Below are 56,717 nucleotides of genomic sequence, written 5' to 3' on the forward strand. Positions count from 1 at the left end.
TGGGTGCACGCTCGCGAGGCACTGCTCGCGGGGATTGGACGTCCCGTTGGACGGGTCAGTGGCCGAGGCGGCCGCGGCCCATGCGCAACAGCAGCATGGCGAGGTCCTTGCCCTCGGGTCCGAGCGCGCTGTACCGCTCGATCACCTTCATCTCCCGGCTGTGCACCAGCCGGGTGCCCCCGGAGGCCATCCGGATCTTGCCGATGGTCTGCGACACCTCGCGGCGGCGCTGCACCGCGGCCAGGATCTCGGCGTCGAGCCGGTCGATCTCCTGGCGCAGGTCATCGATATCTACGGTGTTGACGGTCATCTCATTTTCCTCGCTGTTGGTGGAGTCTGGTCTCATCGAAGATTCGGGCCTCACACAACAGACGAGCCCCGGATCCGATGCGGACCGCGGGGCTCTTGGAAGCAGCTACACCACGGGCACCGCTGGCCGGTACCCGTGGAAAAATCGCCACTGCGCATTGAGCACGAATCGAGTGTGCCACTAACCGTCGTGCCAGCGCAAAGTCCCCCGGGTGAGCGCCGGGCCCGGCGTCGCACGATCTGTCCCCGGACGGCGGTAGGTTGACAGACGATATGAGCATCTCGACCGAAACAGATCAACTGCTGGACGGGCTCAACCCCCAACAACGTCAGGCCGTCCTGCACGAGGGCGCGCCGCTGCTGATCGTGGCCGGCGCCGGATCGGGCAAGACCGCCGTGCTCACCCGCCGGATCGCCTACCTGCTGGGCGCCCGCGACGTCGGCGTCGGGCAGGTGCTGGCTATTACGTTCACCAACAAGGCCGCCGCGGAGATGCGCGAGCGGGTGGTGCAGCTGATCGGGCCGCGGGCCCGCAACATGTGGGTCTCCACCTTCCACTCCACCTGCGTGCGGATCCTGCGCAATCAGGCGTCGCTGCTGCCCGGCCTGAACTCGAACTTCTCGATCTACGACGCCGACGACTCGCGCCGGTTGTTGATGATGATCGCCAAGGACATGGGTCTCGACGTCAAGCGGCATTCGCCGCGGTTGCTGGCCAATGCGATCTCGAACCTCAAGAACGAGCTGATCGATCCGGCGCAGGCCGCCGCGGAAGCATCCGAGGCCGGCGAGGATCTGCCGGGCATCGTGGCCCAGGTCTACGGCGAGTACCAGCGCCGGCTGCGCGCCGCCAACGCGCTGGATTTCGACGACCTGATCGGTGAGACGGTCGGCGTGTTGCAGGCCTTCCCGCAGATCGCCCAGTACTACCGCCGCCGGTTCCGCCACATCCTGGTCGACGAGTACCAGGACACCAACCACGCGCAGTACGTTCTCGTGCGCGAGCTGGTGGGGGTCGAGCCCACGCCAGACGGCATCGCGCCCGGTGAGTTGTGCGTGGTCGGTGACGCCGATCAGTCGATCTACGCCTTCCGCGGTGCCACCATCCGCAACATCGAGGACTTCGAGCGCGACTTTCCCGATGCCACCACCATTCTGCTCGAGCAGAACTACCGCTCCACGCAGACCATCCTGTCGGCCGCCAACTCCGTCATCGCGCGCAACGTGGGCCGCCGGGAGAAGCGGCTCTGGACCGATGCCGGCGACGGGGAACTGATCGTCGGGTACGTGGCCGATAATGAACATGACGAGGCACGGTTCGTGGCCGGGGAGATCGACGCCCTGGCCGCCGGCGACGGCGAGTTCACCTACAACGACGTCGCGGTGTTCTACCGCACCAACAATTCCTCCCGTGCGCTCGAAGAGGTGTTCATTCGCTCCGGGATTCCGTACAAGGTCGTCGGCGGAGTCCGGTTCTACGAGCGCAGGGAGATCCGCGACATCGTCGCGTACCTGCGGGTGCTGGACAATCCGGGCGACGCGGTGAGCATGCGGCGCATCCTCAACACCCCCCGCCGCGGTATCGGCGATCGCGCCGAGGCCTGCGTCGCGGTGTACGCCGAGAACACCGGTGGCGGCTTCAACGACGCCCTGCAGGCCGCCGCCGAGGGCCGGGTGCCGATGCTCAACTCCCGCTCGGAGAAAGCCATCTCGGCGTTCGTCGAGTTGCTCGACGAATTGCGGGGCAAGCTCGACCAGGAGCTCGGTGATCTGGTCGAGGCGGTGCTGGAGCGTACCGGCTACCGTCGCGAACTCGAATCGTCCAATGATCCGCAGGACCTCGCTCGCTTGGACAATCTCAACGAATTGGTCAGCGTCGCACACGAATTCAGCATCGACCGGGCCAACGCGCGAGCGCTGGCGGCCGAGGAGGACGAACCGGCGGACGAGGACGTCCCCGAGACCGGGATCCTCGCCGAGTTCCTGGAACGGGTGTCGCTGGTGGCCGACACCGACGAGATTCCCGAGCACGGTTCCGGCGTCGTCACGCTGATGACCCTGCACACCGCCAAAGGCCTGGAATTCCCAGTGGTTTTCGTGACCGGCTGGGAGGACGGGATGTTCCCGCACATGCGCGCACTGGGCGATCCGACCGAGTTGTCGGAGGAGCGCCGGCTGGCCTACGTCGGCATCACCCGCGCCCGCCAGCGTCTCTATCTGAGCCGGGCCAAGGTGCGTTCGTCGTGGGGCCAGCCGATGCTCAATCCGGAATCGCGGTTCCTGCGGGAGATTCCGCAGGAACTGATGGACTGGCGCCGCACCGAGCAGGCCGGCCCGTCGCTGAGCGCGCCGGTGAGCGGGGCCGGCCGGTTCGGCGGCTCGGCGCGTCCCGCGCCGGCGTCGCGGCCGCGGAACAAGCCGCTGCTGGTGCTCGAACCGGGCGACCGGGTCACCCACGACAAGTACGGTCTGGGCCGCGTCGAAGAAGTGTCCGGCGTGGGTGAATCGGCAATGTCGCTCATCGACTTCGGTAGCTCCGGTCGCGTCAAACTGATGCACAACCACGCGCCGGTGGCCAAGCTGTAGTTTCTCGCCAGGTTCAGGCGACGCACCACCGCCGGGTCGACGGCAACAGCGCCAGCACCGCGCTGGCCACCGGCAGGGCCGGAATGACGTAGATGAACCACGGCAGTTCCGCGCCGGCGATGAACACCCCGCCCAGCGCCAGCAGGGCAACCACGGCGCCGACGGTGATCAGGTAGCGGCCCAGCTGCCGTCGCTGCAACAGCAGCACCACCCCGCAGATCGTGCTTGCCGCGAACACGAAGGCCAGGAAACCGACTGCGGCACAGAACAATCGGTCGGTGTCCCACCACCCGTTGATCAGATCGGTCGCCACCACCGAGGTGGCCCACCCGCTGAGCATCGCCATCACGCAGGCCGCAACGGCCGTCGCGCTGCCGGGGTTCGGTGAGGCGGCGCTGCGTGGCGGTCGCGGGATGGCGGTGGTCGCGGGATCATTCGCGGGATCGGCCGGCAGGGAAGCCGGCCCCGTGGGTGCCCGGCGGATGATGTGGGTGCGGGTGTCGTCGGTGCCGGGTGGGACCGGGATGGGTCCGGTGGGTGCTCGGCGGATGATCCGGGTGGAATCGTCCGGAGACGCGTCAGGAGGTTGTTCGTGGGGCGGCCGGGTCACCGGTCAGGGGGTGTAGGCGCCGAGGGTGATTCCGCGCTGGGCCAGCCAGGGCTGGGGATCGATGAAGTCGGTGCCGTTGAGCAGAACCGAGAAGTGGCAGTGCGGGCCGGTGGACTGGCCGCGGTTGCCGACGGTGGCGATCTGATCGCCCGCCATCACCCGCTGGCCGGGGCTCACGAGCCAGGAGTTCACGTGCCCGTAGAGCGAGACCGTGCCGTCGGCGTGCCGGATCTTGACCCAGGCGCCGTAGCCCGCGGTCGGGCCCGCGTCGGTCACCACGCCATCGGCGACCGCGTAGATGGGCGTGCCGATGGGGGCGGCCAGGTCGACGCCGGCGTGCAGCGCGCCCCAGCGGTAGCCGAACCCGGAGGTGAAGATCCCGTTGGTCGGCTTGACGAACAGCGGCCGCTGCAGCCGGGCCTCACGTTCGGCGCGCTCCTGTGCGAAGGCCGCACCCTTGGCGAACTCTTCGGAGTGGATCGTGCTGTTGGCCGCCGGGGTGACGGTGACCAGCTGGACGCCCCGAGCATTGTTGGTGGAGGCGGCCGACGCCGCCGGGAATGCTCCGGTGGCGTTCGAGGCGAGCACGGTCTTGGTCGAGGTGTGCCCGAAGTCGTCGGAAGCGGCCACCACCGAGTACGTGGCGGCGGCGGCACCACCGACGGCCATCGCGGCGACCAGCACGCGGCTCTTGACCGCGGTGGTTCGGGGCTTGCGGTGCTGGCCGATTCGGGGCAGCACGTCGGTGACCGCGTTGGCGTTCTCCTCGAGGGCACGCCATTCGTCGTCCAGGTCCAGGCCGAGGTCCTCGCGCGGCTCCAGACTCAGCGCCACCAGGTTGTCGGTGTCGGTCAGGTCATCGAGCTCGGGAGCGGCCAGCAGACGCTCGTCCAGGGGGATGGATTCGTCCAGCAGGTCGTTGAGGCGATCACAGTCAGAGGCGGCCTCGTAGCCGGCGGATGTCCCGGAATCGAGTGTCGTGCGCTGCGCTGCCAACCTGAAATGTCCCTCTAGTCGTGACCAAAGCGTTATCTGGACTCGAGAGACGGTAACGAACGTCGCGCAACCTCGGCAACCCAGGCGGGCATTCCGGCGCGGATTGTGATTTGTATCACTGGTCCCGGGCGGTGACGTGTACCACATCGGTGGTGGGCGGTGCGAGTGTCTCGCAGGCGTGTCGATACAGTTCGCACCGGGCCAATTCCCCCAAGCCGTCACCGCCGTGAGCACACCGCAGAGGTGCTGCACGCCAGTAAGGAAGCTGATGGATCTTTTCGAGTACCAGGCGAAGGAACTCTTCGCCAAGCACAACGTTCCGACCACGCCCGGCCGGGTGACCGACACCGCGGAGGACGCCAAGGCGATCGCCGAGGAAATCGGCAAGCCGGTCATGATCAAGGCGCAGGTCAAGGTCGGTGGACGCGGTAAGGCCGGCGGTGTGAAGTACGCCGCGACGCCCGACGACGCGTACACCCATGCGAAGAACATCCTGGGCCTCGACATCAAGGGCCACATCGTCAAGAAGCTGCTGGTCGCCGAGGCCAGCGACATCGCCGAGGAGTACTACATCTCCTTCCTGCTCGACCGCGCCAACCGGACCTACCTGGCGATGTGCTCGGTCGAGGGCGGCATGGAGATCGAAGAGGTCGCCGCCACCAAGCCCGATCGGCTCGCCCGGGTGTCCGTCGACGCCGTCAAGGGTGTCGACCTCGCCTTCGCGCGGGAGATCGCCGAGAAGGGACACCTGCCCGCCGAGGTTCTCGACGCCGCGGCCGTCACCATCCAAAAGCTGTGGGAGGTGTTCGTAAAGGAGGACGCCACCCTGGTGGAGGTCAACCCGCTGGTGCGCACCCCCGACGATCAGATCCTGGCGCTCGACGGCAAGGTCACCCTCGACGAGAACGCCGACTTCCGCCAGCCCGGCCATGCCGAGTTCGAGGACAAGGACGCCACCGATCCGCTCGAGCTCAAGGCCAAGCAGAACGACCTGAACTACGTGAAGCTCGACGGTGCCGTCGGCATCATCGGCAACGGCGCGGGCCTGGTCATGTCCACCCTCGACGTCGTCGCCTACGCCGGCGAGAAGCATGGTGGGGTCAAGCCCGCCAACTTCCTCGACATCGGTGGCGGCGCCTCGGCCGAGGTGATGGCCGCGGGGCTGGACGTGATCCTGCATGACAGCCAGGTCAAGAGCGTGTTCGTCAACGTCTTCGGCGGCATCACCGCCTGTGACGCGGTGGCCAACGGCATCGTCAAGGCGCTGCAGATCCTCGGCGACGAGGCCAACAAGCCGCTGGTGGTTCGCCTGGACGGCAACAACGTGGACGAGGGCCGGCGCATCCTGGCCGAGGCCAACCATCCCCTGGTGATCCAGGCCGAGACCATGGACGCCGGCGCCGACAAGGCCGCCGAGCTGGCGAACAAGTAAGGGGCTCAAGTCATGTCGATCTTCTTGAACAAAGACAGCAAGGTCATCGTCCAGGGCATCACCGGCGGTGAGGGCACCAAGCACACCGCCCTGATGCTCAAGGCCGGCACCCAGGTGGTCGGCGGCGTCAATGCCCGCAAGGCCGGTACCACCGTGAGTCACGTGGCCAAAGATGGCTCCGCCGTTGAGCTTCCGGTGTTCGGCAGCGTGGCGGAGGCCATGAAGGAAACCGGCGCCGACGTGTCGATCGCCTTCGTGCCGCCGCCGTTCGCCAAGGACGCCATCATCGAGGCCATCGACGCCGAGATCCCGCTGCTGGTGGTCATCACCGAGGGAATTCCGGTGCAGGACAGCGCATATGCGTGGGCCTATAACCTGGAAAAGGGTGGGGCGAAGGGTCCTAAAACTCGCATCATCGGCCCCAACTGCCCGGGCATCATCACCCCCGGCGAGGCGTTGGTCGGCATCACGCCGAACAACATCACCGGCAAGGGTCCGATCGGGCTGGTGTCGAAGTCGGGCACCCTGACCTACCAGATGATGTACGAGCTGCGGGACTTCGGTTTCTCCACCGCCATCGGAATCGGCGGCGACCCCGTGATCGGAACCACCCACATCGACGCCATCGAGGCCTTCGAGAAGGATCCCGAGACCAAGGTCATCGTCATGATCGGCGAGATCGGCGGCGACGCCGAGGAGCGTGCGGCCGACTACATCAAGGCCAACGTCTCCAAGCCGGTCGTCGGCTACGTCGCGGGCTTCACCGCTCCGGAGGGCAAGACGATGGGCCACGCCGGCGCCATCGTGTCGGGTTCGTCGGGCACCGCCGCGGCCAAGAAGGAGGCCCTCGAGGCCGCCGGGGTCAAGGTCGGCAAGACGCCGTCGGCGACGGCCGCGCTGGCCCGGGAGATCCTCGAGAGCCTGTAAGGCGTTCCGTTTCTCCGTTTCCCCGCGAGCGTGCGTGTCGGCCCGCCGACACGCCGCCGCGGGCGGACCTTTGTGCACGCTCGTCATCGGCGCCAGGGCAGCAACGCTCTGGCGCCGATTTCGCGGCCGGGCCAGCGGAGGTTAGCCTGACGAACTAACTGGCAGCTGTAAATGCCGAGGTGTGCAGAACCTGCGCAGGGACGAGGAGGCTTCGACATGGCGGTGGATCCGCGTACGCCCGTCGTGGTCGGTGTCGGGCAGTTCACCGAGAACCTGGAGCACGACGGCTACCGCGGAATGTCCTCTGTCGAGCTCGCCACCGAGGCCGCTCGGGCCGCACTGGCCGACACCGGAGCCGACGTTGCGGCGGTGGCGCAGGCCATCGACGTCTTCGCCGGACTGCGGCAGTTCGAGATCTGCACCCCGTTCGGCCCGCCGCCGCTGGGGGCCTCGGACAACTACCTCCGGTCGGTGGCGCGACGCGTGGGCGCCGATCCGGCGCGCGCGGTGCTCGAACCGCTCGGCGGACACGGCCCGCAGAAGCTGCTCACCGAGTTCGCCGGCCGGATCGCTGCGGGCGAGGCCGACGTGGTGCTGCTGCTCGGGTCGGAGAACGGCTCCACCCTGCGTTACTTCAGCGGGCGTGACGACAAGCCCGATCACAGCGAACGGGTGGGCGGCCAGCTCGAGGACCGCGGCTACGGCTTCGAGCAGTACATCGACGAGATCACGGTGACGCACGGGATGACCGGCGCGCCAGTCCAGTACGGCCTGCTGGACAACGCGCGGCGTCGCCGGTTGGGCATCGGTGTTGCCGAATACCGCCGGCAGATGGCCGAACTGTTCGCACCGTTCTCTAAAGTGGCTGCCAAGAACCAGTTCTCGGCGTCCCCGGTGGAACGTTCGGCGGACGAGATCGGTACCGTCACGCCCGAGAATCGGATGATCTGCGACCCGTATCCGCGCCTGCTGGTGGCCCGCGATCAGGTGAACCAGGGGGCGGCGGTGTTGGTCACCTCTGTGGCGGCGGCGCGCAAACTCGGTGTGCCCGAGGGTAATTGGGTCTATCTGCACGGGCACGCCGACATGGTGGAACAGGCCTTCCTGGACCGGGCTGACGTCGGGCAGAGTGCGGCCACCGAACTGGCCGCGCGCGAGGCCCTGCGGGTGGCCGAGGTCGGTATCGACGACATCGCCACCTTCGACCTCTACAGCTGTTTCCCGTTCCCGGTGTTCACCTTCTGCGACGTGACCGGTCTGTCGACGGACGATCCGCGCGGATTGACCCTCACGGGCGGCCTGCCGTACTTCGGCGGACCCGGAAACAGCTACTCGCTGCACGCCATCGCCGAAACCGTCAGCGAAATGCGTTGCAGACCAGATCAATTCGGATTGGTCGGGGCCAATGGTGGCGTGATGAGCAAGTACTCCGTTGGCATCTACTCGACCGCCCCCGCACCCTGGCGGGCCGACCGCAGTGCCGAACTGCAGCGCGAGATCACGGCACTGCCGAAGACGCCGACCGTCCGCCACCACGACGGCGACGGGGTCATCGAGACCTACTCGGTGCGCTATGACTGGCCGGTGATCACCGGCATCATCGTCGGCCGCATCGATGACGGCACCAGGTTCATGGCCACCAGTACCGACCCGGAGTTGATGGCGCTCATGACCGGTGGTGATCCCCTGGGGCAACGCATTTCGGTGAAGTCCGTCGACGGCGTCAACGAGGCCGTACCGGCCTGAGGTGCCGCGTCGAGATCGACGAAATGACGTGGGCTACTTGGAGAAATTCGCCGATAGGTGCGTTTCGGCGAGTTTGGTGGCGAGGCGTTCGACGTGGCTGGCGATGTCGTCGGGGGATTTGTCGGGTAGGCCGAAGAGGACTTCGGTGACGCCGAGGTCTTTCCAGTGGGCCAGTTTGTCGGGGTCGGGTTTGAAGTCCAGGGCGACGATGGTGGGGGTGCCGTCGCGGTCGGCGCCCGCCCAGGTGTCGTGCAGGAGTTTGACGGAGTCGTCGATGACGAAGTCGCGGGGGGTGGTGATCCAGCCGTCCGCCGAGCGGGCGATCCATGTGAAGTTCTTCTCGGTGCCGGCGGCGCCGACGAGGACGGGGATGTGGGATTGGATGGGTTTGGGCCAGGCCCACGATGGGCCGAAGTCGACGAATTCGCCGTGGTACTCGGCGACTTCGTCGGTCCATAGGGTGTTCATGGCTTCGAGGTATTCGCGCAGCATGGTGCGGCGCCGGGCTGGGGGGACGTTGTGGTCGGCCAGTTCGTCGGTGTTCCAGCCGTAGCCGACACCGAGGGTGACGCGTCCGCCGGAGAGGTGATCGAGGGTGGCGATGGATTTGGCCAGGGTGATGGGGTCGTGTTCGACGGGGATGGCCACGGCGGTGGAGAGCCGCACGCGGGTGGTGACCGCGCAGGCGGTGCCCAGGGCGACCCAGGGGTCCAGGGTGCGCATGTAGCGGTCGTCGGGCAGGGTTTCATCCCCGGTGGTGGGGTGTGCGGCGTCGCGGCGGGTGGGGATGTGGGTGTGCTCGGGGACGTAGAAGGTGGTGAAGCCGTGGTCGTCGGCCAGTTTGGCCGCCGCGGCGGGGGTGATCCCGCGATCACTGGTGAACAGCACGAGCCCGAAATCCATGACCCGAATTAGAACGTGTTCTAGTCCGCATGGCAAGCGTCGGGACGGCGGTGGTTCGAGTCTGGGCGAATGAAATTGGTGACTGCCGCGCCGCGGCTTGGTCGGATCGAGCACATGACGACAGAACGCATCGCCGAGAACACCACCTTCGCCTACTGGGTTCCCAACGTCAGCGGCGGCCTGGTCACCAGCGACATCGAACAACGCACCGACTGGAACTACGAGTACAACGCCGAGCTGGCCCGGACGGCCGAGAACAACGGCTTCGAATACGCCCTGAGTCAGGTCCGCTACGAGGCCAGCTACGGTGCCGAATTCCAGCACGAGTCAACGAGTTTCAGCCTGGCGCTGCTGTTGGCCACCGAACGGCTCAAGGTCATCGCAGCCGTGCAACCCGGCCTGTGGCAGCCGGCGGTGTTGGCCAAGCTGGGTGCCACCGCCGACCACCTCTCCGGCGGCCGCTTCGCGGTCAACGTCGTCTCCGGCTGGTTCAAGGACGAGTTCACCCATCTGGGGGAGCCGTGGCTCGAACACGACGAGCGCTACCGGCGCAGTGCCGAGTTCCTCCAGGTGCTGCGCAAGATCTGGACCGAGGACGACGTGGATTTCCGCGGCGACTTCTACCGCATCCACGACTTCACCCTCAAGCCCAAGCCGCTCCACCAGCCCGAGCTCTTCCAGGGCGGCAATTCCACCGCCGCCCGCCGCAACGGCGGCCGCTACGCGGACTGGTACTTCTCCAACGGCAAGGACTTCGACGGCATCACGGAGCAGATCGTCGAGGTGCGCGGACACGCGCGCGAGGCGCAGCGTGAGGTGAAGGTCGGCCTCAACGGGTTCATCATCGCCCGGGACACCGAGAAGGAGGCCAGGGAGACGTTGCGGGAGATCGTGGCCAAGGCCAACCGGCCGGCCGTGGAGGGCTTCCGGTCGGCGGTGCAGCAGGCCGGGAACTCCACCGTTGACAAGAAGGGGATGTGGGCTGATTCGACGTTCGAGGATCTGGTGCAGTACAACGACGGATTCCGCACCGGATTGATCGGCACGCCCGAACAGATCGCCGAGCGGATCGCGGCCTACCGGCATCGCGGCGTCGATCTGATCCTCGGCGGCTTCCTGCACTTCCAGGAGGAGATCGAGTACTTCGGCGCCCGGGTGCTGCCCCTGGTGCGGGAGATCGAGGCCGCCGAATCCGGTAGCGCCGACCGGCCGTTGCGAATCTCCGCCTGACCCCGCCGCATCGAGTCAGCGGCCACTGCGTCAACGTGCGGGAAGGCCCCGCTCTGGCCGCTGACTCGATGCGAAGTGTGAAGTGATTGGACGGGTGACACGCAGGCTGGCCGTCCGGTGGTGTCAGGAAGGTGCGCTAGCGTTGGATGTCGAATCACGTCCACGGTGGCCGGCCCCGCAGGGTGTGCCCGCCGGTTGGGATTCGAGGTAAGCGTCGCCCAGAGCGGACGCCCAACGACACAGGAGAGGTCATGACCTACTCACCCGGTTCGCCCGGCGGCTCCGGCTACCCGCCCGGTTCCTACGGAGCGCCGACACCCTCATACGCACCGACGCCGCCGGCCGATCCCGGCCCGAGCAAGCTGCCGGTCTACCTCAACATCGCGGTCGTGCTGCTCGGCATCGCCGCCTATGTGGCCGCGTTCGGCCCGGTGTACGCATCGAGCACGAACTTCGGGCCGTTCACCGTCGAGGCCACCAGTACCGGCGGCATCCTGCTGACCCTGGCAACCGTGCTGGCGGCGCTGCTGGCGGCGGTCGCGCTGCTGCCCAAGACCAAGAATCACCCGACCGTGGTCGCGATGCTCGCCGTCGTCGGTGTGCTCGCGGTTCTCGAGCAGGTGGTCAACAAGCCGCAGGTCATGTCGCCGTCCGGGCCGGTGTCCGCCACGGTCGGCTGGGCGCTGTGGCTCGTGCTGGCCTTCTCCATCCTGCAGGCCATCGCTGCGGTGCTGGTACTGCTGTACCACACCGAAGTGCTGACCCCGCCGGCCCCGAAGCCGCGCTACGAACCGCACTACGGCGGCGGCGGCCAGTACGGCCAGTACCGCGGCCCCGGCGGGTACTACAACCAGCAGCCGGCCGGCCAGCCCGGCCCGCGGCCGTCGTACCCGAGCCAGTACGGCGGCTCCTACGGTCCTGGGGCTCAGGGCCCGCTGCCGGATACTGCCCCGCCGACCCCGCCCACCGGATACCCCAGCTTCAACCCGCCGCCGGCCGTCGGGTCCGCCGGGCTGCACCACGCCACGAACCCCAACCTGGGCCCCCTGTCCTCGCCGTCGGGTTCGCCGTCGTCCGCCTCGCCGCTGGATCCGGGATCGTCGTCCGATCCGACGGGCTCGACCGGTGCTACGGGTTCGACGGGGTCGACGGGCTCGACGGGCTCGTCGGGTCCGTCCTGACGCCGGACCACAACCGCTCGACGTGAATGCGCGAAAACCGAACGGCCGGGCCACGCCAGGCCAGTGATCTGGTCCGGGTCGCCTTCGGCCCGTCGCTGGTGGCGATGGTCATCATCGCCGCGGTGGTGCTGCTGCAGCTGCTGATCGCCAACAGCGATATGACCGGCGCCTTTGGTGCGATCGCCAGCATCTGGCTGGCAGTGCACCAGGTACCGATCTCCATCGGCGGTCGCGAACTCGGCGTGCTCCCGCTGCTGCCGGTGCTGCTGATGGTGTGGGGCGTGGCCCGCGCCACCGCGGCCGCGGTCCCGTCGGAGCGGGCGTCGTGGTTCGTGCTCCGGTGGATCGTCGCCTCCGCGCTGGGCGGCCCGCTGCTGCTCACCGCGATCGCACTGGCGGTCATCCACGACGCCTCATCGGTTCTGGCGCAGCTGCAGACGCCGGATGCGTTGCGGGCGTTCGTCAGCGTGTTGCTGGTGCATGCGGTCGGGGCGGCTATCGGGATGGGATCGCGGGTCGGCCGGCGAGTCCTGGCCGATGTATCAGCACCGCCCTGGCTGCCCGATGCCATCCGTGCCGCCGTCGCCGGTGTGCTCGCCCTGTTCGGGTTGTCGGGCGCGGTGACCGCGCTGTCGCTGGTGGTGCACTGGTCGACGATGCACGACCTGTTCGGCATCACCGACTCGCTGTTCGGTCAACTCAGCCTCACGATCCTGTCGATCCTCTACGCGCCCAACGTGATTGTGGGCACCACCGCAATGGCGGTGGGTTCCAGCGCCCACGTCGGGTTCGCGACCTTCAGTTCGTTCACGGTGTTCGGCGGGGACATCCCGGCGCTGCCGATCCTGGCGGCCGCACCCACCCCGCCGCTGGGCCCGGTCTGGGTGGCGCTGATGATCATCGGCGCGGCGTCGGGTGTGGCCCTCGGCCAGCAGTGCGCACGACGACCGATGTGGGTGCTGCCGGCGCTGGCGAAACTGGCCACCGCCTCGGCGCTGGCCGCGGCCGCGATGGCACTGCTCGCACTCGCCGGTAGCGGGGCGCTGGGCAACTTCGGTCAGGTCGGTATCGAGCAGCTCACTTTCGGGCCCGCGGTGTTCCTGTGGTTCCTGGTCGTGGGTGGTGCCACCGTGGTCATGGCCGGTGGTCTGACCAGGCGCCCGCCCCAACCGGTGTCCGCCGAGCAGCCCGTTCCCGCCGCTGACGACGAAGCGCCGGAGGTCGTCACCGAGGCCGTCACCGCGCCGGTGGCGGTCGCCACCGCCGACTCGGACGAACCGTCCGAGGACGTTGCGGCAGCCGAGGTCATCGAGGACGGCGACCCGACCCCGGACGCCGACGTCCCCGCCGCTGCCGACCCCATGCCGGAACCCGAGCCGGACGAGATTCCCGCCGAGTTCCCGGTCGGTCCACGGGAGCCGGTCGATCTGGACTACCTGGCCGGTCTGCCGGACGCCGAGGACATGTTCGATGCCGACGGTGATCTCGGGCCGGGGGATACGCCGCCGAGTGGCCGGCCCGACACCCACTAGGCTCTAGCGCGTGCCGCCACCGCTCGACGTTCCGCCCAGCGCGCCGGCCCGGCTGGTGGTTCTGGCCTCGGGCACCGGTTCGCTGCTCGCGGCGCTGCTGGACGCCGCCCAGGGTGACTGGCCCGGCCGGGTGGTCGCCGTCGGCGTCGACCGGGACTGCCGGGCCGTGCAGATCGCGCAGGACGCCGGCGTGCCCGCGTTCACCGTGCGGGTCCCCGACCATGTCGACCGCGGTGCCTGGGATGTCGCGCTGACCGAGGCGACCGCCGCCCATGAACCCGACCTGGTCGTCTCGGCCGGATTCATGAAGATCCTCGGCCCGCAGTTCCTCGCACGGTTCCCCGGCCGAATCGTCAACACCCACCCCGCACTGCTGCCGTCGTTCCCGGGCGCGCACGCGGTGCCCGACGCCCTGGCCTATGGCGTCAAGGTCACCGGCACCACCGTGCACCTGGTAGACGATGGTGTGGACACCGGGCCGATCCTGGCGCAGGAGGCCGTGACCGTGCACGACGACGACGACGTCGACTCGCTGCACGAGCGCATCAAGACCGTCGAACGGCGCCTGCTGGTGGACGTACTGGCCGGCATCTGCACCCGCGGACTGCGCGGTGCGGGACGAAAAGTGACCTTCGGATGATGAGGACCGCAGTATGAGCGACGAGAAGAAACCCATCCGCCGGGCATTGATCAGTGTCTATGACAAGACGGGTCTGGCCGAGCTCGCGCGCGGCCTGCACGAGGCGGGCGTGGCCATCGTCTCCACCGGCTCCACCGCGAAGAAGATCAGCGAGCAAGGGGTTCCGGTGACCCCTGTGGAGGAGCTGACCGGCTTCCCCGAGGTGCTCGACGGTCGGGTCAAGACCCTGCACCCCCGCGTGCACGCCGGCCTCCTGGCCGACACCCGCAAGCCCGAGCACCTGGCCGCACTCGGCGAGCTCGACATCGAGCCGTTCGACCTGGTGGTGGTCAACCTGTATCCGTTCAGCGAGACCGTCGCCTCCGGCGCCGGCGAGGACGACTGCGTCGAGCAGATCGACATCGGTGGACCGTCGATGGTGCGCGCCGCTGCCAAGAACCACCCGAGCGTCGCGGTGGTCGTCGACCCGCTCGGTTACGACGGGGTCCTGGCCGCCGTGCGCTCCGGCGGATTCAGCCTCTCCGAACGAAAGCGGCTGGCATCCTTGGCCTTTCGGCACACCGCCGAATACGACGTAGCCGTGGCGAGTTGGATGGACGCCACCCTGGCGCCGGGTGACGAACCGGCGCTGCCGCAGTGGTACGGCGGCACCTGGCAGCGCAAGGCCGTGCTGCGCTATGGCGAGAACCCACACCAGCAGGCGGCGGTCTACACCGACGACACCGCGTGGCCCGGTCTCGCGCAGGCCGAGCAGCTGCACGGAAAAGAGATGTCCTACAACAACTTCACCGACGCCGACGCCGCGTGGCGGGCTGCCTTCGATCACGAGCAGACCTGCGTGGCGATCATCAAACACGCCAACCCGTGCGGCATCGCGATCTCGGCGGAGTCGGTGGCCGATGCGCACCGCAAGGCCCACGAGTGCGACCCGCTCAGCGCATTCGGCGGCGTCATCGCCACCAACACCACGGTCAGCGTCGCGATGGCCGAGACCGTCGCCGACATCTTCACCGAGGTGATCATCGCCCCGGCCTTCGAGGCCGGGGCCGTCGATATCCTGGCGCGCAAGAAGAACATTCGCGTGCTGGTAGCCCCAGAACCACAGCCCGGCGGAGCCGAGTTCCGCCAGATCAGCGGCGGCCTGCTGGTGCAGACCCGCGACGCACTCGATGCCGCCGGCGACGACCCGATCAACTGGACGCTGGCCACCGGCGAGCCCGCGGATCCGGCCACCCTGTCCGATCTGGTGTTCGCCTGGCGGACGTGCCGCGCGGTGAAATCCAACGCCATCGTGGTGGCCCGCGACGGCGCGACGGTGGGCGTCGGAATGGGTCAGGTCAACCGCGTCGACGCCGCCCGGCTGGCGGTCGAGCGGGCCGGTGCGGAGCGGGCCCGGGGTGCGGTGGCGGCATCGGACGCGTTCTTCCCCTTCCCCGACGGGTTGGAGACGCTGACCGCTGCGGGCGTGAAAGCCATTGTCCACCCGGGTGGTTCGGTTCGCGACGACGAAGTCACCAACGCGGCGGCCCAGGCCGGAATCACCTTGTACCTGACGGGCGCGCGGCACTTCGCGCACTGACGACGGTGAAACTCAACGATCGGATGTACCAGCTGCTGCAGCGGCCGATGAGGTTCCTGTCGTTGCGCACCATCGTCGTGGTGTCCGAACTGGCGGTGATGCTCGTCGCGGTGTTGATCGGAACCTGGGTGTGGGTGGGCATCACCAACGAGCAGTACACCCAGCTGGACCGTCGGCTGGATTCGGTCAGCAGCCTGGGTGACCTGTCCACATTGCTCAGCACCGCGCAGCCCAATGCCACCACCGATGCGCCCTCCCCGGACGGCAGCCTGGTGCGCACCGCCCGGATCGCGGGCCTGACCCTGTCGGTGCCCTCGGACGTGGTGCTGCCGCAACTGGGCAACGGCTACGCGAACGTCACCCTCAACGGCGTGGAATACCGCGTCCGGACGTTCTCCGCGGGCCGGGCGTCGATCGCCCTGGGAGCGCCCGTGGCCGAGGCCGAGAACCGCATCCGCGCGCAACACCGGCGCGTGCTGCTGATCTGTGGCAGCTTCATCGCCGGCACGCTGCTGGTCGGCTGGTTGATCTCACTGGTGATGGTCAATCCGTTCCGGCTGCTCGCGCAGCAGGCCCGCGCCATCAACGCGCAGTCCAAACCGGACGAGGTCCAGGTCCGCGGTGTGCGTGAGGCCGTCGAGATCGGTGACGCGGTGGAGGGCATGCTCGGCCGTATCGGGGATGAGCAGCAGCGCACCCGGGCCGCGCTGGAGTCGGCCCGAGATTTCGCCGCGGTGGCCTCCCATGAACTGCGCACCCCGTTGACGGCGATGCGCACCAACCTCGAGGTGCTGTCCACCCTGGACATGACGGCCGAGCAGCGCCGTGAGGTCATCGACGACGTGATGCGCACCCAGACCCGGATCGAGGCGACCCTGACGGCGCTGGAACGGCTGGCCCAGGGCGAGCTGACCACCGTCGAGGACTTCGTTCCCGTCGACATCACCGAACTGCTGGACCGGGCGGCGCACGATGCCGTGCGCAGCTACCCCGATCTGGACGTGTCGCTGGCGTCGTCCACCACCGTGCTGATGCTCGGCATGCCGGCCGGGTTGCGCCTGGTGATCGACAACGCGATCGCCAACGCGGTCAAGCACGGCGGGGCCACCCGCATCCTGCTCTCGGCCGACAGTTCGGCGGCCGGCGTGGAGATCGTCGTGGACGACAACGGCTCCGGAGTGCCCGAGGAGGAGCGTCAGGCCGTGTTCGAGCGCTTCGCCCGCGGATCGACGGCCACCCGGTCGGGATCCGGGCTCGGTCTGGCGCTGGTGGCCCAGCAGGCCGAATTGCACGGCGGCACAGCAGCTCTGGAGGCCAGCCCGCTCGGTGGCACCCGTCTGGTCCTGCGGCTGCCCGGCACCCGCTGATCCGCCGCGAGCGTGCAGCCATATGTATTTCTAGGCACGCCAAATGCACAAGGCTGCACATTCGGCGGTATTCCCTGGTTCGCCGACCGCGCAATATCCGACCGGGCCGCGCCCGCAGGTGGGGGTCCGACGTAGCGTGGAGTGGTGACATCACCTAACGACCTGCCTCGGACCGTCGGCGAACTGCGTGCATCGGGGCATATCGAACGCGGCGTCAAGGACGAGATCCGGGCGAACCTGCTGGTTGCCCTTGCCGACGGCCGCGACGTGTGGCCCGGCATCTTCGGCTTCGAGGACACCGTGCTTCCGCAGGTCGAGCGCGCGCTGATCGCCGGACACGACTTCGTCCTGCTGGGCGAACGCGGGCAGGGCAAGACGCGGTTGCTGCGGTCGCTGGTGGGCCTGCTCGACGAGTGGACGCCCGTGATCGCCGGGGCCGAACTCAACGAACATCCATACAGCCCGATCACGCCGGAGTCCATCCGCCGCGTCGCCGAGTCCGGCGACGATCTGCCCATCGCGTGGCGGCACCGCAGCGAGCGCTACACCGAGAAGCTGGCCACTCCCGATACCAGCGTGGCCGACCTCGTCGGCGACATCGACCCGATCAAGGTGGCCGAGGGCCGCAGCCTGGGTGACCCCGAAACCATCGCCTACGGCCTGATCCCACGGGCACATCGCGGCATCGTCGCCGTCAACGAGCTTCCCGATCTGGCCGAGCGGATCCAGGTGTCGATGCTCAACGTGATGGAGGAGCGGGACATCCAGGTTCGCGGCTACACCCTGCGGCTGCCGCTGGACGTGCTCGTCGTCGCCAGCGCCAACCCGGAGGACTACACCAACCGCGGGCGCATCATCACCCCGCTCAAGGACCGGTTCGGCGCCGAGATCCGCACGCACTATCCGCTCGAACTCGATGCCGAGGTCGGCGTCATTCGCCAGGAAGCCCACCTGTCGGCCGAGGTACCCGAGTATCTGCTTCACATCATCGGCCGGTTCGCCCGGTTGCTGCGCGAGTCCAACTCGGTCGACCAGCGCTCGGGCGTGTCTGCGCGCTTCGCCATCGCCGCCGCGGAAACGGTGGCTGCGTCGGCCCGGCACCGCGGCGCCGTTCTCGGCGAACCGGACCCGGTGGCCCGCGTGGTCGACCTCGGCACCATCGTCGACGTGCTGCGCGGCAAGCTGGAATTCGAATCCGGTGAGGAGGGCCGCGAGCAGGCGGTGCTCGAGCACCTGCTGCGCCGGGCGACGGCCGATACCGCCTCGCGTGCCCTCGGCGGCGTGGATGTCGGCCCGCTGGTCGCCGCGATCGAAGACGGCTCACCGGTGACGACCGGTGAGCGGGTGTCGGCCAAGAACGTGCTCGCGGCGCTGCCGGGACTGCCGGTCCTCGATGCGATCGCCGAACGTCTCGACGCCCACAGCGACGGTCAGCGGGCTGCCGCCGTCGAATTGGCGCTCGAGGGGCTGTACCTGGCCAAGCGCATCGACAAGACCTCTGACGAGGGCGAAAGCGTCTATGGCTGAACACCATTCGCGAAGTTCGCGGTATTCGCGATATACCGGCGGGCCCGATCCGCTGGCCCCGCCGGTCGATCTGCGGGATGCGCTCGAGCAGATCGGCCAGGACGTGATGGAGGGTACGTCGCCGCGGCGGGCCCTGCGGGAGCTGATGCGGCGCGGGATGGAGAACATGCCCGGCGCCGACAAGCTGGCGGCCGAGGCCAATCGGCGCCGCCGGGAGCTGTTGCAGCGCAACAATCTCGACGGCACCTTGCAGGAGATCAAGAAGCTGCTCGACGAGGCCGTGCTGGCCGAGCGCAAAGAACTTGCCCGCGCCCTCGACGACGATGCTCGATTCGGCGAGATGCAATTGGAGTCGTTGTCGTCGTCGCCGGCCAAGGCCGTCCAGGAGCTCTCCGAATACGACTGGCGATCCGACGAGGCGCGCCAGAAGTACGAGCAGATCAAGGATCTGCTCGGTCGCGAGATGCTCGACCAGCGCTTCGCCGGGATGAAAGAGGCGCTGGAGAACGCGACCGACGAGGACCGTCAGCGGGTCAACGACATGCTCGACGACCTCAACGACCTACTGGACAAGCACGCGCAGGGCAATGATTCCCCGCAGGACTTTCACGACTTCATGGCCAAGCACGGCGAATTCTTCCCGGAGAATCCGCAGAACATCGACGAACTGCTGGACTCGCTGGCCAAACGCGCGGCGGCCGCGCAGCGCTTCCGCAACAGCCTCACCGAGCAGCAGCGCTCGGAGCTGGATGCGTTGGCGCAGCAGGCTTTCGGTTCGCCCTCCTTGATGAACGCACTCAACCGGCTGGATGCGCACCTGCAGGAGGCTCGGCCGGGGGAGGACTGGACCGGCTCGGAACGGTTCCGCGGTGACGATCCGCTGGGAATGGGTGAGGGCGCGCAGGCCATGGCCGACATCGCCGAACTCGAGGAGCTCGCCGATCAACTCTCGCAGAGTTACTCGGGCGCCACCATGGACGACGTGGACCTCGACATGTTGGCCCGGCAGCTCGGTGAGGACGCCGCGGTGGATGCCCGGACGCTGGCCGAACTCGAACGTGAACTGATGAAGCAGGGGTTCCTCGACCGCTCATCCGACGGCCAGTGGCGACTGTCCCCGAAGGCGATGCGGCAGCTCGGGCAGGCCGCACTTCGCGATGTGGCACAACAACTTTCCGGACGCCACGGGGAACGTGAGACTCGCCGGGCCGGTGCCGCCGGAGAGCTCACCGGCGCCACCCGGCCCTGGGCGTTCGGTGACACCGAACCCTGGAACGTCACCCGCACCCTGACCAATGCGGTATTGCGCGATGCGGGGAATCCCGAGGAGCGCGCGAGCTCGGGCATCCACATCACGGTCGACGACGTCGAGATCTCCGAGACCGAAACCCGTTCCCAGGCCGCCGTCGCGCTGCTGGTCGACACGTCGTTCTCGATGGTGATGGAGAATCGCTGGCTGCCGATGAAGCGGACTGCACTGGCGCTGAGCCATCTCGTCAGTACCCGTTTCCGTTCGGATGCGTTGCAGATCATCGCTTTTGGCCGGCATGCCCGGACCTTGACGGCCGCGGAGCTGACCGGCCTGGAGGGCGTGTACGAGCAGGGCACGAATCTGCATCACGCGCTGGCGCTGGCCGCTCGGCACCTGCGCCGTCACCCGAACGCGCAGCCGGTGGTGCTGATCGTCACCGACGGTGAGCCGACCGCGCATCTGGAGGACTTCGGCGACGGCGCCGAGGTGTTCTTCGGATACCCGCCGCATCCGCGCACGATCGCCTTGACGGTCAAGGGTTTCGACGAGATCGCCCGACTCGGTGCACAGGTCACGATCTTCCGGCTGGGCAGCGATCCGGGGCTGGCCCGGTTCATCGACCAGGTGGCACGCCGGGTCGAGGGCCGCGTGGTCGAGCCCGATCTCGACGGATTGGGCGCGGCGGTGGTCGGCGACTATCTGCGGTCCCGCCGACGGCGCCGCTGAAGCTTTCCCGTCACCACCCGGATCTGTTCAGCGCCCACGCACATGAACACCGAGTGGAACTCGCAGTAGCCGCAGAACAGATCGGGTGTGGGGTTCGCTGCGCCGGGGATCAGGCGGACAACGGGTTCAGATTGCGCGCCTTGCGGCGAATACCGACATTGCCCCAGAGGGAGAATCCCTTGACCACCACGTGGGGTGCGCCGGCAACACCGTCGGGCGCCACATCGCGGTCGAACCCGCCCATGACGCCGACACCCCTGACCGTCAGGTTCACCTCGGGCGGCAGCAGAATGGTCTGCCCACCCATGATCGAATAGGCGCAGATCTCGACATCTGGCGAGGTGAAGTCCGCATACCGCAGATCGACCACCCCGCCGCCGAACACCGTCAGCGTGGTCAGCTTGCGGGGCACGTTCCAGCGTCCGCGGCGCTGGAATCCGCTCAGGATGGCCAGCACCACCGTGGACGGCAGCGGTTTGCACGCACCGCGGCGCGTGTTGGCGATACCGGGCAGATCAGCCGACAACTCGGCCAGCTGCTCGTAGGTCTGTGCGCCATAGGCGCGCGCCAACCGTTGCTCGTATTCGGCCGGATCGAGGCGCCCCTGGGCGACTGCGTCCGTGAGGAGATGCGCCGCCTGGATCCGATCGGTATTTGCGGCGTGCATCGATGAGTGCGGCTGACCTGGTTCGACCATCGACGACGAGCCTACGACGATCACCGGCAGCCGCAAAGAGAGGTTTGCCAATCGTTACGGCTCGGCCCACGGTGGCGGCCGTTTCTGCAGGAAGGCGAGCATTCCTTCGTGCGCCTCGGCGGAGACGAACAGCCGGGCCGACTCCTGCGTCAGACGCTCGGCGTCGCGGTCGAAGCCAGAAAGAATTGTCGCGGTCGTCAACGCCTTCGAGGCCGCCAGGCCCTGCGGTGATCCCTTGCCGAGTGACTCGACCAGGCCGGCGAGCACGCCCGCAACCCCGTCGGACTCCGGTACCGCGATGGTGACCAGGCCGGCATCGACGGCCTCGGCGGCTCCGAACGTCTCGCCCGTCAGGTAGTAGCGGCCGGCGGACCGCGCGGTGAGTTTGGGCAGCAGGGTCAGGGAGATGATCGACGGAGCAACCCCGATGCGGGCCTCGGTCAGCCCGAATGTGCTGCGCGGCCCCGCCACGACGATGTCGCACGCCCCCACCAGACCCATACCGCCCGCGCGGACGTGCCCGTCGATGACACCGATGACGGGCAGTGGACATTCCACGATGGCCCGCAGCAGCGTGGTCATCTCGCCGGCCCGCGCGGCGGCCATACTCTCCGGGTCGGTCGAACCTCCGCCCGCCTCGCTGAGGTCGGCGCCCGCACAGAACGTCCCGCCGGTGTGGCCGAGCACGACCAGCCGCACCCGCGGGTCCGCGGCGGCGTCACGCAAACCCTGGTGCAATTGGGTCACCAGCGCCGTGGACAACGCATTGCGGTTGTGCGGCGAGTCCAGCGTCAGGTGCGCGGCACGGCCGTCGACGCGGTAGTCGATGAGGCGTGTCATGTCAGTACGAGCGGGGCAGGCCCAGCGATGTCTGGGCGACGAAGTTGAGCACCATCTCGCGGCTGACAGGAGCGATGCGCGCCAGCCGGGATGCGGTCAGCACCGAGGCGATCCCGTACTCCTTGGTCAGCCCGTTGCCGCCGAGCGACTGCACGGCCTGGTCCACCGCGCGCACCGAGGCCTCACCCGCGGCGTACTTGGCCATGTTGGCGGCCTCGGCGGCACCGAAGTCGTCGCCGCTGTCATAGAGGGTCGCGGCCTTCTGCATCATCAGCTTGGCCAGTTCGACCTCGATGTGGATGGCCGCCAGGGGATGGGAAAGCCCTTGGTGCGCGCCGATCGGCGTCTTCCACACCTGCCGCGTCCTGACGTAGTCGGCGGCCTTGCCCAGCGCGAAGCGGCCCATGCCGACCGCACTGGCGGAACCCATGATGCGTTCGGGATTGAGCCCGGCGAACAACTGCGCGATGGCCGCGTCCTCCGAGCCGACGAGTGCGTCGGCGGGCAGCCGGACATCGTCGAGATAGACCTGGAACTGCGACTCCGGGCTGATGATCTCCATCGGGATCTTGGTCCAGGACAACCCGGGCGTGTCGGTCGGCACGACGAACAGCGCGGGCTTGAGGTTGCCGGTCTTGTGATCCTCAGTGCGGCCGACGACGAGAACCGCCTGCGCCTGGTCGATTCCCGAGATGAACACCTTCTGGCCCTTGAGGATCCAGTCGGAGCCGTCGCGGCGGGCGGTGGTGGTGATGCGGTGCGAGTTGGATCCGGCGTCGGGTTCGGTGATCGCGAACGCCATGGTGATCGATCCGTCGGCGATACCGGGGATCCAGCGCTTCTTCTGTTCGTCGGTCCCGAACTTCGAGATGATCGTGCCGTTGATCGCGGGGGAGACCACCATCATCAGCAGCGCCGATCCGGCCGCCGACATCTCTTCCATCACCATCGACAGCTCGTACATGCCGGCGCCGCCACCGCCGTACTCCTCGGGGAGGTTGACGCCGATGAACCCGAGTTTTCCTGCCTCGTTCCACAATTCGGTGGTGTGCTCGCCGGCCCGGGCCTTCTCCAGGTAGTACTCGGCGCCGAAGCTGGCGGCCATCGCGGCGACCGCGCTGCGCAGCGTCCGGCGTTCCTCGGTCTCGATGAATCCGTTGTCGGTCATTGGTCTCCTTCTGGGCTCTCGATTCGTGCCAGTACGGCGCCGACGTCGACCTGCTGGCCGACGACGACGTTGAGTTCTTCCAGCACACCGTCATTCGGTGCGGTCAGGGTGTGCTCCATCTTCATCGCCTCGAGCCAGACCAGTGGCTGTCCGGCGTGTACGACGGCTCCGGACTCGGCGCCGATCCGGATCACCAGCCCGGGCATCGGCGCGACCAGTGAGCCGCTCGCCACGGCCGAACCCGGCTCGGCGAGCCTGCGTACAACCCTGAATTGCACACTGCCACTCGGGGAATCCACGCACACGGTGTCGTCGTAGCGGTGCACCGCGTGCGCGATCTCGGCTCCCGCGGCGTCGGCGAGGACCACTTCGTGCGGGGTCGAGGTGACGACCCGGACCCCGTCGTCGCCCGGCAACACCACACCGCCGCGGGTGAAGCGGTACTCCACGTGATGCTCGGTTCCGTCGACGGCCAGATAGGACTTCGCCTGACCGGTCGAGGGCACGTTGCGCCAGCCGGCCGGAAATCGACCGAGAACCTTTGCCGTGCAACGGTTCAGTGCGACATCGGCCAGAGCGGCGGCCACCGCCGCGAGCCGAACTGCGGACGGCGCGGCCAGCGGGGTGGACAGGGCCCCGAGGCCGTGCGTGTCGAAGAACGCGGTGTCGGTGTCACCGCGCAGGAACGCCGGGTGCCGTAGGACGTTGACCAGTAGGTCGCGGTTCGTCGGGATGCCGTGCAGGCGGGTGCGGGTCAGTGCGTCGGCCAACAGTGCGGCCGCCTGCCCGCGCGACGGCGCGTGGGAGATCACCTTGGCGAGCATGGGGTCGTAGTGGATGGACACCTCCGAGCCGCTGACGATTCCGCTGTCGAGGCGGATTCCGGCGCGGCCCGAGGACTCGAATGCCGTGTGTGCCAACGGGATGTGGAAGTGCTCGACCATACCGGCCTGCGGCTGCCAACCCTTGGCCGGATCCTCGGCGTAGATGCGGGCCTCGATCGAATGTCCTTGGGCTGCCGGAGGTTCCGCGTCGAGGGGGAGGCCGGCGGCGACGTGCAACTGCAGCTCGACAAGGTCCAGCCCGGTGGTGGCCTCGGTCACCGGGTGCTCGACCTGGAGGCGGGTGTTCATTTCCAGGAAATAGAACTCGCCGTCATCGGCGGCCAGGAACTCGACCGTGCCCGCACCGGTGTACCCGATCGCCGTCGCCGCCAGCCGGGCCGCCTCGAAGAGCTTGTCGCGCATGCCCTCGACACGGTCCACCAGCGGTGACGGTGCTTCCTCGATGATCTTCTGATGCCGTCGCTGGATCGAGCACTCTCGTTCGCCGACGGCCCACACGGTGCCCTGGCTGTCGGCCATCACCTGGACCTCGACGTGGTGCCCGGTGGGCAGGTAACGCTCACAGAACACCGTCGGATCGCCGAACGCCGAGGCGGCCTCGCGTTGCGCGGCCTGTACCTCGGCAGACAGGTCGGCCAGGTCGGTGACGACCCGCATCCCGCGGCCACCCCCGCCGGCGGACGCCTTGATCAGGACCGGCAGTTGCGCGACGGTCACCGATTCGGCCGGGAGCTCGTCGAGGACGGGGACTCCCGCGGCGGCCATCAACTTCTTCGATTCGATCTTGGAGCCCATTGCCCGCACGGCCTCGGGCGGCGGACCGATCCAGGTCAGCCCGGCGGCGATCACCGCTGCGGCGAATTCGGCGTTCTCCGAGAGGAATCCGTACCCCGGGTGCACCGCGTCGGCGCCCGATGCGCGGGCCGCGGCCAGGACGGCTCCGGCATCCAGGTAGCCCCTGGTCCCGGGCAGCCGCACCCGCACGTCGGCCTCGGTGACATGCGGTGCCCCGGCATCAGGGTCGGTGTAGACGGCGACGGTACCCACGCCGAGGCGGCGGCAGGTGGCGAACACCCGGCGGGCGATCTCGCCGCGGTTGGCGACCAGAACTCGGTTGATCGCGGTCACATCTGGTTCGATCATGTTCACATCCTGAAGACGCCGAAGTTCGACGTCCCCTCGATCGGTGCACTTGCAATGGCAGACAGGCACATTCCCAGCACGGTTCGGGTGTCGCGGGGGTCGATCACGCCGTCGTCGTAGAGCCGGCCGGACAGGAACATGGGCAGTGACTCGGCTTCGATCTGGGCCTCGACGGCGGCGCGCAGTGCCGCGTCGGCATCCTCGTCCACCGCCTGCCCGCGGGCCTCGGCCGCCGCACGGCTGACGATCGACAGCACGCCGGCCAGCTGGGTGCCACCCATGACCGCCGATTTGGCCGACGGCCATGCGAACAGGAACCGGGGATCGTAGGCCCGGCCGCACATGCCGTAGTGACCCGCGCCGTACGAGGCGCCGATCAACAGCGACAGGTGTGGGACGGTCGAATTGGAGACGGCGTTGATCATCATCGAGCCGTGCTTGATCATGCCGCCTTCCTCGTAGGCCTTACCCACCATGTATCCGGTCGTGTTGTGCAGGAACAACAATGGTGTGTTGGAGCGGTTCGCCAACTGGATGAACTGGGTGGCCTTCTGTGATTCCTCGCTGAACAGCACGCCGCGGGCGTTGGCCAGGATTCCCAGCGGGTAGCCGTGCAACGTTGCCCAGCCGGTGACCAGGGATCCGCCGTAGAGCGGCTTGAACTCGTCGAAGTCCGAGCCGTCGACGATGCGCGCGATCACCTCACGGGGGTCGAACGGGATGCGCAGATCGGCGGGCACGATGCCGAGCAACTCGTCGGCGTCGAACAGTGGATCGGCGTACGGCAGCGGCGCCGGCCCCTGTTTGTGCCAGTTCAGTCGGGCGATGATGCGCCGGCAGATGCGGATGCCGTCGAGTTCGTCCACGGCCAGGTAGTCGCCAAGGCCGGAGGTTCGGGAGTGCATCTCGGCGCCGCCCAGTGATTCGTCGTCGGACTCCTCACCGGTGGCCATCTTCACCAGCGGCGGTCCGGCGAGGAACACCTTCGAGCGGTCCTTGATCATCACCACGTGATCGGACATGCCGGGGATATAGGCGCCGCCGGCCGTGGAGTTGCCGAACACCACCGCGATGGTCGGAATCCCGGCCGCCGAGAGCCGGGTCAGGTCCCGGAACATCCGGCCGCCGGGGATGAAGATCTCCTTCTGCGTCGGCAGATCCGCGCCGCCGGACTCCACCAGCGAGATCACCGGCAGGCGATTCTCCAGTGCAATCTGGTTGGTGCGCAGAATCTTTCGTAGTGTCCACGGGTTGCTGGTGCCGCCCTTGACCGTGGGGTCGTTGGCCACGAGTACGCATTCGACACCCTCGACGACGCCGATGCCGGTGACCAGGCTGGCGCCCACCTGGAACTCGCTGCCGTACCCGGCGAGCGGGCAGAGCTCGAGGAACGGCGAGTCCGGATCGACCAGGGCCTCGATGCGTTCGCGGGCGGTCAGCTTGCCACGCGCCCGGTGGCGTTCGACGTACTTGGGTCCACCGCCGGCGACGGCGGTCGCGAGCTCGACGTCCATCTCGGCGAGCTTCGCCGCCGTCGCCTCGGCTGCCGCGGCGTACCCGGCCGAGGTGGGGTCCAGCGTGGAGCGCAGAGCCGTCATGCGGACTTCTCCGTCGAGTGTGAATCGTGTGCGAAAGATCGCGCAGAAAATCGCAGATCTTTCACACTCGGTGTACGCGGAGGCAAGTTCATGCCTGGTATCCAAGCGTCTTTGCGGCCAGGCCGGTCAGGATTTCGGTGGTTCCGCCGCCGATTCCGAGGATCCGCATGTCGCGGTACTGCCGCTCGACCTCGGACTCGGCCATGTAGCCCATCCCGCCGAACAACTGCACGGCCTGGTTGGCCACCCACTCGCCCGCCTCGACCGCGGTGTTCTTGGCGAAACACACCTCGGCGATCAGATTGGTCTCACCCTCGAGCTGCCGCTCGACCACCCGGCGCGAGTAGACGCGCGCGACGTCGACCCGGCGCGCCATCTCGGCCAGGGTGTTCTGCACGGATTGGCGCGAGATCAACGGCCGGCCGAACGTCTCGCGGTCCCGGCACCACTGCAGGGTCAGCTCCAGGCATCGTTGTGCACTCGAATACGCCTGCGCGGCAAGGCCGATTCGTTCCGAGACGAACGCTGCGGCGATCTGCAGGAAGCCGCTGTCCCGGGCGCCGACGAGGTTGGCGGCCGGCACCCGGACGTCGGTGTAGGACAGCTCGGCCGTGTCCGAGGAGCGCCAGCCCATCTTGTCCAGTCGGCGGGTGACCTCGAAGCCGGGCGTGCCCTTCTCGACGACCAGCAGGGACAACCCGGCCGCGCCCGGACCGCCCGTGCGCACTGCGGTCACCACGTAGTCGGCGCGCACGCCGGACGTGATGTACGTCTTGGCGCCGTTGACCACATAGCAGTCGCCGTCGCGGTCGGCCCGGGTCCGCAGGTGTCCCACGTCGGAGCCGCCGCCGGGCTCGGTGATGGCCAGTGCGCCGATCTTCTCGCCCGCCAGGGTGGGACGGACGAATCGTTCGATCTGATCGTCGGCGCCGGCGGCCACCATGTGTGGGACGGCGATCCCGCAGGTGAACAGGGATGCGAAAACGCCTCCCGGACAGCCTGATTCGTGCAACGCCTCGCAGATCACCACCGCGTCGGCGCCGTCACCGCCGCTACCGCCCACGCTCTCGGGGAAGGCCGCGCCGAGCAGGCCGGCGTCGGCCGCCGCGCGGTGCAGGTCGCGGGGGAGCTCGCCGGTGCGTTCCCAGTCGTCGACGTGGGGCAGGATCTCGCGTTCGGCGAAGGCGTGCACGGTCTTTCGCAGGGCGTCACGCTCGGGTGTGGTCCAGATGTTCATTGGCGCCGCTCCTCCTCATCCCTCATGCCAGCAGTGTCTCCGGGATGTCGATGGTGCGGCTTCGTAGCCATTCGCCGAGGCCCTTGGCCTGGGGATCGAATCGGGCGTGGTAGGCCACGCCCTGCCCGAGGATATCCTCGATGACGAAGTTGACCGCGCGCAGGTGGGGCAGCAGATGGCGGCTCACGGGCAGTTCGGCCGCTTCGGGTAGCAGTTCCCGGAGCTTGTCGACGGTGAGGGTGTGCGCCAGCCAGCGCCACTGGTCCTCGGTGCGTACCCACAGTCCGACGTTGGCCGACCCGCCCTTGTCGCCGCTGCGGGCGCCGGCGATCAGGCCCAGCGGTGCTCGTCGGGTTGCGCTGTGGGGCAGCGGATCTGGAAGCTCCGGCGGCTGGACGGCCGCGAGCTCGCGCGTGTCGTCCGGTGCGGCGATGCGCACCCTGGTGCCGTCGGCATGTACGGCGGTGTGTGCCACCTCGGCGGCCGGTACGTGGGCAGCGGTGAACACGCCGTAGACCTGCCCGTTGCCCGGGGGCGATGTGGCGTGAAAGCCCGGGTAGCTGGCCAGGGCGAGTTCGACGCCCGCAGCGGAGAAGACCCTGCCGACCTTGGCCGGGTCGGGGTCGCGCACGGTGCAGTGCAACAGGGCGCTGGCGGCTTCCTCGGTGTCCGCGTCGGGATGATCGGTGCGTGCGAGCGTCCAGTTCATCTCGGCGGGTGTGACGGTGAGGGCCTCGGTGAGCTGCCGCCGCACCAGCTCGGCCTTGGCCTCGATGTCCAACCCGGTCAGGACGAAACTGAATTCGTTCCGGAATCCGCCGATGCTGTTGAGCGAGACCTTCAGGGTCGGGGGTGGCGGCTCGCCGCGGACGCCGGAGATCCGGACCCGGTCGGGTCCGTCCTGCGTCAATTGGACGGTGTCCATCCGGGCGGTCACGTCCGGGTTCGCGTACCGGGCCCCGCCGATCTCGTAGAGGAGCTGGGCCGTGACGGTGCCGATGCTGACCTGGCCGCCGGTTCCGCGGTGCTTGGTGATCACCGATGTGCCGTCATCGTAGATCTCGGCCAGGGGGAAGCCCGGATGGCCGAGGTCGGGGATCTCGGTGAAGAACGCGTAGTTGCCGCCGGTGGCCTGCACGCCGCATTCGATGACATGCCCGGCGACCACCGCTCCCGCCAGCTTGTCGTAATCGGTTGGGCTCCAACCGAAGTGGGCCGCGGCGGGTCCCACGATCACTGACGCGTCGGTCACCCGGCCGGTGACAACCACGTCGGCGCCGCTGTCGAGGCAGTCCACGATGCCCCAGGCGCCCAGATAGGCGTTGGCAGTCAGTGGCGCGCCGAGTCCCAGCTCGCCGGCGCGGGCGAGCAGGTCGTCGCCCTCGACGTGGGCGACGGTGACGTCCAGGCCGAGTCGGCTCGCCAACTGGCGCACGGCGTCGGCCAGGCCGGCCGGGTTGAGGCCGCCCGCGTTGGCGACGATCCGCACACCCCGGTCGACGGCCGGACCCAGGCAGTCCTCGAGCTGGCGCAGGAAGGTCTTGGCGTAGCCGCCGTCGGGATTCTTCATCCGGTCGCGGCCCAGGATGAGCATCGTCAGCTCGGCCAGGTAATCCCCGGTCAGATAGTCCAGTTCACCGCCGGTGAGCATCTCGCGCATCGCGGCGATCCGGTCGCCGTAGAAGCCCGAGCAGTTCCCGATGCGAACTGCATCCGCCACAATCGCTCCTCAGCCTCGACCAGACCAACCAACCGGTAGGTTATCCAGAACCGGCGGTACCGCGTCAAGGGGTGGGGTCGGCATTCTCGTCCAGCGTGGAACGCGCACCTTGGACCATCGGCACAGAACGCTGTGGAACCACCGTCGCCCCGCTGCCGATCTGCCGGGCGGTCAGCTGTGCGGCAGCTGACACCGCCGACGATCGGTGCCGCGAGCTACAGGCCCAGCTCGGCCTTCATGTCGTCGATGGCCTTGCAGTAGGCCGCCCAATCGTCCTTGGCCTGGGCGGCCTGGGTCTGGTTGAAGAGTTTGTCCCGGGCCGCGGTCAGTTGGTCGACGGTGAGCTTGCCGGCCTTCTGGGCGTCGTCCATCTGCAACTGGAAGTCGGCCAGTGCGCTCATCGCGTCCAGACCTCCGGCGCTGCAACCGCTGGCCGCCGCACTGGTCTCGGCGGGCGAGGCCGCCGATGGCGAGGTCGTGGTGTCCGAGGTGGTTCCGCCCCCGCACCCCGCGATGACCAGAGCCAGAATGGCGGCCGAGAGTGCCGACTTCATGTGCTGCTCCTTGCTCGTCTGTGAACGAACTGCGAGAGTGCTGTGGATCACACGGTAGCCCTGAGCAAGGGCACGCGGGGGCGGATCCGTGCTGTTCGGCCCACCTCGGGCGCCCATCTGTCCGGCCGCGCCTGCCGGGGGTGCCGGAGAGATGAGCCGGGGGGATCGACGTTTTGGATCCCACCCAGGTCACCGGCTATCCTGAGGGGCAACTGTCGCGGTCGGCGCGCAAAGTATGGCGCCCGAACTTGGCCGATCGAGCCCCTGAACGAGGAGATGTACGTCATGGCTGTGCCCAAGCGCAGGATGTCACGCGCCAACACCCGTAGCCGCCGGGCGCAGTGGAAGGCCGAGGCCACCGGCCTGGTCAACGTGACCGTCGGCGGTCAGCAGCACAAGGTGCCGCGGCGCCTGCAGAAGGCCGCCCGGCTCGGCCTGATCGACCTCGACAAGCGCTGATTCCGCTGGTCCTGGCGGCGCGCCTCTCAGCCTGATCTCAGGCGTTGAGATAACACTGATAGCCGTGCGAATACTGGTCGTCGACGACGATCGCGCGGTGCGTGAGTCCCTGCGACGTTCACTGTCCTTCAACGGCTACTCGGTTTCGCTCGCCGAGGACGGCGTCGAGGCGCTCAACGCCATCGCCTCCGACCGGCCCGACGCCGTGGTCCTGGACGTCATGATGCCCAAGCTCGACGGGCTCGAGGTCTGCCGGCAGCTGCGTTCCACAGGCGACGACCTCCCGATCCTGGTGCTCACCGCGCGGGACTCGGTGTCCGAACGGGTGGCCGGACTGGACGCCGGCGCCGACGACTACCTGCCCAAACCGTTCGCGCTCGAGGAGCTTCTGGCCCGGATGCGCGCCCTGCTGCGCCGGACCGGCCCCGACGACAGCGCCGACTCCGCCGCGTTGAGCTTCGCCGACCTGACGCTGGATCCGGTCACCCGGGAGGTCACCCGCGGCACCCGGTCGATCAGCCTGACCCGCACCGAATTCGCCCTGTTGGAGATGTTGATCGCCAACCCGCGCCGGGTGCTCACCCGCAGCCGCATCCTCGAAGAGGTGTGGGGGTTCGACTTTCCGACCTCGGGCAACGCTCTCGAGGTGTACATCGGCTATCTGCGTCGCAAGACCGAGGCCGAAGGAGAACCGCGGCTCATCCACACCGTGCGCGGAGTGGGTTACGTGCTGCGCGAGACACCGCCCTGATGCCCCCGATGTCCCTGACATCCGCACCACCCCCGCCCCCACACACCGGACGGCATCGGCCGCCGATGCAGGCCACCTCGTCCGTGTCATTGCGCTGGCGGGTGATGCTCCTGGCCATGTCGATGGTGGCGATGGTCGTCGTGCTGGTGGCGACGGTGGTCTACGCGGTGGTCTATGCAGCGTTGCACGAGGACATCGATACCCAGTTGCAGAGCCGCGCGCAGCTGCTGATCGCCAGCGGCTCGCTGTCCGCGGATCCGGGCAAGGCCATCGAGGGCACCGCCTACTCGGACGTCAACGCGATGCTCATCGTCCCCGGCCGGTCGATCTACACCGCCAACCAGCAGGGCCAGACACTGCCGATCGGCGAGCAGGAGAAGTCCGTCATCCGCGGTGATCTGTTCATGTCCCGCCGCACGGCCATGAATCAGCGTGTCCTGGCCGTGCACCTGCCCAACGACAGCACGCTGCTGATCTCCAAGAGCCTGGCGCCCACGCAGGCCGTCATCACGAAACTGCGCTGGGTCCTCATGGTGGTCGGCGGAATCGGGCTGGCGGTGGCGGCGGTGGCCGGTGGCATGGTGACGCGCACCGGGCTGCGCCCGGTCGCCCGGCTGACGGAGGCGGCCGAGCGAGTGGCGCGCACCGACGACCTGCGACCCATCCCCGTGGTCGGCAGCGACGAACTCGCCCGCCTGACCGAGGCTTTCAACATGATGTTGCGTGCGCTCGCCGAATCGCGCGAACGCCAGGCCCGGCTGGTCACCGACGCGGGCCATGAGTTGCGGACACCGCTCACGTCGCTGCGGACCAATGTCGAACTGTTGATGGCGTCGCAGGTGCCCGGCGCGCCACCGATCCCGGAGGCCGAAATGGCCGACCTGCGCGGCGACGTGATCGGGCAGATCGAGGAGTTGTCAACCCTCGTAGGCGATCTCGTCGATCTGTCGCGCGACGATGCCGGCGGCGTCGTGCACGAACAAGTCGACATCTCCGAGACCGTCGACCGCTGCCTCGAGCGGGTGCGCCGGCGCCGCAACGACATCGAGTTCGATGTCCACATCACACCCTGGCTGGTGTACGGCGACCCGGCGGCCCTGTCGCGCGCGGTGCTCAACCTGCTCGACAACGCCGCCAAGTGGAGCCCACCGGGCGGCCGGGTGTCGTTGCGCCTGGCCCAGGTGGACGCCACCCACGCCGAGATGGTGGTATCCGACCTGGGTCCCGGAATCCCCCCGGAGGAGCGTCAACTGGTGTTCGAGCGGTTCTATCGGTCCGATGCCGCGCGGGCGATGCCGGGGTCCGGCCTCGGCCTGGCGATCGTCAAGCAGGTGGTGCTCAAGCACGGCGGTGCGTTGCGAGTGGAGGACACCGTGCGGGGCGGGCGGCCACCGGGCACGTCGATCTACGTCTGGCTGCCCGGTCAACCGGTTTACCCACTGGTGCGGGGCGCCGTCGACAGGATGGAAACAATGCCCATCCCGGGTGTCGTCTCAGTCGATTCTCAGTCGACCAGGGCAAGGTAGATGAACGGCCTTCGGTGCTGATCGGCCAGGGGACGCCTCTCGATGTAAGAAGGACGGACGCAGCTCGATGACCAACGATCCGCGGTATTCGCCGTCGCCCCAGCACCCGGGCTACCCCGCTCACCCGGGCGACCCGAATCAGTACCGGCCCGGTCCGCAACATGCGTACGACTGGCGCTACCCGGCGGTGCAGCCGCGGCCCACCGCGCCGATGCCGCCGTACGACCCCTACCGCGCATCCGTCCCGCCCCAGAAGCGTTCGCGCGCAGGCGCTCTGACGGCCGGAGCGCTGGCCATCGCCGTGGTTTCCGCCGGCATCGGTGGTGGTGTGGCGAGGCTGGCGGCTCCCGACGGTTATCCCGTGCACCAGAGCGGCGGCATCCCGGCATCCGGCATCCCGGCCGCCAACATCCCCCCGGGATCCGTCGAGCAGGTGGCGGCCAAGGTGGTCCCCAGTGTGGTGAAGCTGGAGACCGACCTCGGCAAGGCCAACGAGGAGGGCTCGGGCATCGTCTTGTCGGCCGACGGGCTCATCCTGACCAACAATCACGTGATCGCGGCCGCCAACGGCGGCACCCCCGGGCCCGCGCCGGATGCACCCGCGAGCCCGGCCGCCCCGAAAGCGGACGGCAAGCCCACGACGACGGTGACCTTCGCCGACGGCAAGACCACGACGTTCACCGTGGTCGGCGCCGACCCGGCCAGCGACATCGCGGTGGTCAAAGCGCAGAACGTCTCCGGTCTGACGCCCATCACGTTGGGTTCGTCGGCCAGCCTGCGGGTGGGCCAGGACGTGGTGGCCGTCGGATCCCCGCTGGGCCTCGAGGGCACCGTCACCACCGGCATTGTCAGCGCCTTGAATCGTCCGGTCTCCACCGCCGGTGATGCCGGTAACCAGAACACGGTGCTGGACGCGATCCAGACGGACGCGGCGATCAACCCGGGGAACTCCGGTGGCGCCCTGGTGAACATGAATGGTGAGTTGATCGGGGTGAACTCGGCCATCGCCACCCTCGGCGGCGAGTCCCAGGACGCCCAGAGCGGCTCGATCGGCCTCGGCTTCGCCATTCCGGTCGACCAGGCCAAGCGCATCGCCGACGAACTGATCAGCTCGGGTACCGCATCGCATGCTTCGCTGGGTGTGCAGGTCAGCAACGACTCGTCCACCAACGGCGCGAAGATCGTCGACGTCACGGCCGGCGGCCCGGCCGCCGGGGCCGGGCTACCTTCCGGGGTGGTCATCATCAAGCTCGACGACCGTGTGATCAGCAGCTCCGATGCACTGGTGGCCGCGGTGCGCTCACGCGCGCCCGGGGACAAGGTGACGCTGACCTACCTGGATGCGGCCGGCAAGCCCCAGACGGTCGAGGTCACGCTCGGCAAGGCCGCGCAGTGACGAGGCGGTCGGCGTCGCCGGTGTCGGTCCCGGGATATACCGTTGACCGCATGGAACAGCCTGTCGAGCTGGTGGGTAGGGCGCTCGTGGTGGTCGTGGACGATCGCACGGCGCACGGCGAAGAGGATCACAACGGACCGCTGGTCACCGAGCTCCTCATCGAGGCCGGCTTCGTGGTGGACGGCGTGGTGGTGGTGTCCGCCGACGAGGTCGAGATCCGCAACGCGTTGAACACCGCGGTCATCGGCGGTGTCGATCTGGTGGTGTCCGTGGGCGGTACGGGTGTGACACCGCGTGACGTCACGCCGGAGGCCACCCGCGAGATCCTCGACCGTGAGTTGCTGGGCATCGCCGAGGCCCTGCGGGCCTCCGGCCTCTCTGCGGGGATCATCGACGCCGGCCTGTCGCGCGGGCTCGCTGGCGTGTCAGGAAGCACCCTGGTGGTCAACGTCGCTGGGTCGCGCTACGCGGTGCGTGACGGCATGGCGACGCTGAATCCGCTGGCCGTGCAGATCATCGGCCAGCTGTCCAGCCTCGAAATCTGACGTACCTGCCTGTTTGCCGAGAGATGCCTGACGGCATCTTGTGTTAACGCGGTGTGAACTGGGAAAATGGCGAAATGTGATCTTCGTCACACTAGAAGGTGGAAGTGAAGCGTCGCACGCGAGCAGTGGCAAGTTCAGTTAACCAAATATTCGGCGAGGATATTCCTCAGGCCTCCTCCGATGAACGGGATCCCGACGGGTCGCACGATGAGCCCGGCCGCGATGACTGGCTGCGGGATAACGTCCCGCCGCACCACGGTTGATGCCGATCAGCTGGCAATTACCTCGAGATTGGCTGGAGCCGGGCCGCTCCGGGGCTAGCTGGGGCGACCGCCCGGTCGCGGGCCGAATGCTCGTCCGGGATTCCGGACCCGCCGGGGCGACGGGTTGTCCGAGCGCCGCCGGTTGACCGTCCAGCAAACTTCAGTTCACCCGCGGTTGGCCTTTTCGGGCGGCCCGTACGCGTTGCTGCCCCGTTGTGCCCCCGTTATGTTCCTGATGTCACGAACGATGAGCCGTAAATAAGAGCAACATGTGAGGCTTCTCATTTGGTGGTTCTTATGTGACGCATGGTGTCAACATTTGGGCCACGCCACGCGAGACGCCGTGACTACGTAGTTCATGGTGAACGTCTGTTCGCCGCCGACACAGCTAGGAGAGCAGCATGAAGATCTTCACTCGAATGGTGGTGGCGCTCATTGCTGCGTTTGCCGCGCTGTTCGTCGGTTCGGGCACGTCGCAGGCCGGGTTGGACAATGAGTTGAGCCTGGTGGACGGGCAGGGTCGGACCCTGACGATCCAGCAGTGGGACACGTTCCTCAACGGGGTGTTCCCGTTGGACCGCAACCGGTTGACCCGGGAGTGGTTCCATTCGGGCAAGGCGGTGTACTCGGTGTCCGGTGATGGTGCCGATGACTTCGAGGGCACTCTGGAGCTGGGGTATCAGATCGGGTTCCCGTGGTCGCTGGGTGTGGGGATCAACTTCTCCTACACCACCCCGAACGTCGCCCTGGACGCTCAGGACGTCGTCATCACCGGCGGCGGCGGTGTAGGCATCGACCTGTTCCCGCCGATCTCGACGCCGCCGCTGCTGCCGGGTGCGTCGATCTCGGCCAACCTCGGCAATGGTCCGGGTATCCAGGAGGTCGCGACGTTCTCGGTGGATGTCTCGGGTGCCAACGGGGCGGTCGCGGTGTCCAACGCGCACGGCACCGTCACGGGTGCGGCCGGCGGTGTGCTGCTGCGTCCCTACGCCCGGTTGATCGCCTCCACGGGTGACAGCGTCACCACCTACGGCGAACCCTGGAACATGAACTGACCGGCAAATCGGCTGATTACAAGACAGGAAACGATATGAAGGTATTGACCCGGGTGCTCATGGCACTCATGGCCGCGTTTGCCGCGCTGTTCGTCGGCTCGGGCACGTCGCATGCCGGTTTGGACAATGAGCTGAGCCTGGTGGACGGGCAGGGCCGGACCCTGACGATCCAGCAGTGGGACACGTTCCTCAACGGGGTGTTCCCGTTGGACCGCAACCGGTTGACCCGGGAGTGGTTCCATTCGGGCAAGGCCGTCTACGCGGTGACCGGTGCTGATGCCGACAAGTTCGAGGGCACTCTGGAGCTGGGGTATCAGATCGGGTTCCCGTGGTCGCTGGGTGTGGGGATCAACTTCTCCTACACCACCCCGAACGTGGCGCTGGACGCTCAGGACGTCGTCGTCGGCACCGGGATCGACTTCTTCCCGCCGATCTCGACGCCGCCGCTGCTGCCGGGTGCGTCGATCTCGGCCAACCTGGGCAATGGTCCGGGTATCCAGGAGGTCGCGACGTTCTCGGTGGATGTCTCGGGTGCCAACGGGGCGGTCGCGGTGTCCAACGCGCACGGCACCGTCACGGGTGCGGCCGGTGGTGTGCTGCTGCGTCCCTACGCCCGGTTGATCGCCTCCACGGGTGACAGCGTCACCACCTACGGCGAGCCGTGGAACATGAACTGATCTCCTCTCTGCACTGACCAGATCGGCCTCCGGCACATGTCGGGGGCCGATCTGTTTGTGCGGGTGGTTCAGATCCGCGCGAGTGAGGGCAGTGTGTTCGCGCAGGTTTGGCGGGTCCTGTTATCGAGCTGGAGATCTCCTGGGAATGTCGCTGCTCGCGTTGCCGGGCCAATCGGGGCTGAATACCGTTTTCGGCATACCTCAACGGTGAGGAGAACGTGAGAATCCGGTGAACACCTCCTCATCGGGATGGATCCACCGAAAGGCAGAACATGAAGATCTTCGGTCGGGTGCTGATGGCACTCCTCGCTGCGGTGGCGGCGCTGTTCGTCGGTTCCGGTACGTCGCAAGCCGGGTTGGACAATGAGCTGAGTCTGGTCGACGGCAAGGGTCGTACCTTGAACATCCAGCAGTGGGACACGTTCCTCAACGGGGTGTTCCCGTTGGACCGCAACCGGTTGACCCGGGAGTGGTTCCATTCGGGCAAGGCGGTGTACTCGGTCACCGGGGACGGGGCGGACAAGTTCGAGGGCACGCTCGAGCTGGGGTACCAGATCGGGTTCCCGTGGTCGCTGGGTGTGGGGATCAACTTCTCCTACACCACGCCCAACGTCGCTCTGGACGCCCAGGACGTCGTGACGTCGACCGGCATCGACTTCTTCCCGCCGATCTCGACGCCGCCGCTGCTGCCGGGTGCGTCGATCTCGGCCAACTTGGGCAATGGTCCGGGTATCCAGGAGGTCGCGACGTTCTCGGTCGATGTCAGTGGTCCCAACGGCGCGGTCGCGGTCTCCAACGCGCACGGCACCGTCACCGGTGCGGCCGGTGGTGTGCTGCTACGTCCCTACGCGCGGTTGATCTCCAAGGACGGTGACAGTGTCACCACCTACGGCGAGCCGTGGAACATGAATTGACCTGAACCGACCCAATGTCATAGCAAACTGCCCTCGCCGGTGTCGGGGGCAGTTTGCTGTGGTGGGGATCGGATCATCGGCCCTTGACCACCACGGGCGGCGATGCGCGCGGATCGACAGGGGCTCTTGCCAGCGACGCAGCAACATTTCCGGCCGAAGGACGGCGGTCGAATTCGCCGTGACGTCTGCGCCGCAGCCACTTCGCTGATAGGCTGTCGCAAGCATGCCGAAGACGGCGACCACGGCCACGCGTGTGGCCCGCCACCGAGAGATGGGTTGGAGCAAGGTGACATCGAAACTGGTATCCGCAGGAATGGGGATTCTCGCCGGCGCCGCGGCTGTCCTGACCATCGGTGCGGGCAGTGCCGCCGCCGACACGCTCAAGCCGCAGCCCTCTCAGCCCGGCGCGGGACCTGCCGTCGAGGGCGGCGTTCGCGCGCCCGGCATCCAGGGCGAACTTCGGGGCGCGGGCATGGGCGAAGCCATGGCCAACGGGGGTTTGAACGGTGAAGTGCGTGGCTCCAACATGGCCAGGCCGCCCTTCGATGCCTGGTCATTCTCGGGTGCGGGCGGCGACCTGAGCGCCTGCGTCATCGACGGCCCGTACTGCCAATGGTGGATGAGCATCCCGTTCGACGCCAACAACCCGTAGGCGACTCACGACCAAGCGACTTCGGCCCCCGGCACTGCCGGGGGCCGAAGTCGCTTGGGGCGCAGGATTATTCGGGCTCAGCAGCCTTGGCCTCCCACTCGGGGCCGGTGTAGGTGCTGACGTGCTTGCCGGACGGCGCAGCGGAATCGAGTCCGGCGTTCTGCTGCAACAGATCCCGGATCTCGGTGAGCAGCGTCAGCTCGGTCTCCTCCTCTTCCACCTTGCTGTCGCTCTCCTTGAGCTTCTTGTACGGCACGATGATGATGAAGTAGATGACCGCGGCGACGATCAGGAAGTTGATGAAGGCGGTCAGCACCGTGTTCAGGTCGATAAAGAGGTTGTCACCGAGCGGAATTCGCAGGAATCCATGATCCGACTCCGGATTGGCGCCAATCCGGCTGATCAGCGGCTGGACCACATTGTCGGTGAACGCCGTGACCACGGCGGTGAACGCCGCACCGATGATGACGGCCGTGGCCAGGTCGATCACGTTGCCGCGTGCGATGAAATCTTTGAACCCCTTCAGCATGGGGACGCACCTTTCTGTCGTGGGTGTAATGCCCGAATTGACGTTAGTCGCCCAGGATGCTGGATGTCCGGTGCCGGGCATTCCGTGACGCAACCGCAAAATAACCCCGGACCGTTCGACTCAATGCAGTGTCAGTGTGAGGCTCTGCACCAGGCTGGCGCCCGCGACGGCATTGGCGGCGGCGACGGGCAGCGCAACGAGCACGACACGATCGTCGGAAACCGTCGGCGTCCTGGGCCGGGCCGAGACCGACGCGACCACTGCGTTGGTGGCCAGCGTGCGCGCGGCGGCGTCGGGGTCCGAAGCCGGCGCCGCGACGATGTCGACGACGTCGCCGGGCCGCAGCAGATCCGGCAGGGCCTTGTCGGTGACGTGCAGCGGAACCAGTCGGGCGTCGGGTCCGGCCGCGGCCTGCGCGAGCCGGGGCCCGAGGAGGCGGACGTCGGTGATGATCTCGCCGCGCCGGATGGGGCCGGCGGGCGTGGCGCCGACGAAGGCCGCCGGATCTGACTGCGATCCGTCGGGAAGTGTTGATGCCAAACGATTTTCGACGCGAATATCGTCGGCGGTGATGGCCGTGCCCGGCGGGAGGTCGTGGACGGCGATCGCGGCGGGGGCGTGCTCACCGCCGGGCTCTGCGCGGATCGCGATGACCGCCGCGAGGACGACGAGGCCGGCCGCCGCAATGCGGCGGGCTCGTGCGGTATGCACCCAGTCGGGCTGCAGCGCCTGTCGGATCCGGTCGGGCAGCGTCGGGTTCAGGGATTCGGCGCGGCGACTCGGCATGGCGTCACGGTAGGTGCGCCGACCGCACCGGGCCGTGCAGTCTCAGCGTGGTGCTGTGGACAGGGCGGAACTGTGGATCAGCTGGCGACCGCGGCCTTGGCCGAGGTGGTCGAACTCGACGAGGTCGAAGAGCTGGACGAACTGGCGGGCTTGTCGGAACTGGTGCTGGTCGACTTCTCGGTGTTGGTGGAGCTCGAGCTGGATTCCGAGCCGCCGGGAACGCTCGAGGAACCCTTGCCGGCGTCGCGGCTGTCGGTGCGGTAGAAGCCGCTGCCCTTGAACACCACGCCGACCGAGTTGAACAGCTTGCGCAGGCGGCCCGAGCACTTGTTGCACGTGCTCAGCGCGTCGTCGGTGAACGCCTGGACGGCGTCGAACCGATCGTCACATTCGGTACAGACGTAGCTGTAGGTGGGCACGAAAACCTCCGGGAAGGGTCAAGACTTGTTAGCACTCTACCGTGTCAAGTGCTAGAACCGCTATGTGGCCCGCGTCATTCCCGAGCGACGACCGCCGCGCCGCCGCGGTCCGCTTCGGCTGGCCCTGAGCATCCTCGTACTGGTCGCGCTGGTGGTGGCCGCCGTCGCGCTGGCCCGGTGGCTGCGCACCGACCACACGTCGTCCGGTCCGTCGCCGACCTGGACGCCCGGCACGTCCACCACGGCCCCCACGCCCACCGACTCCGCGGCGTTCGACGGCGCCCGGGCGGCGCTGGCTGCGCTTCCGGTCAAGGGGTGGGACCGCACCCAGGACTTCAAGCGGTACCGGTTCGGGAAGGCCTGGAGCGACGACGTCAACGTCGAGTTCGGACACAACGGGTGCAACACCCGTGACGACATCCTGCGTCGCGACCTCAGCGATCTCGAGGTCCGCCGGGGCACCTGCTACGCCGAGCGCGGCACCCTGCACGACCCGTACACCGGCGCGGTCATCACCTTCGTCCGCGGCCCGGACACCTCGAACGCGGTGGAGATCGACCACGTCGTCTCCTTGGCCGACGCCTGGTACAAGGGCGCCCGCGAATGGGACGACCAACGCCGCCTCGACTTCGCCAACGATCCGCGCAACCTGCTGGCGGTCAGCCCGAAAGCCAACTTCGACAAGGCATTCCGCGACGCGGCATCGTGGCTGCCGCCCAATGCGGGGTTCCGCTGTGCTTTCGTCGCCCGTCAGGTCGACGTCAAGAGCGCGTACGGCCTGTGGGTGTCCGCCAAGGAGAAGCAGGCCATGGCGGACGTCCTGGACCGGTGCTGACGGGTCAACCGAGCCGGACCACGCCGCCCCGCGGCGTCAGGGCGTGCGTCATCGCCACGTCGTGCGCTTCGGAGGGCACCGCGTCGAGGAGTTCGTCGTCGCGCACGACGGCCATCAGCGCGGCGCCGGGGTCACACAGCGGCAGCGAACGGTCGTAGAAGCCGGCTCCGCGACCCAGCCGGTGGCCGTGCCGGTCGACGGCGAGTGCGGGGACGAGCACCAGGCCCGCCCGCCCGATTTCCTCCGGGGGCAATGCCGGCCCGCCCGGCTCGAGCAGTCCGTACCGGGCTCGCACCAATTCGCCGGGTCGGTACTCGGCCCACCGCAACGGCAGCGCGGCGCCCGCGCTGTCGCTGGCCGTGATCGGCAACAGCACCCGGGCCCCGGCGTCGCGCAGCGCGTCGAGCATCGACACCGCGCCCGGCTCCCGACCGACCGGCACATATGCGCACACGGTCGCCGGAACCGTCATCGCGCGCACCGTGGCCGTCAGCAGGGCCGCCTCAACGGCGTGACCGGCCGCGTCCAGGGCTTCCCGAGCGGCCAAGTTCTGCCTTCTCATCTGGTCTTTCGACGGTGTCATCGTGGGGACAACCATGACACCGACACCGCGCCCAGACAATCCGGTTATGGTGTCACGGATGAAGAAGGCCGAGGTACCCATTCCGCGTACCGCGATCGTGCCCGCCGCTGGTCTGGGCACCCGATTCCTGCCGGCCACCAAGACCGTTCCCAAGGAGCTGCTGCCCGTCGTCGACACCCCCGGAATCGAACTCGTCGCGACCGAGGCGGCCGAGGCCGGGGCCGAGCGACTGGTGATCGTCACCTCCGCGGGCAAGGACGGCGTCGTCGCCCACTTCGTGGCCGACCTGGTGCTCGAGGGCACATTGGAGGCGCGTGGCAAGACGGCGATGCTGGAGAAGGTGCGGCGGGCTCCGGCGCTGATCAAGGTCGAATCGGTGGTCCAGGACAAGCCGCTGGGGCTGGGGCACGCGGTCCTGTGCGTCGAGCCTGTCCTGGCACCCGACGAAGATGCCGTCGCTGTTCTGCTCCCCGACGACCTGGTGCTGCCCACCGGTGTCCTCGAGACGATGTCGAAGGTCCGCGCCAAGCGCGGCGGCACCGTGCTGTGCGCCATCGAGGTGCCCGAGGACGAGATCAGCGCCTACGGCGTGTTCGACGTCGAGGTGCTGCCCGATGCGGCCAACCCGAACGTGCTCAAGGTCAAGGGCATGGTGGAGAAGCCCAAGACCGAGGACGCGCCGTCGCCGTACGCGGCGGCCGGGCGTTACGTGCTCGACCGGGCGATCTTCGACGCGCTCAGGCGGATCGATCGCGGCGTCGGCGGTGAGATCCAGTTGACCGATGCGATCGCGCTGCTGATCGAGGAGGGTCATCCCGTGCACGTCGTGGTGCACCGCGGGTCCCGACACGACCTGGGAAATCCCGGCGGCTACCTCAAGGCTGCGGTTGACTTTGCGTTGGATCGTGACGACTACGGCCCGGACCTGCGCCGTTGGCTGGTATCGCGGCTGGGCCTCGACGAGCAGTAGCGTCGGCGCCTTCGCGCAGAAAGGTTCTTAGTGCGTTCGGTTGAAGAGCAGCAGGCCCGCGTGCAGGCGGCGGCCGTGGCCCCGAGGCCGGTGCGGGTGGCGATCGCCGAGGCGCAGGGGCTCATGTGCGCCGAAGAGGTGGTGACCGAACGACCGTTGCCCGGCTTCGACCAGGCTGCCATCGACGGCTATGCCGTGCGCAGTGTCGATGTGTTGGCACTGGGCGCCGAGGGCGGTGACGGTGAGGGGCAGGTCAGCCTGCCGGTGATCGCGACCATCGAGGCGGGCGCGCGTACTCCGTCGCGACTGCAGCCCAAGCAAGCCGTTCGGGTGCAGACTGGTGCGCCCATGCCGACGCTGGCCGACGCGGTGCTGCCGCTGCGCTGGACCGACGGCGGGCAGTCCCGGGTGAAGGTGTTGCGCGGGGTCCGGTCGGGGGCCTACGTCCGCCGTGCCGGCGATGACGTCCAGCCCGGTGATGTCGCGGTCCGGGCGGGCACCATCATCGGCGCGGCGCAGGTCGGGTTGTTGGCCGCCGTCGGGCGCGAGCGGGTGCTGGTGCATCCGCGGCCGCGGCTGTCGGTGATCAGCGTGGGCGGCGAACTCGTCGACATCTCCCGCACGCCCGGCAATGGCCAGGTCTACGACGTCAACTCCTATGCCCTGGCCGCCGCAGGCCGGGATGCCGGGGCGGAGGTGAACCGGGTCGGCATCGTCGACAGCGATCCGAAGATCCTGCGCGAAGCGGTCGAGGGTCAGCTGAGCCGTGCCGAGGTCGTCGTGGTGGCCGGTGCGGTCGGTGGGGCCGCCGCCGAGGCGGTGCGGTCGGTGCTCGCGGGCCTCGGCGAGATGGAGGTCGCGCGCATCGCGATGCACCCGGGGTCGGTGCAGGGCTTCGGACAGTTGGGCGCGGACGGCGTTCCGGTCTTCCTGTTGCCCGCCAACCCGGTGAGTGCGCTCGTGGTGTTCGAGGTGATGGTGCGGCCGCTGATCAGGCTGTCGCTGGGTAAGCGTCAGCCGATGCGGCGAATCGTGCAGGCCCGCACGCTGTCGCCGATCGCGACGGTGCCGGGCCGCAAGGGGTTCCTGCGCGGCCAGCTGATGCGTGATCAGGACACCGGCGAGTACCTGGTCCAGGCGCTCGGTGGTACGCCGGGCGCGTCGTCGCACCTGCTGGCGACCCTGGCCGAGGCGAACTGCCTGGTGATAATTCCCAGTGAAGCCGAGCAGATCCGCACGGGTGAGACGGTCGACGTTGCCTTCCTGGCCCAGCGCGGCTGAACCCACGTGAGTTTCCTGCGGGCCGGGAGTGTGCACCCCGGCTGGCCCGAGCTGGTGGGTCCGCTCCGCGTGGCCGCGGGGGTCGTGCGACTACGTCCGGTCCGGATGCGCGACGCGACGCAGTGGAGTCGGCTGCGGCTGGACGATCGGCCGTTCCTCGAACCCTGGGAGCCCACCGCCGAGCTGGAATGGAATGCGCGCCACGGGATTTCGGCCTGGCCGTCGGTGTGCTCGGCGATCCGTGCCGAGGCGCGCCGCGGTCGGATGCTGCCGTACGTCATCGAGGTCGACGGCGAATTCGGCGGTCAGCTGACCATCGGCAACGTGACCCACGGCGCGCTGCGCTCGGCGTGGATCGGGTACTGGGTGCACAGTGCGCTCACGGGTGGGGGAGTGGCCACCGGTGCACTGGCGCTGGGACTGGATCACTGCTTCGGTGCGGTCCGGCTGCACCGGGTGGAGGCGACCGTCCGGCCCGAGAACCTGGCCAGCCGCCGGGTTCTGGCGAAGGCCGGGTTCCGGGAGGAGGGGCTGCTGAAGCGCTACCTCGACGTCGACGGCGGGTGGCGCGATCACCTGCTGATGGGGTTGACCGTCGAGGAGATCAGGGGATCGGTGACCGCGGAGTTGGTGCACGCCGGGCGCGCGCGGTGGGTGTGAGCGTCACCCGGCCGCCGCGTATCCGGCCGCGGCGAGGAGCCACCTTTTGCCCCGATCAGGGCCTGTGGGGTCACCTAACTGGCTCCTCGCGGCGGCTGCAATGACGCCGCTGTTACCAATGTGACATTTGTGGCTCGTGGTGCTTGTCTGAATCGAATTACAGGTGTGTAATTGACCTCGGCGCGTCGTCCTGATTGCGCAGCTCACGACACCTAGCCTGGAGGGGAAAGGAGCAGGCCACCATGCCAAGCATCCCCCAATCACTGTTGTGGATCTCCCTCGTCGTGCTCTGGCTGTTCGTGCTGGTGCCTATGCTCATCAATCGGCGTGACACCGTCCGGCGCACCAGCGACGTCGCCCTGGCGACCCGCGTCCTCAACACCACCCGGGCAGCCCGCCTCATCAGGCGAGGCGGTCCGGCCGCCGGTCACCGCAGCGACCCGCACTGGCGTCCCGAGGCCGACGACGATTTCGAGGACTTCGACGAGGACGACACCGGTCCCGTGGTGGTCACCGGCAAGCCGTCGCGGGTGCGTTCGGTCGCGGTGGTGACCGCGCTGGCCGAAGAGGACGAACCCGACTACCTCGACGTCGACATCGTCGAGGAGAACTCCGGCGCGTTGCCGGTCGCCGAGGAAGTGGCCGAACCGCAGACCGATGAGCTGCCGCTCGAATTCGCCAGTGCCGAAACGGAACCCGAGCCGTCGGTGGCCGACCCTCCGGTGGCCGAGGAGGACGCCGAGACTCAGGACGGCACCGCCGACGAGTACGAGTACGTCGAGGACACCTCCGGTCTGGAGCCCGAGGCCGACGAGCCCGTCGCCCCAGTGGCCGGTCGCGAGGTCCGGTACGCGACGAAGACGGCGGCCGCCGTCAGCGCACGCAAGTACCGGTTCCGCAGCCGCGCGCTGGTCACGATGGCGGCACTGCTGTTGCTCTGCGCCGTGCTGGCCTTCGCGTGGACCCCGACGGCCTGGTACGCGTGTGCCACTCTGGCGGTCGCGACGCTGGGCTATCTGGCGTACCTGCGCCGTCAGACCCGTATCGAGGAGCAGTTGCGCAGACGGCGGATGCAGCGGATGTCGCGTGCGCGGCTGGGCGTGGAGAACACCGATGACCGCGAGCTCGACGTGGTGCCGGCACGGTTGCGCCGCCCCGGGGCTGCGGTGCTCGAGATCGACGACGAGGACCCCGTCTTCGAGCATCTCGAGTATACGTCGTTCGCCCGCGAATACGACCTGCCACGCGCATCGGGGCAGTGACCCGCTGGTTTCGGATTGATCCTGGTGGGCTGGTAGCCTGCTAGCGACCAAGGGGCTATGGCGCAGTTGGTAGCGCGACTCGTTCGCATCGAGTAGGTCAGGGGTTCGATTCCCCTTAGCTCCACATTTGTGATGAGTCGCGTCATCGGTGACAGATGAGTCGCGACATGGGTTACAGATCGCCCCGGCCGTCGACTGATGCGTTTAACCGGCACTCTCGGTCACTGCGCAGGGCACCGACGAGTGATCAGTACGCGTCCCCGACGACGGGCGGGCCTTTGGTTGTCGGCCACCGGGTGCGCGAGGGTCAGAGGTTGATTTCACACCCGGTGGCCCGTCTCGACGCTCCACCGAACGCGGCGGGCTGTCAATGGATCCAGAGAACCGGACCGATCCGGGCAGCGGGACCAGATCCCGGTATCCGCACATGTGAATTGTGTTGTTGCACAAGATAAATCGAATACTCGCTGGCCGAGCGCGGTGGACAGCCCCGCGAAATCGGTCCTCCTGCCGATCCATCCACGGCCGGTGCGTTGCGTATTCCCGGATCATTTGCTTGTGTACGGGGCATAATGGCCAGCGCCGCGGCAGCGTCGGTGTTCGGTATGCGTCTCGTCAGCGGTTCGGCTCCACCGATCGTCGCGAATACTGGCCCTGTTCGTGAGCCTCCACTGCCTCACTGCAGCTAGGGCGGCGGTCTTTGTCGTGACGACATGACTGCTGAGTCCTGATTTGTGCGTTGCGGATCTGGGACGCGACTGTTATCCGTTGCTGCTCGTGCTGATTCACCGCTTGTGTGAGCGTCATTGCCGGGCCACGAGAAAGCTGACGAAGTCCGACATTTTGGCTGGCCGCTGCTGCGCGGCGGTGGCGTCGATGGGTGCGGCGGTGATTCACTTCGCTGTCACGCCGATGCATTGGCGGGATTGGTTGCCGTCGGGCGTGTTTTTCGCGGTCCTTGGCCAGTTTTCAGCTGGTGTGGGGTTTGGTGCGGCCGCGGCAGAACGCCTGGGTGCTGGCCGCCGGGATTGCGGCGAATGTGGGTGCGGCCGGATTGTGGGTGATGTCCCGTATCAGTGGGCCGCCGGTCGGGCCGTCGGCAGGTCAGCTCTGAACTGCGGGGGCAGCCGGGAGATCGTGTTCTGCTGCTTCAGCTTTATGTCGTCATGGGGGCCGGGTGGGCGTGGTCACGCACGCACCAGCCCGAAGAGGTGTCCGGTTTTCGGGCGGGCGATGGTGCTCATGGGGCTAACACCATCGTGGCTGGGGCGGTCACGTTGGGCTTGGCGGCCAGCTTGCAGGGCCACCATCACCATCACCATGGGGCAGCTGCCGAGGCGCAGGAGGGCCATCATTCCCATCACGAGGCGCACATGGACGGCGATGCCCACATGGAGAGCCACATGGATGGCGCGCACATGACGGCGACGCTCACATGGATGCAGACGGGCACATGGACGGCGATCACCATCCGTCGGCCCTCGAGGCTCCCCCAGGGCTGGTGGCGCCGGAGAGCAGCTGCCGGTGACCGACATGTCCCTTGAGGTCGACGGCGACCATCATGGCGAGCCCGGCGTCCCGGCGGGTGGGGTGGCCCAGCCAGCGCCGGAGGCCTCCGCGCCGCCCGCGGCGGTGCCTTGCCGCGAAACCGGCTCCGGCCCAGTCTTCTTCGTCGGCGAGTCAGAGGGTGATGGTGACGCGGACGGGCACCAGCATCACCACGACGATTGAGCGCACCCGACGGGGCCTAGTGGTGTCCGCTGTGCGGATCGGACTGGGATTCACCCGGCGGGACGTTGGACGGGCTGGGGATGTCGAGGATTGTGCTGTTGGCCGGGGCGGTCGCGGGCGGTCGCGACGAGTAGCTGGATGCCGCTGGGCTCGGTGCCGACGGGAATCGGGGGCATCGCGGTGGACGACGAGAGATCGACCGCGGTGACGGTGTTGTCGTGTTGCTGGTCACCCACGCCCATGTGCCGGAGTCGTCGACGACCACGCCGTGCGGCCCGGCACCGGTGGTGACCGTGCTGCGGGCCGTCATGGCCTTGGTGTCGATGACCGACAGCGTGTGTCCCGGGGCGTCCTTGGTGCCTTGGTCGGCGGAGACGACCTCGTTGCCATCAGGGGTGACGATAGAGCTGGACCGGCGCAGTGGGAACGGCGACGCTGCCGACCACTTTGCGTTGTGCAAGATCAACTTTCACGACACTGGGCGGTCGGAGGTCCCGGTGTAGGCGTACTCGTAGCGGCCGCCGTTGACCGCGACCTGAGCGGGACTCGTACCGACCGGCACCGCTCCTCACGTATTTGTCGGTGGCCGGGTCGATCAGATCGACCGCACCGTCCATGGTGTTGGCGACCACGATGACCGAGCCACCGGCGGCAGCCCGCAGCCCATGGGGCATGCCATCGAGGGTGATCCGACCAGCCGGGCTCAAATCCTGGGGCCCGTAGACCGACACCGTGCTGTCCTCGAATTGGTCACGTAGACCTTGCCGTTGGGGGCTTCGATGACGTGGGCGGGATGGGGTCCGGTGGGCGCGGTGGCGGTCACCCGGTAGGTGGCCGGGTCGATGGCGACGACGATGCCGGCGCCGTTCGACCGCGTACACCACCGAGTCGTCACGGCCGACTTGGATGTTGTGTGGCCCTTTGATTCCGGTGAGGGTCATGGTCACCGTGTTGGTGGCGGCGTCGATGACCGACACGTTGTCGTGGCCCTCATCGGCGACCCAGACCGATCCGGACCGGGGTGGGGATGCCTGGGGCTTGCTCGAACATCCCGTCAGGGCTGTTGCAACAAGGGTGATGGCGGTGATCGCCCGTACTGCTGTCGCCAACGTGGCCCCCTGAGCCGACGAAGGACGCACCGCGTCCTGACGTGAATTCCACGCTACCCCTGCTGACCCTCACGGCATTTCGGCCTCGCTGAACCGGACTTTCAGTGGCCGTGGTCGAAGACCACCAGAGTGTGGGCGAGTGCGCCGTCGACGAAGTAGGCGCGACAGTCGAAATGGTCTTGGATCGTGGTGCCGACCTCGCTGGGCGCGTTGGCTGTCCCGGAGACGTTGAGCACCGTGATACGCGAAGTGTCGACACCCTTAAGCGCTTCGCTGGCTGTCAGGGAGGAGAAGTCCCGGCCCTCGTGCTCGAGGGTGCTGGGTTCGGTACGGACATCGGAGAGGGTGGCCTTGTCCGGGGCGACCAGCCGTTTCATCACCTCGGCTTGGCAGCGTTGTTGCGCGACCTGCTCAGTCGATGGTGCGGAGTCCGCAGACCTTCCTAGCCGCAGGGCGCCGGTGGCGACGGCGATAGCGACAATGGCGGCGCCGGCGACGACCAGGGCGGCGATCCACAACAGCGGCCGCGGTTGCCGCGATCAGCGTGGGGCTGACCATCGGCTCCCTGTTTCTCCAGTGCTCGGCCGGGGCATCGGGGACGGTGGGTGACGGCGGTGCACAGGTGGCACCGCCGGCTAGCCACTGCGCCCAGGGGACGCTCCAGTCGCCGTTTTGCCACTGTTGCAGCGGGCTCCGCCGGTGTCGCGGACTTCGACGATGTCCCCGGGCTGGGGAGAAGTTGTAGAACCACTCGGCGTTCTCGGCGCTGAGGTTCAGACAGCCGTGGGAGACGTTGGTGTTGCCCTGGGCCCACACGGTGTCTTCCAGGGCGTGCAGGTAGATGCCGTCGGTGCTGATGCGGGTGCTCCAGTTGATGGTTTGCTTGTAGCCCAGCCGGGAGTTGATGGGCAGGCCGTAGGTCGAGGAATCCATGACGACGGGGTTCGCCTTGTCCATCACGGTGTAGATCCCGGGTTGGGTCCAGAAGCTGATGGTGCGCCCGCTGATGGTTTCGCTGCCGCCCATCCCCATCGACGTCGGCATGGTGCGCCCAGTTGGCCGTTGCTGAACACGCTGACCTGTTTGGTGACGTCGTTGGCGATCGAGACGTGGGCGTCGCCGATGCGGAAGCTCACGCTCGCGTCGGCTTGCCCGTACAGGCCCTGGCCGCGGGGGACGCCGTAGATGTTGGCCGCGACGTTCACGGTGGTGCCCGGGGGCGTAATAGTGCTGGGGCCGCCAGTGCGCGGTCGCGTCGTCGACCCAGGTCCACGCACCGTCGACGGGCGGTTGGTGGTTACGCGCAGGGCGCGCTGGGCGGCTGCGCGGTCAGGACGGGCTCATCGAAGCGGGCGACCACGACAGTCCTGATCAGGTGCCGCCGTCGACGAGGCCAGCCGCCGGTGGTGGTCAGTCTCACCGCGGTCTGGTTGCCGGGCACTGTGCGGGGAACGTCGACACCAGGGCGCGGGTGACGTCGTCGGCGCCGCGGCCGGTTGCGGTCACGGTGTAGCTGCGGTCGTAGCCCAGCGGCACGGTGGGTTTCCGCCACCGTGTTGTCCGGGGTCATCACGCCCTCGACGGCCTTGCCGGTCCCGTTGACCATCTCCACGTTCGCGCTGCCGGCGGCCGCGGTGACGGTGACGGGGGCGAGCGGGTCGACGTTGTTCGCGTCGGGTCCTGGCTGCATGGACAGCTGTACCGAGCTGGTGCCGATACCGTCACAGGCGACGAACCGTGCGCCGAGTCGGCGTCGTGCCCACACAGCGGTAAGCCGGCAGCGAAACACCCCCGGCATGGCGAGCGCCACGACGAGCAGGACGACCAGATGAACCGCAAGCAGAGTGTTCCTCTGCAGCGTCCGGGATCCGAGCCATGCGCCGTAACATCTGGAGAAGGGCGCGCATAATGCCCAACCTAATCACCGAGCCACTCTCGGTCGGTTCGCGTCCGGCCCGAGCCGGCAATCTTCATCGAATCTTTGTCGAACCCGCACAAGAACCCTGTGCTCACGGGGAAGCCTGGTAGCCAGCAGATCGCGGACGGAGAACCATGCGCCTGAAAGCACTGTCCTCGACGTCGGCGGCTTGCACTGGGCGACCTCGACCGCGGTGATCGAGTCGGCGTCGCTGCGCCGGCCGGGTGTCAGCGGTGCAGGCCAACGCCGTCAACCAGACCGCGACGGTGACCTACGACCCGGCCACGACCTCCGTGGGTGAACTTGCGGACTGGGTACGCGACTGCGGATTCCACTGCGCCGGCCGCTCAGTGCCCCACCATGTCTGCGATCCGATGGCTGAACTGACGGCCCATACCGCCGAGACGGGCCATGTCCACCACCGCCATCACGCTCCCGAGGCGGGCCTGTCGGCGCCGCACGAGATGATGGGGCACGGCGGCCACGCGGGCATGTCGATGGACGCGATGGTGCGCGACATGCGAAACCGGTTCCCGGTGGCCTTGGTGCTGTCGATCCTGATCATGCTGTTCTCCCGGATGGGCCGGCACATGCTCGGCTTCATGATGCCGGCGCCGTTCGGCATGCGCGACGACGTCTTCACCTTCCCGCTGAGCCTGCCCGTCGTGTTCTACTCGGCGTGGATCTTCTTCGACGGTGCCTGGCGGCCCTGCGTGGGCCTCGACTTTGGACATGATGGTCCTGGTCGCCGTCGCCGTCGGCACGGCTGGCTCTACAGCGTCGGCAAGGCCTGCTGACCGGCGGCGGCGAGGTGTTCTACGAGGCCGCCGCGATGCTGACAACCTTGTGCTGCTGGGACATTGGTTCGAGATGTGCCCGGGGCGGGGCCAACGAAGCCATCCGCACCCTGCTCGAACTTGCGCCGCCGATGGCGGTGGTCGTCCGTGATGGTGAACCGGTGGAGGTGCCCACCGCCGAGGTGGTGGTCGGCGACCTGTTGTTGATCCGGCCCGGGGCCAAGATTCCCTGTCGACGGCACGGTTGAAGAGGGCGCCTCGAGGTCGACGAGTCGATGGTCACCGGGGAAAGCCTGCCGGTGTCTAAAGCGCAGGGCGACAGCGTCATTGGCGCCTCGATCAACACCACCGGCACCTTGCGGGTCCGCGCCACCAAAGTCGGCTCCGACACCGCACTGGCCCAGATCGTGGCGATGGTGCAGCAGGCCCAGAACTCCAAGGCGCCCGGGCAGCGGCTGGCCGACCGGGCGGCCTTCTGGCTCGTCCTGGTCGCGCTGATCGGCGGGACAGTCACCTTCCCGGTCTGGTGGGCCGTCGGGGCCGGAGAAGGCGCCGCGCTGCTCTTCGCGATCACGGTGGTCGTCATCACCTGCCCCGACGCCCTGGGTCTGGCTACCCCGACGGCCATCATGGTGGGTACCGGCCTGGGCGCCCAACGGGGCGTGTTGTTCAAAACGCCACGGCCCCGGAGACCTCAGCCCGGATCGACACCGTGGTGATGGACAAGACCGGCACACTCACCAAAGGCGAGCCGGAAGTCACCGATTTCGTTGCCGAGGGGATCGGCGAGCAAGAATCCGCTGGCTCTGGTCGCCGCAGTGGAGAAGGAGTCCGAGCACCCCTTGGCGGCGGCGATCGTGCGCTTCGCCACCGAAAAGGGCGCCGCAGCAGCCCTATTGACGGATTTCCGCAACGTGCCTGGCCACGGCGCCACCGCGACGGTCGCTGGCCGGCGGGTCGATGTGGGCAACCGCAAACTCATGGTCGAGGAAGCGGTGGACTTCCCGACGGCGTTGATGGGACGCCGCGATGAGCTCGCCGCGAGCGGGCGCACTGCGGTGCTGATCTCCGTCGACGGGCGCGGGGTCGGGGTGGTCGCCCTGGCTGACGCCGCGCGGGAGACGTCCGCTGACGCCGTGCGGAGCTGCACGACCTCGGGGTGAAGGTGGTCATGCTCAGTGGCGACAACCAGGCCACCGCCACCCGTATCGCCGACCAACTCGGCATCGACACCGTCATCGCCGAGGTGCTGCCCGGAGACAAAGCCGCCAAGATCGCCGACCTGCAGAGCCAGGGCCGAAAAGCCGCCATGGTCGGCGACGCGCCAACGACGCCCTGCTCTGGCCCAGGCTGATCTCGGGGTCGCGATCGGGGCTGGCACCGACGTCGCGATCGAAACCGCAGACCTAGTGCTGATGCGCTCGATCCCCTCGACGTGCCAATCGCCCTGCGGATCGGCAGAGGAACACTGCGCAAGATGCGCCAGAACCTCTGGTGGGCCGTGGGTTACAACGTGATCGCCCTGCCCATCGCGGCCGGGGTGCTCAAACCGGTGTTCGGGTTTGTGCTGCGCCCGGAGATCGCCGCCAGCGTCGATGTCGGCCCAGTTTTATCGTCGCCGTCAATGCCCTGATGCTCAAGGCCTGAAACTGCCGGTACCCCCAGCGCCGAGCGCCTCAAGCGCCCAGCAGCCCGCAGCCACCGCGGTGTGACAGCCGGCGCGTCTACTCCGAGGTCGGACCCAAAGCTCGAATCGCCGCGCGCAGTTTGGCGGTGACCTCGTCGGCGACCTCCTGTAAGGCGGGTTCGCCGGTGACCCGAACCAGCAGTTGGGGATTCATCGCCTCGACCAGCACCCGGGTGTCATCGTCAGGGTCGGTGCGCACCACGACGTTGCACGGCAGTGTAGAGTCGATCTGGCGGTCGATGTCCACCGCCCGGTGGGCCAGTGGAGGTTGCAGGCGCCCAGGATCAGGTAGTTCTCCATGTCCTGGTCCAGCTTGGCCTTCAGGGTGGCTTTCATGTCGATCTCGGTGAGGACGCCGAAACCCTGGCCGGCGAGTGCCTCACGGGTGGGTCACCGCGTCGGCGAACGAGGACTGCAGGGCAGTCGAGATGGCAATGCTCATGGTGTTTCCCCTCATGCGGCCCGTCACGGGTTCCTCTTCCCCGAATTCGGCACGCCCATCCACCGGATGGATCGCCGCAGGCCGTTCTTTATCGAATCTTCACAGAACGGCCAGGGACACCCCTATCAACGCGCGGAAGGCTGGAAACCGAACGAACGTGACGACAACGAAAGCAGCAAGGTGGTGAAGAAGACAAGGACTGTGGTGACCGGCATGGCTGCGCTGGCCACGGTGGCTGCCCTCGGGGGCGTGTAGCAACACCGCGACCAAGGAAGCCACGTCCTCGGCGGCGCCGTCGACGACCCAGACCTCCCGGCTGCGCCGGCCGCCGCGCACAACATGGCCGATATGCACTTCGCGCAGATGATGATTCCGCATCACTCAGCAGGCCATTGAGATGAGCGACATCATCCTGGCCAAACAGGGCATCGACTCCGCGCGTGGTGGACCTGGCCAAGCAGATCAAGGCCGCCCAGGGCCCGGAGATCCAGACGATGCAGGGCTGGATCAGCCAGTGGGGCATGGGCGGCATGAGCGGAATGCCGAGCATGAGCGGGATGCCTGGTATGGACCACGGCGGCATGAGCGGAATGCCCGGTATGGACCACGGCGGCATGCAGGACTCCGCACACCGACCACCACCAGCATGATGCCCAGCGGGCTCGATGATGCCGAGCGGTTCGATGATGCCCGGCATGGATCACGGCGGCATGGACATGTCCGGAATGGACGGCATGATGTCGCAGGCTGACATGGACGCGTTGAAGAACGCCGACGGCGTCCAGGCCGCCAAGCTCTACCTGACCGGCATGATCAAGCACCACCAGGGTGCGCCTGCTCATGGCGCAGGACGAGATCAAGAACGGTCAGTCCACCGACGCCATCGCGCTCGCGAAGTCGATCCCTGAGAGCCAGCAGAAGGAAATCGACACCATGAACCAGATCCCGAGTTCGCTGTAGGAGGAGAACCCGTGTCCCAGACACAGACCTACCGGGTCCGGGGCATGACGTGCGGGCATTGCGCCTGGGCGGTGACCAGCGAGCTTCACACGCTGGGCACCGTCACCGACGTCGCCGTCGATCTTGTCCTGCGCAAGGTGATTCGACCGTGACTGTCACCAGTTCGGCGGCCCTGGACACCGAGGCCATGCGCGACGCGATCGATCGCGCCGGCCATGAACTGGTCGGCACCGCCGCCGGCTGATGTGAACCCCGCACCGCCGGGGCCGTTGATGTCGCCACCGTGGCGGTGAAGGCATCTCCCCGTCCGTCCAGGAGCTGGTCACCGCGACGTGACCGCCGTGGGCCTCGGTCAGGGCTTTGACGATGGCCAGCCTGGATGCTCGAGCCACCGCGTCCACGGTCGCGGGCGTGTCGGCGCGGTAGAACTGCTCGAAGAGGTGCGGCAGGTGCTCGGGGGCGATCCCTTCGCTGTCGTCGGCGACGGTGAACACCACCTCGGTGCCGGCGCGGCTGGCCGTCAGGCTGACATGCCCACCGCCCGGGGTGTGGCGCAGCGCGTTATCGAGCAGGTTGCCCAGCACCTGCATCAGCCGTTGCCGGTCGGCCCACAGACGCCCACCATGGGTCCGAGTGGTCAGGGTGACCCCCTTGACGGTGTACCGTTCGGCGGCAACGGCTTTCACCGCGCCGACGAGCTCATCGACGTCGACCCACTGCGGGGTGATCGCGGCGCAAGGCCTTGGCCTGTAGCCAGCGCGGCGGCGTCGTTGGAGAACCACCAGCCGCCCGGTCTGCTCGCGCAGCATCGCCATGGTTGGCGGGTCAAGGGTTTTCACGCCGTCCTCGACGGCTTCGAGGTAGGCCTCCAGACCGAGACCGGGGTGGATCTCGTGGGCGAGGTCACCAAAGAGCTGGCGGCGGGTGGATTCCACCGACTGAAGACGCTGCGCTGTCCGGCTGAACGCCACCGCCAGTTCGTCGAACTCCTCCCCGAGTCTCGGCGGGGCCACCTGGATGTCGTAGCGGCCCTCGGCGACCGCGGAGGCCGCTGCGGAGACCTCGGCGATGGAACGCTGCAGTCGCCGGCTCAGGTAGGCGGTCACCACGAACGCGGCCGACGCGGCCACCGCGATCGCGACTGCGATCGGGATGGGCGTAGTCGCATGCTGATAGGCCTGCTCGGCGTGGAATTGCTCGTTGGAGTCGTGGGCCACCCCGGCCATGTGCAGATGCTCGCGGAACAGCGGCGGATCACCAGCGAGGCCACCACCCAGGTGGTCACCCCGCCGGCGAGCAGCACCAGAGTCTGGGCCAGCAACAGCCGCCGGCGCATCCCGAACCCGGTGCGCGTTGCGGGCGCGGTCATTCCCCGCTGCCCATCCGGTAGCCCACCCCACGGACGGTGAACACGAACCTCGGATCGCGGGTCGCCCGGCGAGCCGGCGGCGCAGGTGCCCGAGGTGAACGTCGACGAGATGGTCGTTGCCGACCCACGGCCTCCCCCAGACCGCGTCGATCAGCTGGCGGCGGCTCCACACCACCCCGGGCCGCGACGACAGGGCCGCGAGAATGTCGAAACCCGGTGCGGGTCAACGGGATCGACTCGCCATCAAGAAGACCAAGCCGGCTTCGGCGATGTCGATCGACAGGCGGCCCGAACACCCGCGGTGGAGCCTCGACGGCGGGCGGGACCAGAGCCGCCACGGGTACCGCGCGGGACGGCGCAGCATCGCCCTGATCCGAGCCACCAACTCCCGCGGGCTGAACGGCTTGGTCACATAGCGTCATCGGCCCCGACCGACAGCCCGACGATGGTGTCCATTTCGGTGTCTCGGGCGGCCGGCATCACCACGTAGGCGTCGGAGAACGCGAAGTTGGCGGCAGACCTCCAGCCCGTCGATGCCCGGCAACCCCAGATCGAGCACCACCACGTCGGGTCGACCTCCCGGGCTACCGCCAGCGCCTCGGCCCCGGTGTGGCACACCGTCACCTCGAAGTGCTCGCGGGTCAGGATAGCCGAGACCACGTCGGCCAGCGCCGCCTCGTCGTCGACCACCAGGCGCATAGCCCAGGTCGCCGCCACCCGCCGCGGGCTCGGAATTCGGATCCATGCCTTCATCGTGCCGTGCCCGAACGCGAGGTCCGCATCTTGAGCGAATCTT

The 56,717-nt window shown here is 67.9% G+C and carries 53 protein-coding genes, 1 tRNA gene and 6 pseudogenes; 37 read left to right on the forward strand and 23 right to left on the reverse strand.

The features are described 5' to 3' along the window. Window positions 1-55: 55 nt before the first annotated feature. On the reverse strand, window positions 56-346 hold the full coding sequence (locus U0R18_RS07750) for a chorismate mutase (protein ID WP_526367642.1): 291 nt from the start codon (window positions 344-346) through the stop codon (window positions 56-58). Between the two features lie 236 nt (window positions 347-582). Here U0R18_RS07750 and U0R18_RS07755 point away from each other — a divergent pair, with 236 nt between their 5' ends. Then, the gene (locus tag U0R18_RS07755; RefSeq protein WP_526367643.1) at window positions 583-2,895 is read left to right on the forward strand and encodes a UvrD-helicase domain-containing protein; all 2,313 of its coding nucleotides are present in this window, start codon (window positions 583-585) and stop codon (window positions 2,893-2,895) included. Between the two features lie 13 nt (window positions 2,896-2,908). Here U0R18_RS07755 and U0R18_RS07760 read toward each other — a convergent pair whose 3' ends face one another. Together U0R18_RS07760 and U0R18_RS07765 are read right to left on the reverse strand one after the other, a co-directional pair. After that, the gene (locus U0R18_RS07760; RefSeq protein ID WP_526367644.1) at window positions 2,909-3,505 is read right to left on the reverse strand and encodes a hypothetical protein; all 597 of its coding nucleotides are present in this window, start codon (window positions 3,503-3,505) and stop codon (window positions 2,909-2,911) included. A gap of 3 nt (window positions 3,506-3,508) precedes the next feature. Next, window positions 3,509-4,501: a M23 family metallopeptidase gene (locus U0R18_RS07765; RefSeq protein WP_526367645.1), complete on the reverse strand. Its 993-nt coding sequence runs from the start codon at window positions 4,499-4,501 to the stop codon at window positions 3,509-3,511. A 268-nt stretch (window positions 4,502-4,769) separates the two neighbouring features. On the opposite strand from U0R18_RS07765, the gene sucC reads away from it, so the two are divergent. From sucC to U0R18_RS07780, 3 genes are all read left to right on the forward strand, one after another. Continuing rightward, window positions 4,770-5,933, forward strand: coding sequence for an ADP-forming succinate--CoA ligase subunit beta (sucC, locus tag U0R18_RS07770; protein ID WP_526367646.1), 1,164 nt, complete (start codon window positions 4,770-4,772; stop codon window positions 5,931-5,933). Window positions 5,934-5,945: 12 nt separating this feature from the next. Further along, window positions 5,946-6,860 carry a succinate--CoA ligase subunit alpha gene (gene sucD, locus U0R18_RS07775; RefSeq protein WP_526367647.1) on the forward strand — a complete coding sequence of 305 codons (915 nt, stop codon included), beginning with the start codon at window positions 5,946-5,948 and terminating at the stop codon, window positions 6,858-6,860. A 216-nt stretch (window positions 6,861-7,076) separates the two neighbouring features. After that, window positions 7,077-8,606, forward strand: coding sequence for an acetyl-CoA acetyltransferase (locus tag U0R18_RS07780; protein WP_526367648.1), 1,530 nt, complete (start codon window positions 7,077-7,079; stop codon window positions 8,604-8,606). Window positions 8,607-8,639: 33 nt separating this feature from the next. Here the strand turns inward: U0R18_RS07780 and U0R18_RS07785 are convergent, their stop codons facing one another. Continuing rightward, window positions 8,640-9,509 carry an LLM class F420-dependent oxidoreductase gene (locus U0R18_RS07785; protein WP_526367649.1) on the reverse strand — a complete coding sequence of 290 codons (870 nt, stop codon included), beginning with the start codon at window positions 9,507-9,509 and terminating at the stop codon, window positions 8,640-8,642. Window positions 9,510-9,623: 114 nt separating this feature from the next. Here U0R18_RS07785 and sfnG point away from each other — a divergent pair, with 114 nt between their 5' ends. The 8 genes from sfnG (at window position 9,624) to U0R18_RS07825 (ending at window position 20,543) form a co-directional block, all read left to right on the forward strand. Beyond that, the gene (gene sfnG, locus U0R18_RS07790; protein ID WP_526367650.1) at window positions 9,624-10,739 is read left to right on the forward strand and encodes a dimethylsulfone monooxygenase SfnG; all 1,116 of its coding nucleotides are present in this window, start codon (window positions 9,624-9,626) and stop codon (window positions 10,737-10,739) included. A 251-nt stretch (window positions 10,740-10,990) separates the two neighbouring features. Then, window positions 10,991-11,920: a DUF5336 domain-containing protein gene (locus U0R18_RS07795; protein WP_526367651.1), complete on the forward strand. Its 930-nt coding sequence runs from the start codon at window positions 10,991-10,993 to the stop codon at window positions 11,918-11,920. A gap of 26 nt (window positions 11,921-11,946) precedes the next feature. Continuing rightward, window positions 11,947-13,452 carry a cell division protein PerM gene (locus U0R18_RS07800; RefSeq protein WP_526367652.1) on the forward strand — a complete coding sequence of 502 codons (1,506 nt, stop codon included), beginning with the start codon at window positions 11,947-11,949 and terminating at the stop codon, window positions 13,450-13,452. A 10-nt stretch (window positions 13,453-13,462) separates the two neighbouring features. Continuing rightward, window positions 13,463-14,092 (forward strand): phosphoribosylglycinamide formyltransferase, encoded by a 630-nt coding sequence (purN, locus tag U0R18_RS07805; RefSeq protein WP_526367653.1) that lies wholly within the window; start codon window positions 13,463-13,465, stop codon window positions 14,090-14,092. Between the two features lie 13 nt (window positions 14,093-14,105). Further along, the gene (gene purH / locus U0R18_RS07810) at window positions 14,106-15,671 is read left to right on the forward strand and encodes a bifunctional phosphoribosylaminoimidazolecarboxamide formyltransferase/IMP cyclohydrolase (protein WP_526367654.1); all 1,566 of its coding nucleotides are present in this window, start codon (window positions 14,106-14,108) and stop codon (window positions 15,669-15,671) included. A gap of 23 nt (window positions 15,672-15,694) precedes the next feature. Further along, window positions 15,695-17,038 carry a sensor histidine kinase gene (locus tag U0R18_RS07815; protein ID WP_526368254.1) on the forward strand — a complete coding sequence of 448 codons (1,344 nt, stop codon included), beginning with the start codon at window positions 15,695-15,697 and terminating at the stop codon, window positions 17,036-17,038. Window positions 17,039-17,182: 144 nt separating this feature from the next. Further along, the gene (locus U0R18_RS07820) at window positions 17,183-18,565 is read left to right on the forward strand and encodes a sigma 54-interacting transcriptional regulator (protein WP_526367655.1); all 1,383 of its coding nucleotides are present in this window, start codon (window positions 17,183-17,185) and stop codon (window positions 18,563-18,565) included. Continuing rightward, window positions 18,558-20,543: a vWA domain-containing protein gene (locus U0R18_RS07825; RefSeq protein WP_526367656.1), complete on the forward strand. Its 1,986-nt coding sequence runs from the start codon at window positions 18,558-18,560 to the stop codon at window positions 20,541-20,543. Before U0R18_RS07820 ends, U0R18_RS07825 begins: the two co-directional genes overlap by 8 nt. A gap of 109 nt (window positions 20,544-20,652) precedes the next feature. On the opposite strand, the gene U0R18_RS07830 is transcribed toward U0R18_RS07825, so the two are convergent. From U0R18_RS07830 to U0R18_RS07865, 8 genes are all read right to left on the reverse strand, one after another. After that, on the reverse strand, window positions 20,653-21,240 hold the full coding sequence (locus U0R18_RS07830; protein ID WP_526367657.1) for a DUF1707 domain-containing protein: 588 nt from the start codon (window positions 21,238-21,240) through the stop codon (window positions 20,653-20,655). 54 nt (window positions 21,241-21,294) lie between these two features. Continuing rightward, window positions 21,295-22,080: an enoyl-CoA hydratase family protein gene (locus U0R18_RS07835; RefSeq protein WP_526367658.1), complete on the reverse strand. Its 786-nt coding sequence runs from the start codon at window positions 22,078-22,080 to the stop codon at window positions 21,295-21,297. Between the two features lies 1 nt (window position 22,081). Further along, a complete protein-coding gene (locus U0R18_RS07840) occupies window positions 22,082-23,248 on the reverse strand; it encodes an acyl-CoA dehydrogenase family protein (protein ID WP_526367659.1) in 1,167 nt (388 codons plus the stop codon). Continuing rightward, entirely contained in the window at window positions 23,245-25,236 is a 1,992-nt protein-coding gene (locus U0R18_RS07845) for an acetyl/propionyl/methylcrotonyl-CoA carboxylase subunit alpha (RefSeq protein ID WP_526367660.1), read from the reverse strand. The genes U0R18_RS07840 and U0R18_RS07845 overlap by 4 nt, the downstream gene beginning before the upstream one ends. Before the next feature lie 2 nt (window positions 25,237-25,238). Next, window positions 25,239-26,834 (reverse strand): acyl-CoA carboxylase subunit beta, encoded by a 1,596-nt coding sequence (locus tag U0R18_RS07850; protein ID WP_526367661.1) that lies wholly within the window; start codon window positions 26,832-26,834, stop codon window positions 25,239-25,241. 88 nt (window positions 26,835-26,922) lie between these two features. Next, window positions 26,923-28,071, reverse strand: coding sequence for an acyl-CoA dehydrogenase family protein (locus U0R18_RS07855; protein ID WP_526367662.1), 1,149 nt, complete (start codon window positions 28,069-28,071; stop codon window positions 26,923-26,925). A gap of 22 nt (window positions 28,072-28,093) precedes the next feature. Further along, complete coding sequence (locus U0R18_RS07860; protein WP_526367663.1) at window positions 28,094-29,791, reverse strand: acyclic terpene utilization AtuA family protein; 1,698 nt, start codon at window positions 29,789-29,791, stop codon at window positions 28,094-28,096. 215 nt (window positions 29,792-30,006) lie between these two features. Beyond that, the gene (locus tag U0R18_RS07865) at window positions 30,007-30,345 is read right to left on the reverse strand and encodes a hypothetical protein (RefSeq protein WP_526367664.1); all 339 of its coding nucleotides are present in this window, start codon (window positions 30,343-30,345) and stop codon (window positions 30,007-30,009) included. Window positions 30,346-30,630: 285 nt separating this feature from the next. On the opposite strand from U0R18_RS07865, the gene rpmF reads away from it, so the two are divergent. The 9 genes from rpmF (at window position 30,631) to U0R18_RS07910 (ending at window position 38,583) form a co-directional block, all read left to right on the forward strand. Further along, the gene (rpmF, locus tag U0R18_RS07870; RefSeq protein WP_526367665.1) at window positions 30,631-30,804 is read left to right on the forward strand and encodes a 50S ribosomal protein L32; all 174 of its coding nucleotides are present in this window, start codon (window positions 30,631-30,633) and stop codon (window positions 30,802-30,804) included. A 64-nt stretch (window positions 30,805-30,868) separates the two neighbouring features. After that, window positions 30,869-31,555: a response regulator transcription factor gene (locus tag U0R18_RS07875; RefSeq protein ID WP_526367666.1), complete on the forward strand. Its 687-nt coding sequence runs from the start codon at window positions 30,869-30,871 to the stop codon at window positions 31,553-31,555. Between the two features lie 8 nt (window positions 31,556-31,563). Next, window positions 31,564-33,081, forward strand: a complete 1,518-nt coding sequence (locus U0R18_RS07880) for an ATP-binding protein (protein WP_526367667.1) — start codon at window positions 31,564-31,566, stop codon at window positions 33,079-33,081. Between the two features lie 67 nt (window positions 33,082-33,148). After that, on the forward strand, window positions 33,149-34,477 hold the full coding sequence (locus U0R18_RS07885; protein ID WP_526367668.1) for a S1C family serine protease: 1,329 nt from the start codon (window positions 33,149-33,151) through the stop codon (window positions 34,475-34,477). A gap of 50 nt (window positions 34,478-34,527) precedes the next feature. After that, window positions 34,528-35,022 carry a MogA/MoaB family molybdenum cofactor biosynthesis protein gene (locus U0R18_RS07890; RefSeq protein WP_526367669.1) on the forward strand — a complete coding sequence of 165 codons (495 nt, stop codon included), beginning with the start codon at window positions 34,528-34,530 and terminating at the stop codon, window positions 35,020-35,022. Window positions 35,023-35,686: 664 nt separating this feature from the next. Then, window positions 35,687-36,340: a porin MspA gene (gene mspA, locus U0R18_RS07895; protein ID WP_526367670.1), complete on the forward strand. Its 654-nt coding sequence runs from the start codon at window positions 35,687-35,689 to the stop codon at window positions 36,338-36,340. A gap of 35 nt (window positions 36,341-36,375) precedes the next feature. Then, the gene (mspA, locus tag U0R18_RS07900) at window positions 36,376-37,017 is read left to right on the forward strand and encodes a porin MspA (RefSeq protein ID WP_526367671.1); all 642 of its coding nucleotides are present in this window, start codon (window positions 36,376-36,378) and stop codon (window positions 37,015-37,017) included. 272 nt (window positions 37,018-37,289) lie between these two features. Then, complete coding sequence (mspA, locus tag U0R18_RS07905) at window positions 37,290-37,931, forward strand: porin MspA (RefSeq protein WP_526367672.1); 642 nt, start codon at window positions 37,290-37,292, stop codon at window positions 37,929-37,931. A gap of 286 nt (window positions 37,932-38,217) precedes the next feature. Continuing rightward, window positions 38,218-38,583: a hypothetical protein gene (locus tag U0R18_RS07910; protein WP_526367673.1), complete on the forward strand. Its 366-nt coding sequence runs from the start codon at window positions 38,218-38,220 to the stop codon at window positions 38,581-38,583. Between the two features lie 67 nt (window positions 38,584-38,650). Here the strand turns inward: U0R18_RS07910 and mscL are convergent, their stop codons facing one another. From mscL to U0R18_RS07925, 3 genes are all read right to left on the reverse strand, one after another. Next, window positions 38,651-39,112: a large-conductance mechanosensitive channel protein MscL gene (mscL, locus tag U0R18_RS07915; RefSeq protein ID WP_526367674.1), complete on the reverse strand. Its 462-nt coding sequence runs from the start codon at window positions 39,110-39,112 to the stop codon at window positions 38,651-38,653. A 120-nt stretch (window positions 39,113-39,232) separates the two neighbouring features. Continuing rightward, window positions 39,233-39,898 (reverse strand): SAF domain-containing protein, encoded by a 666-nt coding sequence (locus U0R18_RS07920; protein WP_526367675.1) that lies wholly within the window; start codon window positions 39,896-39,898, stop codon window positions 39,233-39,235. A gap of 77 nt (window positions 39,899-39,975) precedes the next feature. Then, the gene (locus tag U0R18_RS07925; RefSeq protein WP_526367676.1) at window positions 39,976-40,317 is read right to left on the reverse strand and encodes an FmdB family zinc ribbon protein; all 342 of its coding nucleotides are present in this window, start codon (window positions 40,315-40,317) and stop codon (window positions 39,976-39,978) included. Between the two features lie 64 nt (window positions 40,318-40,381). Between U0R18_RS07925 and U0R18_RS07930 the strand changes: the two genes are divergently transcribed. Further along, a complete protein-coding gene (locus U0R18_RS07930; RefSeq protein ID WP_526367677.1) occupies window positions 40,382-41,152 on the forward strand; it encodes a GmrSD restriction endonuclease domain-containing protein in 771 nt (256 codons plus the stop codon). 4 nt (window positions 41,153-41,156) lie between these two features. Here the strand turns inward: U0R18_RS07930 and U0R18_RS07935 are convergent, their stop codons facing one another. Further along, window positions 41,157-41,735: a 5-formyltetrahydrofolate cyclo-ligase gene (locus U0R18_RS07935; RefSeq protein ID WP_526367678.1), complete on the reverse strand. Its 579-nt coding sequence runs from the start codon at window positions 41,733-41,735 to the stop codon at window positions 41,157-41,159. Window positions 41,736-41,793: 58 nt separating this feature from the next. On the opposite strand from U0R18_RS07935, the gene U0R18_RS07940 reads away from it, so the two are divergent. From U0R18_RS07940 to U0R18_RS07965, 6 genes are all read left to right on the forward strand, one after another. Continuing rightward, on the forward strand, window positions 41,794-42,705 hold the full coding sequence (locus tag U0R18_RS07940; protein WP_526367679.1) for a UTP--glucose-1-phosphate uridylyltransferase: 912 nt from the start codon (window positions 41,794-41,796) through the stop codon (window positions 42,703-42,705). A 30-nt stretch (window positions 42,706-42,735) separates the two neighbouring features. Then, the gene (glp, locus tag U0R18_RS07945; RefSeq protein ID WP_526367680.1) at window positions 42,736-43,986 is read left to right on the forward strand and encodes a molybdotransferase-like divisome protein Glp; all 1,251 of its coding nucleotides are present in this window, start codon (window positions 42,736-42,738) and stop codon (window positions 43,984-43,986) included. A gap of 6 nt (window positions 43,987-43,992) precedes the next feature. Beyond that, window positions 43,993-44,646, forward strand: a complete 654-nt coding sequence (locus U0R18_RS07950; protein ID WP_526367681.1) for a GNAT family N-acetyltransferase — start codon at window positions 43,993-43,995, stop codon at window positions 44,644-44,646. A 242-nt stretch (window positions 44,647-44,888) separates the two neighbouring features. Beyond that, complete coding sequence (sepX, locus tag U0R18_RS07955; protein ID WP_526367682.1) at window positions 44,889-45,908, forward strand: divisome protein SepX/GlpR; 1,020 nt, start codon at window positions 44,889-44,891, stop codon at window positions 45,906-45,908. A gap of 51 nt (window positions 45,909-45,959) precedes the next feature. Beyond that, window positions 45,960-46,032, forward strand: a tRNA-Ala gene (locus tag U0R18_RS07960). Window positions 46,033-46,884: 852 nt separating this feature from the next. Next, complete coding sequence (locus U0R18_RS07965; protein ID WP_526367683.1) at window positions 46,885-47,022, forward strand: hypothetical protein; 138 nt, start codon at window positions 46,885-46,887, stop codon at window positions 47,020-47,022. Between the two features lie 73 nt (window positions 47,023-47,095). Here U0R18_RS07965 and U0R18_RS07970 read toward each other — a convergent pair whose 3' ends face one another. After that, a complete protein-coding gene (locus U0R18_RS07970; RefSeq protein WP_526367684.1) occupies window positions 47,096-47,299 on the reverse strand; it encodes a hypothetical protein in 204 nt (67 codons plus the stop codon). Between the two features lie 133 nt (window positions 47,300-47,432). Between U0R18_RS07970 and U0R18_RS07975 the strand changes: the two genes are divergently transcribed. Beyond that, on the forward strand, window positions 47,433-47,639 hold the full coding sequence (locus U0R18_RS07975) for a hypothetical protein (protein WP_526367685.1): 207 nt from the start codon (window positions 47,433-47,435) through the stop codon (window positions 47,637-47,639). A gap of 16 nt (window positions 47,640-47,655) precedes the next feature. Here U0R18_RS07975 and U0R18_RS07980 read toward each other — a convergent pair whose 3' ends face one another. Next, window positions 47,656-48,099: a YncE family protein gene (locus U0R18_RS07980; RefSeq protein WP_526367686.1), complete on the reverse strand. Its 444-nt coding sequence runs from the start codon at window positions 48,097-48,099 to the stop codon at window positions 47,656-47,658. A gap of 479 nt (window positions 48,100-48,578) precedes the next feature. Here U0R18_RS07980 and U0R18_RS07985 point away from each other — a divergent pair, with 479 nt between their 5' ends. Then, entirely contained in the window at window positions 48,579-48,761 is a 183-nt protein-coding gene (locus U0R18_RS07985; protein WP_526367687.1) for a hypothetical protein, read from the forward strand. Between the two features lie 88 nt (window positions 48,762-48,849). Here the strand turns inward: U0R18_RS07985 and U0R18_RS07990 are convergent, their stop codons facing one another. Together U0R18_RS07990 and U0R18_RS07995 are read right to left on the reverse strand one after the other, a co-directional pair. Further along, window positions 48,850-49,125 carry a hypothetical protein gene (locus U0R18_RS07990; protein ID WP_526367688.1) on the reverse strand — a complete coding sequence of 92 codons (276 nt, stop codon included), beginning with the start codon at window positions 49,123-49,125 and terminating at the stop codon, window positions 48,850-48,852. A gap of 247 nt (window positions 49,126-49,372) precedes the next feature. After that, window positions 49,373-50,546, reverse strand: a pseudogene (locus U0R18_RS07995) (Ig-like domain-containing protein); the annotation flags it as partial. 223 nt (window positions 50,547-50,769) lie between these two features. Here U0R18_RS07995 and U0R18_RS08000 point away from each other — a divergent pair. From U0R18_RS08000 to U0R18_RS08020, 5 genes and pseudogenes are all read left to right on the forward strand, one after another. Further along, window positions 50,770-51,049: pseudogene (locus tag U0R18_RS08000) on the forward strand (cation transporter); the annotation flags it as partial. Window positions 51,050-51,594: 545 nt separating this feature from the next. After that, window positions 51,595-52,182, forward strand: a pseudogene (locus tag U0R18_RS08005) (HAD-IC family P-type ATPase). A gap of 51 nt (window positions 52,183-52,233) precedes the next feature. Further along, window positions 52,234-52,626 (forward strand): hypothetical protein, encoded by a 393-nt coding sequence (locus U0R18_RS08010; protein WP_526367689.1) that lies wholly within the window; start codon window positions 52,234-52,236, stop codon window positions 52,624-52,626. Continuing rightward, window positions 52,623-52,817, forward strand: coding sequence for an HAD family hydrolase (locus U0R18_RS08015; protein ID WP_526367690.1), 195 nt, complete (start codon window positions 52,623-52,625; stop codon window positions 52,815-52,817). The genes U0R18_RS08010 and U0R18_RS08015 overlap by 4 nt, the downstream gene beginning before the upstream one ends. A 123-nt stretch (window positions 52,818-52,940) precedes the next feature. Then, complete coding sequence (locus U0R18_RS08020; protein WP_526367691.1) at window positions 52,941-53,096, forward strand: hypothetical protein; 156 nt, start codon at window positions 52,941-52,943, stop codon at window positions 53,094-53,096. A 91-nt stretch (window positions 53,097-53,187) separates the two neighbouring features. Here U0R18_RS08020 and U0R18_RS08025 read toward each other — a convergent pair. Continuing rightward, window positions 53,188-53,592: pseudogene (locus tag U0R18_RS08025) on the reverse strand (DUF302 domain-containing protein). A 183-nt stretch (window positions 53,593-53,775) separates the two neighbouring features. Here U0R18_RS08025 and U0R18_RS08030 point away from each other — a divergent pair. Together U0R18_RS08030 and U0R18_RS08035 are read left to right on the forward strand one after the other, a co-directional pair. Further along, window positions 53,776-54,552, forward strand: a pseudogene (locus U0R18_RS08030) (DUF305 domain-containing protein). 11 nt (window positions 54,553-54,563) lie between these two features. Further along, window positions 54,564-54,704, forward strand: coding sequence for a heavy-metal-associated domain-containing protein (locus U0R18_RS08035; protein WP_526367692.1), 141 nt, complete (start codon window positions 54,564-54,566; stop codon window positions 54,702-54,704). Between the two features lie 3 nt (window positions 54,705-54,707). On the opposite strand, the gene U0R18_RS08040 is transcribed toward U0R18_RS08035, so the two are convergent. Both U0R18_RS08040 and U0R18_RS08045 read right to left on the reverse strand, forming a co-directional pair. Next, window positions 54,708-55,778, reverse strand: coding sequence for a sensor histidine kinase (locus tag U0R18_RS08040; RefSeq protein ID WP_526367693.1), 1,071 nt, complete (start codon window positions 55,776-55,778; stop codon window positions 54,708-54,710). Window positions 55,779-55,917: 139 nt separating this feature from the next. Then, window positions 55,918-56,666, reverse strand: a pseudogene (locus U0R18_RS08045) (response regulator). Window positions 56,667-56,717: the final 51 nt, after the last annotated feature.

The organism is Mycobacterium sp., from assembly GCF_046330795.1.
Taxonomy (GTDB): Bacteria; Actinomycetota; Actinomycetes; order Mycobacteriales; family Mycobacteriaceae; genus Mycobacterium.

Bases quoted from the DNA above. Each gene is read 5' to 3' on its own strand.
- U0R18_RS07750 (WP_526367642.1), bottom strand. From the start codon at position 346: ATGAGACCAGACTCCACCAACAGCGAGGAAAATGAGATGACCGTCAAC.
- U0R18_RS07755 (WP_526367643.1), top strand. From the start codon at position 583: ATGAGCATCTCGACCGAAACAGATCAACTGCTGGACGGGCTCAACCCC.
- sucC (WP_526367646.1), top strand. From the start codon at position 4,770: ATGGATCTTTTCGAGTACCAGGCGAAGGAACTCTTCGCCAAGCACAAC.
- sucD (WP_526367647.1), top strand. From the start codon at position 5,946: ATGTCGATCTTCTTGAACAAAGACAGCAAGGTCATCGTCCAGGGCATC.
- U0R18_RS07780 (WP_526367648.1), top strand. From the start codon at position 7,077: ATGGCGGTGGATCCGCGTACGCCCGTCGTGGTCGGTGTCGGGCAGTTC.
- U0R18_RS07785 (WP_526367649.1), bottom strand. From the start codon at position 9,509: ATGGATTTCGGGCTCGTGCTGTTCACCAGTGATCGCGGGATCACCCCC.
- sfnG (WP_526367650.1), top strand. From the start codon at position 9,624: ATGACGACAGAACGCATCGCCGAGAACACCACCTTCGCCTACTGGGTT.
- U0R18_RS07795 (WP_526367651.1), top strand. From the start codon at position 10,991: ATGACCTACTCACCCGGTTCGCCCGGCGGCTCCGGCTACCCGCCCGGT.
- U0R18_RS07800 (WP_526367652.1), top strand. From the start codon at position 11,947: ATGCGCGAAAACCGAACGGCCGGGCCACGCCAGGCCAGTGATCTGGTC.
- purH (WP_526367654.1), top strand. From the start codon at position 14,106: ATGAGCGACGAGAAGAAACCCATCCGCCGGGCATTGATCAGTGTCTAT.
- U0R18_RS07815 (WP_526368254.1), top strand. From the start codon at position 15,695: ATGTACCAGCTGCTGCAGCGGCCGATGAGGTTCCTGTCGTTGCGCACC.
- U0R18_RS07825 (WP_526367656.1), top strand. From the start codon at position 18,558: ATGGCTGAACACCATTCGCGAAGTTCGCGGTATTCGCGATATACCGGC.
- U0R18_RS07830 (WP_526367657.1), bottom strand. From the start codon at position 21,240: ATGGTCGAACCAGGTCAGCCGCACTCATCGATGCACGCCGCAAATACC.
- U0R18_RS07835 (WP_526367658.1), bottom strand. From the start codon at position 22,080: ATGACACGCCTCATCGACTACCGCGTCGACGGCCGTGCCGCGCACCTG.
- U0R18_RS07840 (WP_526367659.1), bottom strand. From the start codon at position 23,248: ATGACCGACAACGGATTCATCGAGACCGAGGAACGCCGGACGCTGCGC.
- U0R18_RS07845 (WP_526367660.1), bottom strand. From the start codon at position 25,236: ATGATCGAACCAGATGTGACCGCGATCAACCGAGTTCTGGTCGCCAAC.
- U0R18_RS07850 (WP_526367661.1), bottom strand. From the start codon at position 26,834: ATGACGGCTCTGCGCTCCACGCTGGACCCCACCTCGGCCGGGTACGCC.
- U0R18_RS07855 (WP_526367662.1), bottom strand. From the start codon at position 28,071: ATGAACATCTGGACCACACCCGAGCGTGACGCCCTGCGAAAGACCGTG.
- U0R18_RS07865 (WP_526367664.1), bottom strand. From the start codon at position 30,345: ATGAAGTCGGCACTCTCGGCCGCCATTCTGGCTCTGGTCATCGCGGGG.
- rpmF (WP_526367665.1), top strand. From the start codon at position 30,631: ATGGCTGTGCCCAAGCGCAGGATGTCACGCGCCAACACCCGTAGCCGC.
- U0R18_RS07880 (WP_526367667.1), top strand. From the start codon at position 31,564: ATGTCCCTGACATCCGCACCACCCCCGCCCCCACACACCGGACGGCAT.
- U0R18_RS07885 (WP_526367668.1), top strand. From the start codon at position 33,149: ATGACCAACGATCCGCGGTATTCGCCGTCGCCCCAGCACCCGGGCTAC.
- U0R18_RS07890 (WP_526367669.1), top strand. From the start codon at position 34,528: ATGGAACAGCCTGTCGAGCTGGTGGGTAGGGCGCTCGTGGTGGTCGTG.
- mspA (WP_526367670.1), top strand. From the start codon at position 35,687: ATGAAGATCTTCACTCGAATGGTGGTGGCGCTCATTGCTGCGTTTGCC.
- mspA (WP_526367671.1), top strand. From the start codon at position 36,376: ATGAAGGTATTGACCCGGGTGCTCATGGCACTCATGGCCGCGTTTGCC.
- mspA (WP_526367672.1), top strand. From the start codon at position 37,290: ATGAAGATCTTCGGTCGGGTGCTGATGGCACTCCTCGCTGCGGTGGCG.
- mscL (WP_526367674.1), bottom strand. From the start codon at position 39,112: ATGCTGAAGGGGTTCAAAGATTTCATCGCACGCGGCAACGTGATCGAC.
- U0R18_RS07920 (WP_526367675.1), bottom strand. From the start codon at position 39,898: ATGCCGAGTCGCCGCGCCGAATCCCTGAACCCGACGCTGCCCGACCGG.
- U0R18_RS07935 (WP_526367678.1), bottom strand. From the start codon at position 41,735: ATGACACCGTCGAAAGACCAGATGAGAAGGCAGAACTTGGCCGCTCGG.
- U0R18_RS07940 (WP_526367679.1), top strand. From the start codon at position 41,794: ATGAAGAAGGCCGAGGTACCCATTCCGCGTACCGCGATCGTGCCCGCC.
- sepX (WP_526367682.1), top strand. From the start codon at position 44,889: ATGCCAAGCATCCCCCAATCACTGTTGTGGATCTCCCTCGTCGTGCTC.
- U0R18_RS07985 (WP_526367687.1), top strand. From the start codon at position 48,579: ATGGTCACCGTGTTGGTGGCGGCGTCGATGACCGACACGTTGTCGTGG.
- U0R18_RS07990 (WP_526367688.1), bottom strand. From the start codon at position 49,125: ATGAAACGGCTGGTCGCCCCGGACAAGGCCACCCTCTCCGATGTCCGT.
- U0R18_RS08020 (WP_526367691.1), top strand. From the start codon at position 52,941: ATGCGCCAGAACCTCTGGTGGGCCGTGGGTTACAACGTGATCGCCCTG.
- U0R18_RS08040 (WP_526367693.1), bottom strand. From the start codon at position 55,778: ATGGCCGGGGTGGCCCACGACTCCAACGAGCAATTCCACGCCGAGCAG.